Source organism: Streptomyces phaeofaciens (assembly GCF_014648915.1).
In the GTDB taxonomy this organism is placed as follows: domain Bacteria; phylum Actinomycetota; class Actinomycetes; order Streptomycetales; family Streptomycetaceae; genus Streptomyces; species Streptomyces phaeofaciens.
In genome coordinates this window covers 1-50,956 of the sequence record NZ_BMSA01000039.1, presented here as the reverse complement: position 1 = coordinate 50,956, position 50,956 = coordinate 1, and the positions used below count along the sequence as shown (strand labels likewise).

General features: G+C 68.9%; 48 protein-coding genes and 7 pseudogenes. 25 read left to right on the top strand and 30 right to left on the bottom strand.

The genetic code is table 11. The annotated features are described in order from the left end of the window. Positions 1–286 precede the first annotated feature (286 nt). From IE275_RS47385 to IE275_RS40645, 3 genes are all read right to left on the bottom strand, one after another. Entirely contained in the window at positions 287–976 is a 690-nt protein-coding gene (locus IE275_RS47385; RefSeq protein ID WP_189717729.1) for a GNAT family N-acetyltransferase, read from the bottom strand. Positions 977–1,039: 63 nt separating this feature from the next. Then, positions 1,040–1,189: a hypothetical protein gene (locus IE275_RS40650; protein WP_189717728.1), complete on the bottom strand. Its 150-nt coding sequence runs from the start codon at positions 1,187–1,189 to the stop codon at positions 1,040–1,042. Next, on the bottom strand, positions 1,186–1,608 hold the full coding sequence (locus tag IE275_RS40645) for a hypothetical protein (protein ID WP_189717727.1): 423 nt from the start codon (positions 1,606–1,608) through the stop codon (positions 1,186–1,188). Before IE275_RS40645 ends, IE275_RS40650 begins: the two co-directional genes overlap by 4 nt. Positions 1,609–1,839: 231 nt before the next feature. Here IE275_RS40645 and IE275_RS40640 point away from each other — a divergent pair, with 231 nt between their 5' ends. Next, complete coding sequence (locus tag IE275_RS40640; RefSeq protein ID WP_189717726.1) at positions 1,840–2,652, top strand: 8-oxoguanine DNA glycosylase OGG fold protein; 813 nt, start codon at positions 1,840–1,842, stop codon at positions 2,650–2,652. 118 nt (positions 2,653–2,770) lie between these two features. Here the strand turns inward: IE275_RS40640 and IE275_RS40635 are convergent, their stop codons facing one another. The 3 genes from IE275_RS40635 to IE275_RS40625 all read right to left on the bottom strand — a co-directional run bounded on the left by IE275_RS40635 (position 2,771) and on the right by IE275_RS40625 (position 4,851). Further along, positions 2,771–3,370, bottom strand: a complete 600-nt coding sequence (locus tag IE275_RS40635) for a hypothetical protein (protein WP_189717725.1) — start codon at positions 3,368–3,370, stop codon at positions 2,771–2,773. 101 nt (positions 3,371–3,471) lie between these two features. Beyond that, positions 3,472–3,771, bottom strand: coding sequence for a hypothetical protein (locus IE275_RS40630; RefSeq protein WP_229871114.1), 300 nt, complete (start codon positions 3,769–3,771; stop codon positions 3,472–3,474). A 123-nt stretch (positions 3,772–3,894) separates the two neighbouring features. Then, on the bottom strand, positions 3,895–4,851 hold the full coding sequence (locus IE275_RS40625; RefSeq protein WP_189717724.1) for an ankyrin repeat domain-containing protein: 957 nt from the start codon (positions 4,849–4,851) through the stop codon (positions 3,895–3,897). Positions 4,852–6,102: 1,251 nt separating this feature from the next. Between IE275_RS40625 and IE275_RS47380 the strand changes: the two genes are divergently transcribed. After that, positions 6,103–6,456, top strand: a complete 354-nt coding sequence (locus IE275_RS47380) for a hypothetical protein (RefSeq protein ID WP_373299377.1) — start codon at positions 6,103–6,105, stop codon at positions 6,454–6,456. A gap of 79 nt (positions 6,457–6,535) precedes the next feature. On the opposite strand, the gene IE275_RS40615 is transcribed toward IE275_RS47380, so the two are convergent. From IE275_RS40615 to IE275_RS40605, 3 genes are all read right to left on the bottom strand, one after another. Next, a complete protein-coding gene (locus tag IE275_RS40615) occupies positions 6,536–6,763 on the bottom strand; it encodes a hypothetical protein (RefSeq protein ID WP_189717723.1) in 228 nt (75 codons plus the stop codon). Between the two features lie 410 nt (positions 6,764–7,173). Next, positions 7,174–8,058 carry an NADPH-dependent F420 reductase gene (locus IE275_RS40610; protein WP_189717722.1) on the bottom strand — a complete coding sequence of 295 codons (885 nt, stop codon included), beginning with the start codon at positions 8,056–8,058 and terminating at the stop codon, positions 7,174–7,176. Between the two features lie 163 nt (positions 8,059–8,221). Continuing rightward, the gene (locus IE275_RS40605) at positions 8,222–8,920 is read right to left on the bottom strand and encodes an NADPH-dependent F420 reductase (RefSeq protein ID WP_189717721.1); all 699 of its coding nucleotides are present in this window, start codon (positions 8,918–8,920) and stop codon (positions 8,222–8,224) included. 46 nt (positions 8,921–8,966) lie between these two features. Between IE275_RS40605 and IE275_RS40600 the strand changes: the two genes are divergently transcribed. From IE275_RS40600 to IE275_RS40580, 7 genes and pseudogenes are all read left to right on the top strand, one after another. Continuing rightward, positions 8,967–10,001 carry a helix-turn-helix transcriptional regulator gene (locus IE275_RS40600; protein ID WP_229871112.1) on the top strand — a complete coding sequence of 345 codons (1,035 nt, stop codon included), beginning with the start codon at positions 8,967–8,969 and terminating at the stop codon, positions 9,999–10,001. After that, positions 9,998–10,153, top strand: coding sequence for a hypothetical protein (locus IE275_RS47150; protein WP_308435771.1), 156 nt, complete (start codon positions 9,998–10,000; stop codon positions 10,151–10,153). The genes IE275_RS40600 and IE275_RS47150 overlap by 4 nt, the downstream gene beginning before the upstream one ends. After that, positions 10,147–10,554 (top strand): ATP-binding protein, encoded by a 408-nt coding sequence (locus IE275_RS47145; protein WP_308435773.1) that lies wholly within the window; start codon positions 10,147–10,149, stop codon positions 10,552–10,554. The genes IE275_RS47150 and IE275_RS47145 overlap by 7 nt, the downstream gene beginning before the upstream one ends. Then, positions 10,551–11,003, top strand: a complete 453-nt coding sequence (locus IE275_RS40590) for a hypothetical protein (RefSeq protein WP_189717719.1) — start codon at positions 10,551–10,553, stop codon at positions 11,001–11,003. The genes IE275_RS47145 and IE275_RS40590 overlap by 4 nt, the downstream gene beginning before the upstream one ends. Before the next feature lie 80 nt (positions 11,004–11,083). Beyond that, positions 11,084–11,314 (top strand): annotated as a pseudogene (locus tag IE275_RS47375) (transposase family protein); the annotation flags it as partial. An 8-nt stretch (positions 11,315–11,322) separates the two neighbouring features. Continuing rightward, positions 11,323–11,766 (top strand): annotated as a pseudogene (locus IE275_RS47370) (transposase); the annotation flags it as partial. Between the two features lie 583 nt (positions 11,767–12,349). Then, complete coding sequence (locus IE275_RS40580) at positions 12,350–12,706, top strand: transposase (RefSeq protein WP_189717718.1); 357 nt, start codon at positions 12,350–12,352, stop codon at positions 12,704–12,706. A 52-nt stretch (positions 12,707–12,758) separates the two neighbouring features. Here IE275_RS40580 and IE275_RS40575 read toward each other — a convergent pair whose 3' ends face one another. Next, a complete protein-coding gene (locus tag IE275_RS40575; protein WP_189717717.1) occupies positions 12,759–13,325 on the bottom strand; it encodes a hypothetical protein in 567 nt (188 codons plus the stop codon). Positions 13,326–13,504: 179 nt separating this feature from the next. Between IE275_RS40575 and IE275_RS40570 the strand changes: the two genes are divergently transcribed. Next, positions 13,505–13,840 (top strand): arginase family protein, encoded by a 336-nt coding sequence (locus IE275_RS40570; protein ID WP_189717716.1) that lies wholly within the window; start codon positions 13,505–13,507, stop codon positions 13,838–13,840. Between the two features lie 154 nt (positions 13,841–13,994). Here IE275_RS40570 and IE275_RS40565 read toward each other — a convergent pair whose 3' ends face one another. Next, the gene (locus tag IE275_RS40565; RefSeq protein WP_189717715.1) at positions 13,995–14,465 is read right to left on the bottom strand and encodes an ester cyclase; all 471 of its coding nucleotides are present in this window, start codon (positions 14,463–14,465) and stop codon (positions 13,995–13,997) included. A gap of 401 nt (positions 14,466–14,866) precedes the next feature. Between IE275_RS40565 and IE275_RS40560 the strand changes: the two are divergent. Next, positions 14,867–15,289: pseudogene (locus IE275_RS40560) on the top strand (winged helix-turn-helix domain-containing protein); the annotation flags it as partial. Between the two features lie 91 nt (positions 15,290–15,380). Here IE275_RS40560 and IE275_RS47365 read toward each other — a convergent pair. Next, positions 15,381–16,115 (bottom strand): ASCH domain-containing protein, encoded by a 735-nt coding sequence (locus IE275_RS47365; protein WP_189717713.1) that lies wholly within the window; start codon positions 16,113–16,115, stop codon positions 15,381–15,383. A gap of 14 nt (positions 16,116–16,129) precedes the next feature. Between IE275_RS47365 and IE275_RS40545 the strand changes: the two genes are divergently transcribed. Then, the gene (locus IE275_RS40545; RefSeq protein WP_373299379.1) at positions 16,130–16,363 is read left to right on the top strand and encodes an 8-oxoguanine DNA glycosylase OGG fold protein; all 234 of its coding nucleotides are present in this window, start codon (positions 16,130–16,132) and stop codon (positions 16,361–16,363) included. 71 nt (positions 16,364–16,434) lie between these two features. Here IE275_RS40545 and IE275_RS40540 read toward each other — a convergent pair whose 3' ends face one another. Next, positions 16,435–17,253, bottom strand: coding sequence for a helicase associated domain-containing protein (locus tag IE275_RS40540; RefSeq protein ID WP_229871129.1), 819 nt, complete (start codon positions 17,251–17,253; stop codon positions 16,435–16,437). 615 nt (positions 17,254–17,868) lie between these two features. Here IE275_RS40540 and IE275_RS40535 point away from each other — a divergent pair. Continuing rightward, positions 17,869–18,123, top strand: coding sequence for a hypothetical protein (locus IE275_RS40535; protein ID WP_189717711.1), 255 nt, complete (start codon positions 17,869–17,871; stop codon positions 18,121–18,123). A gap of 564 nt (positions 18,124–18,687) precedes the next feature. Continuing rightward, positions 18,688–18,918, top strand: a complete 231-nt coding sequence (locus IE275_RS47360; protein WP_189717710.1) for an HNH endonuclease — start codon at positions 18,688–18,690, stop codon at positions 18,916–18,918. A 171-nt stretch (positions 18,919–19,089) separates the two neighbouring features. Here the strand turns inward: IE275_RS47360 and IE275_RS40525 are convergent, their stop codons facing one another. Continuing rightward, positions 19,090–20,967 (bottom strand): DNA/RNA non-specific endonuclease, encoded by a 1,878-nt coding sequence (locus IE275_RS40525; RefSeq protein ID WP_189717709.1) that lies wholly within the window; start codon positions 20,965–20,967, stop codon positions 19,090–19,092. Positions 20,968–21,196: 229 nt separating this feature from the next. Here IE275_RS40525 and IE275_RS47355 point away from each other — a divergent pair, with 229 nt between their 5' ends. Together IE275_RS47355 and IE275_RS40520 are read left to right on the top strand one after the other, a co-directional pair. Then, entirely contained in the window at positions 21,197–21,442 is a 246-nt protein-coding gene (locus IE275_RS47355; RefSeq protein WP_373299378.1) for an 8-oxoguanine DNA glycosylase OGG fold protein, read from the top strand. A gap of 523 nt (positions 21,443–21,965) precedes the next feature. Next, a pseudogene (locus IE275_RS40520) lies at positions 21,966–22,121 on the top strand (jacalin-like lectin); the annotation flags it as partial. Positions 22,122–22,209: 88 nt separating this feature from the next. Here IE275_RS40520 and IE275_RS40515 read toward each other — a convergent pair. After that, the gene (locus tag IE275_RS40515) at positions 22,210–23,118 is read right to left on the bottom strand and encodes an AraC family transcriptional regulator (RefSeq protein ID WP_189717745.1); all 909 of its coding nucleotides are present in this window, start codon (positions 23,116–23,118) and stop codon (positions 22,210–22,212) included. A gap of 129 nt (positions 23,119–23,247) precedes the next feature. On the opposite strand from IE275_RS40515, the gene IE275_RS40510 reads away from it, so the two are divergent. Continuing rightward, complete coding sequence (locus tag IE275_RS40510; protein ID WP_189717707.1) at positions 23,248–24,027, top strand: MBL fold metallo-hydrolase; 780 nt, start codon at positions 23,248–23,250, stop codon at positions 24,025–24,027. A 449-nt stretch (positions 24,028–24,476) separates the two neighbouring features. Here the strand turns inward: IE275_RS40510 and IE275_RS40505 are convergent, their stop codons facing one another. The 4 genes from IE275_RS40505 to IE275_RS40490 all read right to left on the bottom strand — a co-directional run bounded on the left by IE275_RS40505 (position 24,477) and on the right by IE275_RS40490 (position 29,475). Further along, the gene (locus IE275_RS40505; protein WP_229871106.1) at positions 24,477–24,719 is read right to left on the bottom strand and encodes a hypothetical protein; all 243 of its coding nucleotides are present in this window, start codon (positions 24,717–24,719) and stop codon (positions 24,477–24,479) included. A gap of 26 nt (positions 24,720–24,745) precedes the next feature. Continuing rightward, entirely contained in the window at positions 24,746–25,774 is a 1,029-nt protein-coding gene (locus IE275_RS40500; RefSeq protein ID WP_308435768.1) for a hypothetical protein, read from the bottom strand. Positions 25,775–26,376: 602 nt separating this feature from the next. Further along, on the bottom strand, positions 26,377–29,109 hold the full coding sequence (locus tag IE275_RS40495) for a tetratricopeptide repeat protein (RefSeq protein WP_189717706.1): 2,733 nt from the start codon (positions 29,107–29,109) through the stop codon (positions 26,377–26,379). Between the two features lie 48 nt (positions 29,110–29,157). Beyond that, entirely contained in the window at positions 29,158–29,475 is a 318-nt protein-coding gene (locus tag IE275_RS40490; protein WP_189717705.1) for a trypco2 family protein, read from the bottom strand. Positions 29,476–30,629: 1,154 nt separating this feature from the next. On the opposite strand from IE275_RS40490, the gene IE275_RS47140 reads away from it, so the two are divergent. Next, entirely contained in the window at positions 30,630–30,950 is a 321-nt protein-coding gene (locus IE275_RS47140; protein ID WP_308435767.1) for a hypothetical protein, read from the top strand. Positions 30,951–31,275: 325 nt separating this feature from the next. Here the strand turns inward: IE275_RS47140 and IE275_RS40480 are convergent, their stop codons facing one another. From IE275_RS40480 to IE275_RS40470, 3 genes are all read right to left on the bottom strand, one after another. Continuing rightward, positions 31,276–31,848, bottom strand: coding sequence for a hypothetical protein (locus tag IE275_RS40480; RefSeq protein WP_189717704.1), 573 nt, complete (start codon positions 31,846–31,848; stop codon positions 31,276–31,278). Next, positions 31,848–34,340: a DnaB-like helicase C-terminal domain-containing protein gene (locus IE275_RS40475; RefSeq protein ID WP_189717703.1), complete on the bottom strand. Its 2,493-nt coding sequence runs from the start codon at positions 34,338–34,340 to the stop codon at positions 31,848–31,850. The genes IE275_RS40480 and IE275_RS40475 overlap by 1 nt, the downstream gene beginning before the upstream one ends. 689 nt (positions 34,341–35,029) lie before the next feature. After that, a complete protein-coding gene (locus tag IE275_RS40470) occupies positions 35,030–35,233 on the bottom strand; it encodes a hypothetical protein (RefSeq protein WP_189717702.1) in 204 nt (67 codons plus the stop codon). Positions 35,234–35,388: 155 nt separating this feature from the next. On the opposite strand from IE275_RS40470, the gene IE275_RS40460 reads away from it, so the two are divergent. Together IE275_RS40460 and IE275_RS40455 are read left to right on the top strand one after the other, a co-directional pair. After that, a complete protein-coding gene (locus IE275_RS40460) occupies positions 35,389–36,666 on the top strand; it encodes an MFS transporter (RefSeq protein WP_189717701.1) in 1,278 nt (425 codons plus the stop codon). Between the two features lie 248 nt (positions 36,667–36,914). Then, positions 36,915–37,415 (top strand): hypothetical protein, encoded by a 501-nt coding sequence (locus IE275_RS40455; protein WP_189717700.1) that lies wholly within the window; start codon positions 36,915–36,917, stop codon positions 37,413–37,415. A 139-nt stretch (positions 37,416–37,554) separates the two neighbouring features. On the opposite strand, the gene IE275_RS40450 is transcribed toward IE275_RS40455, so the two are convergent. The 5 genes and pseudogenes from IE275_RS40450 to IE275_RS40430 form a co-directional block, all read right to left on the bottom strand. Further along, positions 37,555–38,289 carry a dienelactone hydrolase family protein gene (locus tag IE275_RS40450; RefSeq protein ID WP_189717699.1) on the bottom strand — a complete coding sequence of 245 codons (735 nt, stop codon included), beginning with the start codon at positions 38,287–38,289 and terminating at the stop codon, positions 37,555–37,557. Positions 38,290–38,529: 240 nt separating this feature from the next. After that, entirely contained in the window at positions 38,530–38,748 is a 219-nt protein-coding gene (locus tag IE275_RS46365) for a transposase (protein WP_229871103.1), read from the bottom strand. A 272-nt stretch (positions 38,749–39,020) separates the two neighbouring features. Next, positions 39,021–39,566 (bottom strand): annotated as a pseudogene (locus IE275_RS40440) (reverse transcriptase domain-containing protein); the annotation flags it as partial. 533 nt (positions 39,567–40,099) lie between these two features. Next, positions 40,100–40,268: pseudogene (locus tag IE275_RS40435) on the bottom strand (IS5/IS1182 family transposase); the annotation flags it as partial. A 1,487-nt stretch (positions 40,269–41,755) separates the two neighbouring features. Beyond that, positions 41,756–42,859, bottom strand: coding sequence for a sugar ABC transporter substrate-binding protein (locus IE275_RS40430; RefSeq protein WP_229871098.1), 1,104 nt, complete (start codon positions 42,857–42,859; stop codon positions 41,756–41,758). Between the two features lie 342 nt (positions 42,860–43,201). Here IE275_RS40430 and IE275_RS40425 point away from each other — a divergent pair, with 342 nt between their 5' ends. After that, a complete protein-coding gene (locus tag IE275_RS40425) occupies positions 43,202–43,642 on the top strand; it encodes an FKBP-type peptidyl-prolyl cis-trans isomerase (RefSeq protein WP_189717698.1) in 441 nt (146 codons plus the stop codon). A gap of 665 nt (positions 43,643–44,307) precedes the next feature. Here IE275_RS40425 and IE275_RS40420 read toward each other — a convergent pair. Beyond that, on the bottom strand, positions 44,308–44,907 hold the full coding sequence (locus IE275_RS40420; RefSeq protein ID WP_189717697.1) for a hypothetical protein: 600 nt from the start codon (positions 44,905–44,907) through the stop codon (positions 44,308–44,310). Positions 44,908–45,117: 210 nt separating this feature from the next. Here IE275_RS40420 and IE275_RS40415 point away from each other — a divergent pair, with 210 nt between their 5' ends. The 3 genes and pseudogenes from IE275_RS40415 (at position 45,118) to IE275_RS46355 (ending at position 46,959) form a co-directional block, all read left to right on the top strand. Continuing rightward, entirely contained in the window at positions 45,118–46,302 is a 1,185-nt protein-coding gene (locus tag IE275_RS40415) for a sensor histidine kinase (RefSeq protein ID WP_189717696.1), read from the top strand. Beyond that, positions 46,299–46,568: pseudogene (locus tag IE275_RS46360) on the top strand (response regulator); the annotation flags it as partial. The gene IE275_RS40415 and the pseudogene IE275_RS46360, both read left to right, overlap by 4 nt. 142 nt (positions 46,569–46,710) lie before the next feature. Continuing rightward, a complete protein-coding gene (locus IE275_RS46355) occupies positions 46,711–46,959 on the top strand; it encodes a response regulator transcription factor (protein WP_229871095.1) in 249 nt (82 codons plus the stop codon). Between the two features lie 54 nt (positions 46,960–47,013). Here the strand turns inward: IE275_RS46355 and tnpB are convergent, their stop codons facing one another. Continuing rightward, positions 47,014–48,471, bottom strand: coding sequence for an IS607 family element RNA-guided endonuclease TnpB (tnpB, locus tag IE275_RS40405; protein ID WP_189717695.1), 1,458 nt, complete (start codon positions 48,469–48,471; stop codon positions 47,014–47,016). Positions 48,472–49,109: 638 nt separating this feature from the next. Between tnpB and IE275_RS40400 the strand changes: the two genes are divergently transcribed. After that, positions 49,110–49,934, top strand: coding sequence for a hypothetical protein (locus tag IE275_RS40400; protein ID WP_189717694.1), 825 nt, complete (start codon positions 49,110–49,112; stop codon positions 49,932–49,934). A 396-nt stretch (positions 49,935–50,330) separates the two neighbouring features. Here the strand turns inward: IE275_RS40400 and IE275_RS40395 are convergent, their stop codons facing one another. After that, complete coding sequence (locus tag IE275_RS40395; RefSeq protein ID WP_189717693.1) at positions 50,331–50,558, bottom strand: hypothetical protein; 228 nt, start codon at positions 50,556–50,558, stop codon at positions 50,331–50,333. Positions 50,559–50,956: the final 398 nt, after the last annotated feature.

The window sequence follows — 50,956 nt, the reverse complement described above, 5'->3', positions numbered from 1 at the left end:
CCCTCCTGCACCGCCCGCCACCGGCCGCGCCAGCCGCACCAGCCGCACCAGCCGCACCAGCCGCACCAGCCGCACCAGCCGAACACCACACCTGACGGCAGCGGCACCCGACGCCACCACCGCCCCGGAAGACCCTCGACTCGCTCACCCACCACGTCCAGTCCTTCGCGGCCCTAGCAACTGGACCGCCTCTGCTCCACGGTGGCCACGGTCGGGGTTGCCGGACTGGCACAACCCGCCGAAAACATCCGCTCTCTGCAGTCCCGATGTCCGCGGTCGGCTGCGGTCAGGAAAGCCTCGAGGCCCGCAGGGTGGACCGTCCGGCCTCGCAGCGCGAAGTAGCCTCGTCGGTGGCATGCTCCGACCAGCGGCAGTGGACCGCGCGGCCGGCCGGAAGAGTGAAACGAAACGGGGATCCTGCCGGGGTGAAGTCCGCTCCGGCAAGGGCACGCGCGGATGCGGCGTTGCCTGCCTCGAAACGTGCACGCACGAGAGACAGTCCGCAGTGCTCGTGCCCCAGCCGAGCCGCCGCCCGGAACAGTTCCCCACCGAGCCCGAGCCCCCGCGTGTGGGGAGCGAACACGGCTCCGATTTCCCCTGAGTCGGTGTCCAGGGTGATGTCCGCGGCGTACCTGCCGCCGTCCAGGCGGACACCGACGAGCCGTTCCTTGCCGTCGCGCGGAGGATCGAACGCGTCATGGAGCTCGGGAGGCAGCTCCGCGGGCAGGGCACCGGGACGCAGAAACGTCAGAGCCTCACGGGTTACCGGGTCCGCGACGATGTTGTCCCTGCCCCAGCCGAGCCAGTGCTGGGCCTGCGGATCCGACGCAAGCGCCGTACGGACGGCGGTGTCCAGCCGGATACGGGGCGTATAGAAGAGGAAGCTGTCCGTCCGCAGGACATGCCGCCGGTCGTCACACTGTCCGACGAGCGGGAGCGGAACCGCCCGGTCCGTGCGCCGAAGCCCCCACCACACGCCCCCTCAACGAACACACCCACCACAGGCCAGCGGACTGTAACACTCCACCCACAACGGCTCTCAGCAGCGGGCGAGGTAGAGGGCGGAGGCGGGGGTGTGGGCGGGCGCGGGCACAACCGGGTGGACGATGCCCTCGATGACGGTGGTCAGGGCGGGCCAGGCGGGCAGACAGGTGCAGGCCGTCGCGGCGGTCTGGGAGTGGTCGGTCATGAGGGCTCCGGCGGGGCCGGGGGGCGGGCGCGGCGGCTGTCGGGTGTGCGGCCGATCCGGCCGGCGACGGCCTGGATCTCGCTGGGGCCGTAAGCGGTGCGGATGCCGGAGGGAGTCATGCCGCCGGCCCGGGCGAGGGGTTCGAGCTTGTAGGGACGGTCTCCGTGGAACTCCCTTCCGTAGGCGAGGAGGTGGCGGATCTCGCGGTCGGCGGCCTCGCGGGCCGCGCGGGCGTTGCCGAGAGCGATCATCAGAGGGTCCTCGCGCAGTTCGTCGTGCTGCGCCTCCAGGGCGAACGCGTAGTCCGCGCGAGCCTGTTCGGCCTCCGCGAGAGCGTCGGGGTAGAGCTCCTCCGGCGTGACGTCACCGAACTGCGGCACAGGGACACGGATGGCTGCAAGGTCACCGATCAAATCCATGAATACGATAATCGCAAAAAACTGCGGCAAGCGCAAAGCCCTTTCGTAGTCAGGGAGTTGACCGTGCGGGAGGCGGCGCCGTGGGCCGAGGCTGGCACCTGGTACGGACCGCATGAACGCCTCCATCTCGCTACCGTGTCCAGCGCGCCTGCCCGCCGCATCGGCCGCTGCAAGGGGGTGATACGGATGACGGCCGGCGCCGGTCAGGGCAATGCCCCAGGAGGGGGGAACGTGAACAGACAGGACCGCGCGGATGCGGTGGACCGGGAGATGGCCGCGTCTCTGCTGCCCGATGCCGCCGTGCGGGCACTGGGCCGATGGTGGAGCGAGAACGCGTCGGCGTATGCGGACGGGACGCCCGGGGCGCACACGGTGCGCTACACCCCCGGCCGGTGGGCGCAGATCACTCCGTGGCCTTCGGCTCTGGCCCCCGCCTCCCGCGGCGGTGGCGCCGGGGTCAGCCGGGCGGAGGTGGCCTCGGCCGTCGCAGACGCGCTGCGGCGTGAGGCCTTCAGGGAGGCCCTGGTCGCGACCTACGTGTGGGGCAAGGGCAAGCGCGGCACTCCCGGCGGCAGCGGTCCGGCCACCCTGCACAAGATCCTGGCCGCCGAAGGGCTGGATGCGGCCCTGGCCCGTGCGGTCACCACGTTGAGCGAGCACAGCGCAGAAGCTGCTTACGCGGGGCTCCAGGGCCGCGTTCCCGGGTTCGGTCCGTCGTTCTACACCAAGTTCCTGTACTTCGCCGGCAAGACCGTTCCGCCGGCAACCGGCCCCCAGCCCCTCGTCCTCGACCGGGTTCTCGCCCGGCGCTTGCTGTCTCTGGCCCAGGTGGTCGGCCGGGAGACCGGCCACGACCCCGACGGCTCGATCGCCCGCTGGGTCTGGCGGGACAAAAGCTGGTCACCGCACCGCTACGCGGTCTACCTCTCCTTCCTGCACGCCGCCGCCCGTCAACTGGCCGCCGGCGGCAGCTGGCCGTCCGACGCATCGCCCGACCTGCTCGAATATGCCCTGTTCACCACCACATGGCAGGCATCCGGTTGACGGCACAGCCCGGGCAGGGCGCGCCCCTTCCCGGGCGGCGTCTACGTGAGGACCGCGCAGTGGCGCCTTCATCGGTCCCCTCGCCGTCGAACAAGGCGGCGACCAAGCGCTGGTGCTGTCAGGACGCCGGGGCGGCGGCGGCAAGCTGCCGGTCGGTCTCGGCCGCCATCGTCGCGATGGTGGCCTCCAGACGCTGAACCGACCGGGGAAGGAGCCTGGGGCCGCGCTGCCAGCCCCGGGAGCCGAAGACCGCCCACACCGGGTCGGTGAGCTCGGTCAGCAGCTCGGCCTTCCGGTTGTCGCCGCGCTCGGAGATCGCCACCGCGCGGGCATGCGCCACGTACGTCCCGATCATCTCCCGCAGGACCGCCGCGGGCCAGGTCGGCGCGTAGGTCTCGACGTTGTCGACCATCCACTCGGTCGCCTCGTCGAGCTGCTTCGTCCACCGGGTCCGCTCCGCACGGACGCGGGCACGCATCTCCTCCGTCCATGCCGGGTCATCGGCGGCCGGTTCCTGCACCGCCCGGAGCCGGGCCCCCGCCGAGACGATCCTTAGCATCGACGCCAGGAACTTGTCCCGGGCCTGGTAGAGCTCTGCGATCCTGCGCTTGCGGGCCTCCAGCCGCGGCACCACGAGCCACCCGCTCCCCACCGTCGTGACCAACGCGGTCACCAGCGCGACCCCCACCGTCTCCCACATCCCCGCCTCCGCCGCCATGCCCCACCTCTCCTCGCCCCGGGCACCCGGGGTGATGCATGCTCCCACTCCCGCCACCCCCGTGGCGGGAGTGCAATCTCGTTGTCACGGGCGCCCATGACCTACCCGAGGACGGCCGGGACGGCGTCCTCGGCCATCCAGTCTTCGTCGAAGAGCGCGGCGACCAGATGTGCGTGGGCTTCGGGGCGCTGGCCGGAGCGGTGTTTGGTGCGGGCCTTGGCGAGCCAGGCGCCGATCCTGACGGTGTCGCCGTCGACGCGGATCGCTTCACGGGCAGCGGGGGCGCGGCCTTCGCGGTGCAGGAACAGCTCCAGCAGCTGCACGGTCTGCTCGAAGGTGCGCCGGGTACGGCGGGCGGGGGCGAGCGGGTTGCTGGCGGGGGTGAGGTGCAGGGTGGTCATCAGCCGCTGCTGGCTGGGGTCGAGGGTGGGCCAGGCGGCGAGCTGGCGGGAAAATGAGCCGCGCGCGCCCGGGACGGCCAGGGCGCGGCAGTTCCACCAGCGCCATGACAGCTCTTCTCCGAGTCAGTGACTCCAGTAGTCGCGGCGGGGCAGTTCGACCCACGCATCAGGCGGTCCTACCACGGCACGCCGGTCGTGCAGACGCAGTCCTGCGAAGGCGCAGCAGTAGGCCACGGCGCTGTGCTGGTAGAGGTACGCAGCCAGCACTTCTTCGGAGGTGTCGTTCTCGTGCGGTTCTCCGCCGGGGTGCAGGTCTGATCCCTCGATCGTCCCATGACGGGCGATGCTGCCCTGGTTGCCGCTCTTGGGATTGGCGTACAGGCCGTAGCAGACCGTGCCGGCGGACAACCGGGCCAGCACACCCGGCATCTGCGGCGCGTATCCCCAGGGCTGGGTGACGACGCAGCCGCCCGGCACGGACGTCACGCCGATGATCTGCAGGCTCTCGTCCATGTCGTACGCGTACGGATCGTCCAGCAGCTCATCGATGACATCGTCCGCAACGGGCGTCGCCTGGAGACGGCGCACCGCCTCGGCCGCGTCGATTCCGGCCACGCAGGCCAGCCCCGTACCGTCGTAGTCAAAGGCGCCCAGTGCCGTGGTGAGCCGACGGGCCTCCTGCGCCGCGGCACGCTCCGTGTCGGTCAGGCCTACCCCTTGCGGTACCGGGAACAGGTCCGGCGTCGGTCCGGCCAGGCTCAGCCGCCCCGGTGACCAGCCGCCGATCGACGGCCGCCAGGGATCGGCCCCGGCAGCGGCGAGGGCTCGCGCGTTCTCTGGCTTCCTGGAAACGACGGCCTCCCACAGCGCCGTCACCCTGTCCTCCAGCGCGTCCACATCCGCAACTCGACGAGCCAACTCCGCCACGGCCTCCCGGGACCCGGACACCGCTGCACGATGCAGCGGCCGGCCCCCGCTCCATCTCTCCGGATCAGCGCCCTCGTCAAGACCCCGGCGAATGTCGTCGGCATCCGTCCAGTCCCAGCCCATACCGGCCCAACCGTCACGCTCCACTGCCATCGATCCCCCTCCAGGTCGCAGGCTCTCGCTCCACACGCTCACACGAACAGCTCGCCCCGATCAGCACTCCGGCAGACTATTCGTTCACCCCAGCTCTCCCGGTCACCGCTGACCACCCCGGCGACCATCCTCTCCCTGTTGCGACCCGCCGACCTCCCCTTTGAGCGGGTGCAGTGCGCAAACGGTACGGCAAGCACGCCGGGCACAGGACACCCGCCGTGTTGCGGGAATTCCTTCGGCCGAAGGGGCCTTGACGCACGCCCCTCCCGTCCCGGTATCGCCCCAGGGAGCCGCAGGGCACGGACGATCGGGAGCTGGAGGTCGCGTCGAGGGGCCGGGGTGCGCGCGACGCTGTCTTCCGCACTCGGTGGGCGAGGGAGCGGCGAAGGGGCACGGACAGGGCGCAATGGGCGTTCCAGCAGGGCCTGGCAGCGCTCATGTAATGGAGGGCGGGAAGGTTCTCGTCGACCTGTATCTCTGTGACCGAGCGTCCCATCTGCGGGACTCACCGCGGGACAGGAAGCAGGGAAAGTGTGACTGAGCGCTTCCAGGCACAGGAGTCAGGTAACCGGGTCGGGGTGGGCAGCCAGCCACAACTGCAGTTCACGGTGCCGGAACTGGTAGGCCGGACCGGAGTATCTCATTAACCCTGCGTCACAGCTCCAGTCCAAAAATCGTGCCAGCCGGAACGGAACTCGCCCCCGCGCGCACAGCAGGAACACCATGTATCGCCACGCAGCACTGCTGGGATTCGGGCTTGCCACCACAGCCGCCAGTCCGGACCCCAGCCGGGCCACCAGCCCGGCCAACAGGCCAGCCGCCAGTCCGGCTGGCAGCCCAACGGTCAGCCCGGCCACCGCCCGGAGCGGCACCCGAACATCCTCACAGTCGTAACGGGTGGCGACTGCCCGGGACTGCTTCAGGCGGTTGATTGCCCGTTCGACGGTGTTGCGCTTCTTGTAGCGGAGTGAGCTCGCCCACGCGCACCACGGACAGCGTCCCGGTCAGGTCGCGTCCGCAAGCAAAGGAGGTCCCGTCGGTGAAGTACCGGGAGTAGTCGGGCGCGGTGATGGGCATGCGAGGAACCTTCCGTGAACCGGTGCGTATTCGGTGGATCCTAGAAGCAGGCACTGACATCTCCCGCGTTCCTGCGCTGCATCACGGGAGCGCCTGCTCTGGGTAGGGACGGTGACGGTGCCTGGAGGCAAGGCCCCGGAGCTGGGCAGCCCCATCTGGAACGTCCGCGCGCTCATGATCATGACGACGTTCACCGAGCAGTACGACTTCACCGGCAAGACCGTCATTCCCTTCACCACACACCATGAGCGGCCTGGGCACCACCGAACGCGACTACGCAGCCTCCTGCACCGGTGCGAGGTTCGCGGAAGGACTCGCAGTCAGGGGCGAGGAGGTCAATCAAGCAGATCGGAACGTCAAAGCCTGGTTGCAGCACGTCAGTTTGGAGCCTCGTCCCGTCAAGTGACCCAAACCACTCAAACTTCGATGCCATCTACCCAAACTTCGGTGTCACAGGACAGCAGCGCAGCCTGCGCCGCCCACGCGCGCCGGACCGGCCAATGCCTGGCACGGGACCTGCCAGGATGAACCAGTGAGCACCACCCGCCGCCCTCTGGGCACCGGCCCCCACCGCTGAAAACCAGGAGCCAAGCGCCCGGCGGGGCCCCTAGGACCGGGCGCGGACCGGCCCGCCTGACACCACACCCGACAGGCAGTCCGTGACCCGATGCCAGGGCGCGGCGGCCGCCGGACCGCCGGCATGCCCCCGGGGCGCGGCCGCCCCGACCGAACCGTCCCGGCCGTCCGTCACCCGGGTGTCCGCGTGCACGGGTGCGGGCGCGGTGGTGGCGAGCACGGCGAGGGCAGCCGCAGCGACCAGGATGATCCGTTTCATGATCAGTCAGCCCGGCCCGAGGGCCGCGGCTACGGTCCGGCGTCCGGCGGGACGGCCCGGCTCCCGCGCGGCCCCGCACGCCCCGCGGGACACCCACGAGCCCCCCGATCCCCCGCCGCGCGCCCAGCGTCCCGTCCTCCCTACCCTTCTCCTTCTCCTTCTCCTTCTTCGGCTTGAGGCGAGCGCGGGGTGCTCTGTGGGGGATGTCAGCACCCCGACCACGCCGATTCAGGCATGGTGACCTGTACGGACACGCAACGGGGTCACAGGTTCGCGCAACGTCTATCGCAATCCCAGTCGCAACAGGTTTGCGCTGCATGGTGTGCAGCAGGGCGCACCTCCTGCTCCCCCGGCAGAGGAACCCCCTTGCAGGGCCCTGCCGTCTCGTGGGCGGCAGGGCCCGCCGCGCCTCATCCTGCAGGTTCGGTGCGGTGTGCCGATTTCCGTGTACGGGTGCCACCCTGCCAGGGCCGGACCGGTGCGCCAGGACCTCCCTGGCCGGTACCGGGTGCGTCGGGGTGAGGGCGGGTCAGTGGCCGACCGGGAAGAGGTCCTCCAGGTAGAGGCCGACGCGGCCGGTGCGGGCGGGTGGCCTGGCCGGTGAGTTCCTTGACGCGGTCGGCGCTGACCACGGCGGACGGTCCGTTGAACATCCACTCGTGCGCCTGCTCCTGGGTCATGCCCTTGGGCGGCTCACCGACGTAGGGCAGGACGTTGATGGGGGTGCCTGCCTCGTGGCGCCAGCTGTCGGCGAGCGAGCCGACGTCGAGGGCGTCGTAGCCGAGGGTGTCCATGAACCGCACGACCTTGGCCTTGGCCTTGGCGTCGTCGCCGGTGACGGGCAGGGCACTGCGCTCGGGGTGGCCGGAGGGGCGGGCCGAGCCGTACAGGCGGAGGAAGTCCATGTTGCCGAGTGTCTTGACGACGTGTGATCCGGACAGGTGGCGCTGGAGCAGCTCGCTGCTGGTGGTGCGCCGCTCCTCCAGGTCGTCGATCCGGCCGTCGCGTTCGGGGAAGTAGTGCATCGTGTCGATGACGGTCCTGCCGGCGAGGGCATCGGCGGGGAGCTTGTCGTAGGCGTGGAAGGGCAGGGAGACCACGATGAGGCCGGTGGCCCGTGCGGCCTCGGCCGGGGTGGCGGCGCGGGCGTCGTCGCCGAGCTCAGCAACGACGTCGGCCAGGGTCTCGGGTCCGCGCGAGTTGCTCAGGACGACATCGAGGCCGGCGTCGACGGCGAGGCGGGCGAGGGTGCGGCCGATGTTGCCGCTTCCGATGAAGGCGATGGTCTGGGACATGGCGAACGACTCGTTCCTGATTACTGAGGGAGTGGCTTCTGCAGAGGCGGTCTGGCCGGGGTCAGCAACTGTGGGTGGGACCGGCGTCCGCGCATGCGGTCATGGGACACGAGGTCTCGTGGCCGGCCGTGATCGGTGGTGCGGCTGTGCCGGAGCGGGCCGGTCACATGTCGCGGTACCGCTGGGCCGCGGCCAGCAGGGGCCGCAGGGTGTCCGCAGTGACGGGCGGTCCCGGGCCGGGGCCAGCGCCCTGCGCGGTCGCGGTCAGGCCGTGGCCAGCGCTGAAGTACGGCTCGCTGTAGACGGCGGTGTCGCGCTGGAAGCGCCAGCCCTCGGCAAGGGGACCGGCGTCCAGGGCGTCGTAGCCGATCGAGCCGAGGAACGCCGTGACGCTCTGCTCGGCGTCCAGGTTCGCGCTGGCGATGGCCAGGGCCGACCGCTGCGGGTGGCCGGTGGGCCGGGCGAGGCTGCCGAGGTGGACGGAGAAGATGTTGTTCATCGCCTTGACCACGCGCGACTCGGGCAGGTGGGCCTGGAGCAGCTCGTTGCTCGTGGTGGTCTCGTCGTCGAGTTCGGCGATGCGGCCGTCGCGCTGGGGGTAGTAGTTGTCGGTGTCGATGACGACCTTGCCGCGCAGCGGTTCGACGGGGACCGCGCGGTAGGCGTGCAGCGGGATGGTCACGACCACGATGTCACCCGCGGCGGCGACCTCGGCGGAGGTGGCCACACGGGCCTGCGGGCCCAGCTCCGCCACCAGAGCGGCCAGGCTCTGGGGGCCCCGCCGGTTGCTCAGGACGACGTCGTGACCGGCGGCGACGGCCAGGCGTGCGATCGTGCCGCCGATCAGTCCGATGGTGCTCATACAGGTGTCCCCTCGAGACGACGCGGCCAGGTCGAGCAGGACCGCCGTGATCCAGGTTCACGCCGCCGCACAGCGGATCAGCCGCCGCACCTGGCCCAGCCGAGCCTGGGTCCAGCTGGGCCACCCTGAGCGGGGCGGCCGCCCCGCTACCGGCGAACACTGGAGCAATGGGCAGAACGCTGAACTGGCCGACTTCCTCCGCACCCGCCGGGCCCGCTTGACCCCGGCCGAGGCGGGACTGCCTGCGGGTATCGGCGCCCGCCGGGTCCCGGGGCTGCGCCGCGAGGAGGTCGCCCAGCTTGCGGGGGTGAGCGCGGACTACTACACCCGCCTCGAACAGGGCCGGCACCCCAATGTCTCCGAGGCTGTCCTGGACGCCGTGGCCCGCGCCCTGCGCCTGGACGTCGACGAACGAGCCCACCTTTTCGACCTCGCCCGCACCCGCACCCGTACCGCGCGCCCGCAGGGCGGCCGCCCCCAGCCCGTGCAGCGGGTGCGCTCCGAGGTTCACCGGATGCTGGACGTCCTCAACAGCGTCTCCCCGGCTTTCGTCGCCAACCACCGCGGCGACGTGCTCGCCGCCAACCAGCTGGCCAAGGCTCTGATCACCGACTGGGAGGCGCTGCCCTACCGGGAGCGCAGCTTCGCCCGCTTCGTACTGTTCGATCCGGCCGCCCGCGAGCTGTACCGGAACTGGCACGAGGTCGCGGAGATTGTCGTGGCCAATCTGCGTCTGGAGGCCGGACGCCACCCCGACGACGCCCTGCTCAACGAGCTGATCGGCGAGGCCGTCGTCAGGGTGCCCGAGTTCAGCACCTGGTGGGACAGCCACCGGGTGGCCCAGTGCGCCCACGGCACGCAGCACTTCCACCACCCCGTGGTCGGTGAGCTCACCCTGAACCACGAGACCCTGGCCCTGCCGGCCGACCCGGACCAGACCATCTGCATCTACACCGCGGAACCCGGCACCGCCTCCGCACAGGCCCTCGCCCTGCTCGCCAGCTGGAGCGCCCCCGACGCCGTCCGCAGCGACAGCGCGTCTCAGGCAGCCCGGCCCGGCACCGCGATACACCCTGAGTGACCGGCCCACACCAGCCTGCACAGCTGGGCCGGGTGAGCTCGCTCGCCTTCGCGTCCTGCCGCCCCGACGGGGAAAGGACCCACGTCCGCTTCGCCAGGACCAGCCGTATCCTCGCCGGCCTCGGCGGCGGCCACGCGGGCCGCACCTGGTAGAAGCGGATCCGCGAACTCGTCCGCCCCGACGTCCCCATCCTCGACGACTTCCCGATGCGGCAGCTGTCCGCGGCACAGGCCGACGACCTCTTGAGCTGGTCTCCGAACGGCAGGGCAGGTCTCTGATTATCACCAGCAACCGGGCGCCCAGCGACTGGTATCCCCTCTTCCCCAACCCCGTCGTCGCCAAGTCCCTGCTGGACCGGCTCATCAATACCAGCCACCAAGTGATCATGAACGGGCCCAGCTACCGTCCAACGAGCGGCCCAGGAACCCGGCCGACAAGGCGCCCTAGGGTCCGCCCGTCCCGGCTTCCCACGCCGACGTCACAACGGCATGAGTTGGCCTGTCAGAGGCATCGGCTAGCTTGCGGACCATGGGAAATTCAGGCGGATCATTGACGACCCGATCCACGGGGGAACTGCACCAGCCCATGCGGGCAGCCGGGTTTGCGGGCATCGACAACACGGAGGCGTTGGCTGAGGGCTGGCAGGTCACGGACTTCGCCGACGCCGGACGGCGAAGCCTTGCGAACCTCGTCAAGCGAACGGGGGCACCGGCTGTCATGGTGTCCTTCCTCGACAGCGATGTGGGTTTCATCGAGGCCCTCACACCGGACGGCAACAGCTGGGAGGGCCTGCTCAACCGGGAGACGGCGAAGAGCTACGAGATACCTCTGGAGCACTTCCCCATCGAACCGGCCGTGGCCGGCGCTCTCGCCTGGTCGGCCGCTGCCGGACTGACGCCCGACGAGGAAGCCATCCGGCAGACGCTCACCGGGTCGGCCCTGTTCGTGGAAGAGCTCTCCTCAGCCCTCATGATCGCCCTGGGGCTGCCCGGCGCAACCTAGCCCTCAAGCCAAGACCTGGGGAATAACGGGCTCTGTCGGAGATCTTGTGATGTCGCAGGGCTGGGCTGGGCAGTCTCCGGGTGTGCGGTTCAGGGGTGCTGGGGCGGTTGTTGCCGCATCTATCCGGTGTTGCTATCGAGTCGATTAAGCGAACGGCCAGGGTCATCACGTTTCGTGCGGGGTGTCAGACGTTGCCGGGAAGATGTCCGGGATGCGGTATGCCGTCGTGGCGGGTGCACGGTCAGTACGTTCGCCGGCTCGGCGACGCGCCCGTCACGGGCAGCCCCGTAGTCATTGAGCTGACCGTGCGGCGGTTCAAATGTCTGAGCAGCTGGTGCCCGGCGGTCACGTTCGCCGAGCAGATCGAGGGGCTGACCAGGCCGCACGCCCGGCAGACGCAGGTGCTGCGGTCGATACTCGCCTCGATCGCCTTCTGCTTGGCCGGCCGTCCCGGCGCCCGCCTGGCCGCTGCGCTCGCTATCCGCATCGCCAAGGACGCGCTGTTGGACCTGCTCCGCTCGGTTCCGCAGCCGCCGGTCGGGGCGGTCAGATTTCTGGGGTGGACGATTTCGCTCTGCACAAGGGCGCCTCCCACGCGACGATCCTGGTTGATCTGGAAGCCCGCCGTCCGGTCGATGTTCTGCCCGGCCGGGACGCCGAGCCGTTGGCTGCTTGGCTGCGACGACACCCGGAGGTGGAGGTGATCTGTCGGAACCGGGCTGGTGCCTACGCGGAGGGAGCGCGAATCGGTGCCCCTCAGGCGATGCAGGTCGCCGATGCCTGGCACCTGTGGCGGAACATCGCCGAGGCGGTGGAGAGAACGGTCGGATCCCACCACGGGTGCATCCGGGCCGCGTTCGCGGAGCCCATGGTCATGGCGGAGGCAACCGCAGGGGACCTGGTCACGCCGGAGCCGTCCGAGGCGGTGGCCGTGCCGTTCGTCCCGCCGGACGGCACGCTTGACGTCATGGGCCGGCCTCGGCGCCTGGTGGCCCGCACAGCGGAGAGATACGCGGCGGTCCAGGCGCTGCTGGCCGACGGGCAGTCCCTGGCGACGATCGGCCGGACACTGCGGCGGGATACCACTCCACCGTCCGCCGCTTCGCCCGAGTCAGCAGCCTGGCGAGCACAAGCCCTACCTTCACGCCCGCTGGCTGGATGGCTGTCACGACATTCCCCAGCTCCACCGAGAACTACGCGGGCGCGGATTCACCGGGAGCGTCCAGTGCCTCCGCCGCTACTTCCGCGCCTTCCGACCTCCTCGCCAACCAGGCCGAAAACAGCAACCGGTCTCCCGGCCACAGTCCAGACCGACTCCGAAGCCCCGCCGCGTCGTCCGCTGGATCATGACGAACCCCCAACGCCTCGCCGACGCCGCGGAACTGCAAGAGATCCGCACGGCCTGCCCCCACCTCGACGCCACCGCACGGCACGTCCACGACTTCGCCGAGATGCTCCACCACCTCCGCGGAGACCAACTCCCGGACTGGACGGACCGTGTCCTGGCCGACGACCTCCCAGCCCTGCACTCCCTGGTCAGCGGCCTAAGAAGAGACTTCGACGCTGTCACCGCCGGACTCTCCACAACATGGAGCTCCGGCCAGGTCGAGGGCCACGTCACACGCGTCAAACTCCTAAAGCGCATGGCCTACGGACGAGCCAACCTCGACCTCCTACGCCAACGCGTACTCCTCGCCCCATGACCGTGCGACATCGCAAGATCCCCGCGAATGATGTCAACGTCCACAATGCCTCTCAGATGTGGGAAGTGAGGCCGGCGGCAGGGTCGTGGGAGATCAGCGTCGGCATCCCCGGGTAATACCGGACGGTCTCGCCGGTCAGCAGGGCCCGTCGTTGACTGGCCGTCGCGACCTCGACCAGGAACTGCAGCACGGCAGCCACCCCCGCCTCGTCGAGGACGTCCTCGGGCCAGACGGAGAACTCGATCTCCTCCTCGTCGTAGGGCAGGGCGAAAAACCACACGGCGCCGAAGCGGGCCCGGAAGGAGAAACTCGTGGCTTGGCCCTCCGGGTCGTCTGCCCAGACGCGGAAGAGGTCGGTGACGGCGGGATGCACGGGATCGAGCTGGGGGTAGGGGTGCTCCACCTCGGTCTCGTCGGCTACAACACGCAGGCGTTCGAGGACCGCGATCCACTCGACGCGGGTCGTGTCGAGGACCCGAATATCCCTCAGGCTGCCGTCGAGACAGAAGACATCGCACATCCACGGCTCGGGCAGACACCGCGCGCGGGTACCGTGCTCACCAGCGTGGACGTCCTCGTGCGTCAACTCGACCCGCCCCCTCGCGTTCGTCTCTCCCATGGCACCAAGGTAAGAGGTCGCCACAGTATGGAAGGACCGGCCCGGCGCGTTCAGGAGCGAGTGATCCCATATTCAGGGGTTCTGCGACATCACAAGATCCCCGACAGAGCCGAATAACGCGATCGTCCACATCCCCTGACATCGCCACCCCGGACAGCGCATACAAGGGCTGCCACGCGATGGCCGTCACCGCTCTCATCGCCGCCTGGGGCATCCCGTCCTTCAGCCCCGGCCAGCTGCGGTCCTCCACCGGGCCCTTCCTGGACTGGCTGCGGGCCACCGGCTGCACCCGCGTCGCCATCCACTTCGACGTCGACACCAACGACAGCAACGAGATCGGCCTCGGACTCGGGTTCGTCCCCGGCGGACTCACACGCAGCGAAGTACGCCGCATCGTCACCGACTTCGACAAAGCGGCGGACGTCGTCGGCCTCACAATCGCCGAGTTCATCCCCCGGCAGGTCATGCACCTCCAGCAGATCCTCAACGGCTTCCCCCTGCTCCAGAGCGAGTGACCTGCCTGGCGCAGAAAACCCGCTCTCACGGCCGAGCGGCGCCCCCGCGTGCACGTGGGGCGCCACTCGTGCGACACGGACAGATACGCGCCGGCCTCACGGCGCCCACCGGGGGGACCATCGCGAGGCCGGGACAAAACGGCGTGGCGGTGAGTCAGCTCAACTGCGCCTGGTAGCCGATCTGCCCGGCGAGGCTCAGCTCCTGGCACATGAACCACAGGTCGGTGATCTTGCCCTCGTCGTCGAAGTGCAGCACACCGATCTCTTCCCACTCCACGCGCCCGCCCGTGGCCGGGGCACCGGCGAACGTGCCGGAGTGCAGGGCAGTCATGCGGTACTGGAGCATGACGGTGTTGCCGGAGGCCACGATGTCGCGGGCCTCCGCCGTCTGGTCCGTCAGCGCCCCGGACAACACCTTCCAGCCCGCCTCGAGCCATTCCACGAAGTTGCCGCTCTGCGGGATCGCGTCCCCGGTGAGCGCGTACAGGTCCGCGAAGCCGGCCCGGCGGATCGGGGCACCCGGAGTCACCAAGGAGCGGATGAGGTCGAAGTCGCCCCTCGGCATCGCGCCCTGGAGCAGCAGCAGCGTGTTGTCGAGGTTGCGCTGGGCAACGGCGTCGGTCATGTCGGTTCCTCTCACGACGGGGCGGAGACGCCGGGGCGGCAGGTATGGCCGAAGACCGGTGTCCCCTCTGGGGGGCGCGGCTCCCGGGCGGCTCTTCCAGCGACCCGACCGCGCCCCACCAGTCTTTCTCTCCAAACGGCGCACGGACCTCGGTAAGGTGACCCAGCCGAACCTAGGCCCAGCTGAACCAGATACCCCGCCCCGCTCGAAGGTCCGCGTCGTCCCACGGCGCCCACGGCATCGCCCCGGACCGTCTCACCCAGACCCCGGTCTTCGGTCTCCCCCGTCCCTCTGACCCGGGACCACCCCGACCACAGCCCCGACCGCTCGCAGCGCTTACTGACCTTTTCGGGTTGCGTTCTGGTGGTGACGTCGGGTGATCCCTGCGGTATGCCGGTGTTATGCGGTACGCGGATGGTGGGGGCCTGACGGCTGAGCGGCGGGCCGCGCGTGAAGTGATCCGGCTGGAGGCCGGGCAGAGGTTCGCACGAGGTGACAGGACTTCGGACATCGCCAAGGGCCTGCGGGTGAGCGAGCGTTCCGTGGAGCAGTGGCGCCGGGCCTGGCGTGAGTGCGGCATGGAGGGTCTGAAGTCGAAGGGACCCGCGAAACTGCCGAAGCTGTCGGACGAACGCTTCGCCCAGCTGAAGAAGGAGCTGGCCAAAGGGCCGGCCGCGCGTGGCTGGGAAGTCCAGCGGTGAACCCTGGAACGCGTCAGAACGCTGATCGGCCGCCAGTTCGACGTCAGTTGCTCGATCGCGGGAGTGTGGCGGCTCCTTCACCGCCACGGCTGGTCCTGGCAGAGCCCGATCCGGCCGGCTGTGATGTGACGCCGATATCAACAAAAGGGCGCCCGATGGGATCGCAAGGCGTCCGCACTGCGATCCCATCGGGCATGGAGCTATCCACGCTGCATCACTCCACGGCGTCAGGCGCTTCGACCGTAAACGTCACAAATTCGACTTCGGCATCAGAGGGCAGGCCGGGATAGTGGCCCTGGAGGCCCTTCTTGAGCTGGTCGATGCTCGTGAAGCCATCGAGCCGAGCCTGTTCGGCGGTGAGGCGATCGAGCCGGTGGCGTTCGACGCCGGTGACGGTGCCCTCCAACGTGCGGGGGGCTTCGTCGTCCTCGAAGAGGAAGATTGCGGGACCCGGCGCGATCGGATCTTCATAGCGGACGGTGGAGGTCTTCCGTGCGGTGGCGATATCTTCGTAGTAGCGCTTGTTGAACCGAACAATTCGACGCGCATCCGCATCGGGGGAGAAGTAGGTATCCGGCAGAAGCCTCCGGATCGGGCGCAGCGCCGGTCCGTCGTCGGTCGGTACGGCGACGAAGACGTCGGGATGGAGGTCGAGAAGCGCCTGGCGGCAGCGGCCGCACGGCGGGATCAGGCCGCGACCCCGATCTCCGGCGGCAGCGATTGTGACGAGCGGGCCGGCTCCCGCTGCCGCGGCGGCACCGAGTACGACGAGCTCTGCGCACGGTCCGCCGGTGAAGTGGTAGACGTTGACCGCCTCATGGATCCTGCCGACCGTGTCCATCGCCGCTGCGGCCACGGTGTGGTTCGGGTCGCTTCCGAGGGAAGCTGCGAGCCGTTCCGCGGCCTCGATGACGCGGCGCTCGGAGTCGAAGAGCTTGATGGAGACCATGGCGCCGACCCTAGATCGACTCAGCCGGACTCCTCGACACAATTGTTCTCGTGAACCTCGCCCTCAGCGTGGTCGGCGGCTTGACATCGAGACCCGCATATTGGTCACCACACCGCTACGCGGTCTACCTCTCCTTCATGCACGCCGCCGCCCGTCAAGTGGCCGCCAGCGGCAGCTGGCCGTCCGACGCCTCGCCCGACCTGCTCGAATACACCCTGTTCACCACTACATGGCAGGCATCCGGCTGACGGCACAGCCCGGGGCAGGGCGCGTCACTTCCCGGGGCGGCGTCTACGTGAGGACGGCGGGGGCGGCGGCTTCATCGGTCCGGTCGCCGTCGAACAAGGCGGCGACCAGGCGCTGGTGCTCGTCGGGCAGCCGGCCCGTGCGGTGCTTGGTGCGGGCCTTGGCGCGCCAGGCGCCGATCCTGACACCGTGTCGCCGTAGACACGGATCGTCTCGCGGGCGGCGGGGGCGCGGCCTTCGCGGTGCAGGAAGAGCTCCAGGAGCTGGACGGTCTGCTCGAAGGTGCGGCGGGCGCGGCCTGCGGGGGCGAGCGGGTTGGTGTCGGGGGGTGAGGCCGAGGATGGTCATCAGCTGCTGCTGGCCGGGGTGAAGAGCGGGCCAGGCGGTGAGCTGGCGGGCGAGCCAGGAGCCGATCTTCACGTCGGCGAGGTGGGTGTCGCGGGTGAGTGCGGCCGGGCCGGCGCCGGCGGCGAGGTGGGCGCGCAGCAGGTGGTACTTGCGGTGCCAGTCCGCTCCGTGGGGCAGGCGCCAGTCGGGGGGCGAGAGCGAGCCAGGCGCCGACGGGTGTGGTGGCGGGAGCGGCGAGATGGCCGTGAGCGTGCAGGTAGTCGGTGGCGGCGGCGAGGCGGGAGCGCCGGGCGGCGTCGTGCTTGTCCCAGATCATGCCCAGCGCGTCGAGTTCGGCGATCCAGTCCGCCTCGAGCCGGCCGGCTTTCGCCGCGTCGCGCATGGTGGTGATGAAGGTGCCCAGAGCGTGGTCGGTGGGATCCACGTCGGCGGCGGGGACGGCGAGGTGGCCGTACTGGTCGCGGTAGGACTGGGCGGCTGCCAGGCCGAGGCGTCGGGAGCGGGAGACGGCCGGGTCGCGGGGGTCGAAGGACGCCAGGTCCATCGCGCGGGCGATGCGCTCGGGGTGGACGGTGAAGTCGAAGTGCCGGCGGCATTCCGTCCCCGCGCAGCACCCGCCCGGCTCGGCGGCGTCCCATCCCGAGATCCACCGCGACGATCTGCGCACCACCCTGGAACAGCTCGCCGCTGTTTCGGACTCGCCTGTTCCCGGTGTCAAAGCGACTGGCCGACGCTAGAACCTGGACGATGGCCCTTCCCCTCTACGCCCGTCGAGTGGCCCGGATCGTTCGATCACGTGGCAGGTGCCGGATCTCTGCCCGCTGATAGCCTCTGCACGCGCTGACCAGCGCGGCCGTCCAGGAATCGAACCTGAGGCTCCGTTCTTCGAAAGAGTGATGTGATCAAGCGGGTACACATGATCGCCGGCGTGGTCTTGGCGGCAGTCATAACGATGTCCGGATGCGGTGCTACGAAGCCGGGCAACGCCAAGTCCTCTCCGCAATCCGCGTCGACGGCCGCAAAGGGCACCCCCAGCGCCGACTCCGGGTCGCCCAGCGGTGAAGACGGCGACACCCAGCATTCGCGGCCGACCGAGCGCTCCAGCCCCACGCCGTCCCCCTCCCTCGCTGCCCCCCGGCCCCTCAAGGACGGTGCCGCCGTGTTGACACACTGCGCGGACGCCGACGACCCGTACACGACCGTCGTGGTCAGGAATCCCAACGAGCGCGAGGGCACCTTCGGCGTGAAGATCAACTACAAGGACGCGCACGGCTTCACCATGAGCGAGACATACCAGCAAGTGCTGGTCGCCGCGAAGGGCAAAGCGAGGATCCGGTCGGCCGCGGCCAGCTCGGGCCCCCTCGACAAGATCGATCGCTGCGAGGTCAATCCCCGGGCCACCGCCGTACAGTGACGGCCACGAAGCCCACCGGGGCCGGTGGCCTGCAAGGTGACAAGCGACAAGCCTGATAGAGGGTGCGCACAGTTGGCGTCCCGGCCGGTCTCGTCACATCGGTTCCATCTCTGTCGACGGGCGCCTACGCCAGGGAACAGGACGGCGCCCTCGACCGTCCAGTCGCCGTCGAAGAGCGTGGCGACCAGGTGGGCGTAAGCCTCGGGGAGATGGCCGTCGCGGTGTTTTTGGTGCGGGCAGGCGTTGCTCGGCGAGCCAGGCGCCCATGGGGGTGGTGGCGGGGGCCGCGAGGTGATGATGGGTGCACAAGGGGCGAAGTTATGGTTCTGCCAGGCGTCGGTCACAAGGCGCACCGTCATGTCGGTCGCCAGGGAGCGGAACTCGTTCCGTGCGACACGGCTGACCAGGTCTCTGCGGGACGACGACATGTTCAGCCGATACGGCTGGCTGCTGGCCTTGGAAGTGGAATCTTCTGGCTCCTCCCGTTCCTCGTCGATCTCTGGGAGGTAGCCAGTCCCACAGCGGCTATCGTTCCGGCCGGACCTCTGGTAAGCGGCGGCCGCCGTGGCTGGGTGCTTCCAACATCAGTGGCGGCCAGGCAGGCGCGACGGCTTCCAGTGTCTGGCGTGCGATTCTGAAGATGACCTCACTACCGATCACATACAACGCCAGTCAGCAGGTGGCCAGCACGGGATAGAGAATTTGCGCACGCCCTGCTGCTCGTGCAAGGCCCCACGCCTGGTCACAGCTCCAGGAACAGCATTACAAGCCCGGCCACGACCACCGCAATGGTGAGGGCCGGGATCATCGCCGGATACGCCTGGACGATCAGTGCAGCAAGTACTGCCGCAATCAAAACGATCGCAATCGCAGGGTGCTGATGCGGCGGTCAAGCGGATACCGTCCCAGCGTGTTCCTGGCACGCCGGGACGGTTCTGACCACGCAGATTTGACGGCCTGCCGGGGTCAGTCCCACTGAATGTCGGCGAGGCTGTCCAGCGGCGTTCGCTCGGCCACCGCTTCGGGCACGGCCAGTGTGTCGCCCTTGTGCAGAGTGGCCGGGAAGAGCAGCTGGGTGCGCCCCTCGAGTTCGCCGAGGGTGACCTGGAAGACGCGGAACTCGTCCAGTTCGAGGGCCTCGATCTGGTCGAGGTTCTGGGTGAGCAGGAAAGCCTTGGCCTTGAGTGTGCCCTGCTCGGTGAAGGTGATGACCTTCCAGAACTCTCTGGGGATCTTCACACCGCGGAAGGTGCGGTCGTCGTCCTGGAAGACGGGGCCGCCGAACACGCTGACCTTGAGGTCGTCGACGTCGACGTCGGCGAAGACGGCGTCCTCCAGTTCGCCCCACAGCCCGTTCTTGGAACTCTGGTTGAAGTCGTCCATCTGGGGGGTGATGTTGGTGTAGAAGAAGGAGTCGGTGTTGGCCTTCTGGGCTTCCGGCAGGCTGCCCCACAGCAGGTCGGCGCGGCGGGCGATGTGCCCGCGGTCCAGCCGGTTGTTCTCGTAGAGTTCGTTGCCGACCTGTGTGTTGGCGGGCAGCCGCGGGTCCTTGACGAACCGGATGTTGTTGCGGCTGAGCTTCTTGAGGGAACCGCCGTCGACGTTCCAGCCCACCCAGAACGGGAAGCGCCGCTTCTTGCTCAGCGTGAGGGAGAAGTGGGTGTAGGGGATGACCTCGGAGCCGTCCAGGAGCACGGCATCCCGGCTCAGCGCCGCGTCCAGTTGCGGGGCGTCGATGCGTTCGCCGAGGAAGTCCGGGTCGTATCCCGCGATGCTCTCGATGTCCTCGGGGGCCGGCGGGGTCAGGCTGATCTCGAGTCTCTCGAACACCGAGGTCGACAGGCAGGCCAGGGCGTGTTCGTCGGGGTCGCTCTTGCCCTCGCCGCCGAAGTGCAGGCCGGCCATGACCGTACCGGGGCGGCCGTTAGCCTGTTTGAACAGCCAGAGGGCGCCGGAGTCGCCGGGCTTGCTGATCTCTCCGTCGGCCGGCAGGTTGGCGGGGTCGGGGCCGATCTCGAAGCAGCCGATGGTCTTCACGCCGACGTCGCCGCCGTAGTTGATCTTGGCCACGGTCTCGATCCGGCGCACGATGCCGTGCGTGACCCCGGTGGTCCGCCCGCTCTTGATCACCTTGTCGTCGAGGTCCGGCTCACCCAGTTCCTTCGGTGCCACGCCCAGTTCGAAGATCTCTTGGACGAAGCCGCGGTCCTCGATCGTGGAGATCGCACAGTCGCCGGCCACACCGAGGTGAGAGCGCTTGAGCACGCCGAGGCGGTTGCGGCGCACGCGGTTGTCGTCGTGCGGGCCGGGCTGGGCGATCTCATCGCCGAGCGCGCCCTCCGGTCCGTGCAGCACATGCCAGTTGCTCAGTACATACGGGGTGCCGTTGGCCTTGTCGAAAACGATTGCGCCGATGGTGCCCGCCGACGGCGGTACCGAGCCGGCCAGGCCGACGCTCACACCGGGCTCGATCGGGTCCAGGCGGGTTTTGCGGGCCGGGCTCTCGACCTCGGCCACCGTGCGGAAGTGCGGCTTGTAGCTGCGCTCGACGACGTCGGTGGGCACCTCGACACCGTCTACCGTGATCGTCTCAGGGATCAGCGTCGTGCCCAGCTCCTCCAGCACCTCCGGCTCGACCTTGCTGGCCACCGTGAACTGCAGCACGACCTGCTTGCCTCGCTGGCCGCCGGTGACCTTGCGGCCGATACCTACAGACGTGACGTTCGGATCCTCCAGCAGTTCCGGACCGCGGGCACGGATATAGCAGCGCAGCGAGCCGATCAGCTTTTCCTCGGAGCCGTTCTTCCTCGACGACGCGGTGGTCTTCTTGGTTTTGGTGGCCATGACGGGTTGTCCCTTCGCCAAAGGAGACGGCATACGGGCAGGTTCGCCTTGCCGGGGTGACCCACCGGCCGGGCGACCGCCTCAACAGCCGCCGATGGTCACGCATAGTAGCCACATCTGCACGCCGTGCGTACGAGAACGCTAGCGTCCGCTCTGCCGCAGCCCCCGAACGGCACAACCCGTCACCTTGCTCCCGCGCCGTACACTCAAGGCGCGAGGGTGACCGCGTCTGCACAGAGCGCGTCTCAGCTATGGCAAGCAGGGCGCCGGCCTCCAGCCGCTCGTCCTCGACCGGGTTCTGGCCCGGCAGCTGCAATCCCTGACCCAAACCCTCGGCCGGGAGACCGGCCACGACCCCGACGGCCCGATCGCCAGCTGGGCCTGGCGGGACGAGAACTGCTCACCCCACCGCTACGCGGTCTACCTCTCCTCCATGCAGGCGGCCGCCGGCCAAGCAGCGGCAACGGGCACCTGACCGTCCGGCGCCTCGCGCCCAACCTGCTCGAATACACCCTGTACAGCACCTCATGGACGTGAACCGGCGGCTACCTACGACCGGATGCACCTGCCTTCGCCGTGCCGGCCCGCGCCACGAGCAGCGGACGCAGCCTGCCCGAGTGACCCGTCCGCGGCGGCAGAAGAGCCGACACAATCCCCACGCCTGCTCGTAGATCCTGTCCAGGTAGGCGCCGGTCTCCCGCGTGGCTTTACCCACGAAATGACAGCACTTCGACGCCGGTTCGGAAGTCGCCGGGCTGCCGGCACGAGCTCAATTGGCTCACGAGAAACGACAGCACCAACGCCTCCTGTCAACGCCGCCCAGGAAAGCGAAGCCGGTCGTCCTACGTTCCGTCCTCCAGCCTTGAACGGGCCGGTCTCGGGGGCTACGCACGGGTCGACGACGGTGTCCTCGCCGGCCGCCGAGCCGTCCAGGCGGAGCCGTCCGCCCTGGTCGCGGCAGGTCGAGAAAAGACCGCGTGGCCGTACCGGACTGCTTTGAATTCACCACCAACCTCGGCCGCACCCTGGTCGGCGGATCCGCCACCTCGGGCTGTGTGACCCGCAGCGCTCCGTCCGGCTGGCAGATCGCTGGCTTCCACGGACGCTCCGGCAACGAGATCGACAAACTCGGCGTCATCTACACGAAGCCGTGACCCGATTGCCCGCCACGGACACCTGTGGCGGCGGTCTTGAGGCTGCTGCCACGTGGTGGTCCGGCAGGCCACCGAGAGAGCGTCGTTTTCACTGCTGACTCTGGTGCGCCTGGCGGAAGGCACCGGGGGTGACACCGGTGTGGCGGGTGAAGAACTTGCCGAAGTTGGTGGGTTCGGGGAAACCCAGGCGGCGGGCGAGGGTCGCCACCGGTTCGTCGGTGTGGGCGAGCAGGCGCCTGGCCTCCAGGGCGACGCGGCCGTCGATGACGTGCTTGACCGGCTGGCCGGTGGCGGCTGTGCAGGCGCGGGTCAGTGTCTTGACGGTGTAGCCGAGGCGGTGTGCGTAGTCGGCGGCGCGGCGGGTGGTGGCGTAGCTGCGTTCCAGTTCTGCACGGAAGCGGGTGTAGACCTCTCCGCTTGCGCGCGGGTCGGCGCCGCTGTCCGGGTGCGGCAGCCGGTCGATCTGCAACAGCATCGTGGCCAGGAGCAGTTGCAGGATCTCGGCCGAGACATCCTGCTCCGGGCGGTCGTACTCGGCACGCAGCTGGCCCAGCAGGGTGGAGAGCAAGGCGTAGGTGGGGCTCGCGCCGAGTTGCCGGCACGCCGGCCCGTACCACTCGTTCACCAGCCGGTCGGCACTGCTGGCGTGAGGTGGGAAGGCGGGCGTGAACAGCAGGTGTGTGCCGTTGGCGGTGCCGGGCCGCACGAAGCTCTGGACCTGCCCGGGGCGGACCCACAGCAGGGTGCCGGGGCGGCAGGGATAGGTCACGAAGTCGATGGCGTGTTCACCGCTGCCCTCGGTGATGAGGGTGAGGGTGTGGAAGTCGACCCGATGCACCTGGTCGGGCCGTCTGCCGCGGCGCCGACGCCGCTCGTGGAGGGTCGCAAGATCGATGATCTCGAACCCGGGGACGCGTTCTTCGGGCGGATTGAAGTCGAGCCGGAGGATGACATCGCCTTCCGGCAGATCGCCGCCGTCAGGGTCCGCGGGAAGCATCATGATCTCTGAATGTCCTCAAATTACCATGCTATGTCTTCATGGTATCTCGCCTGCCTGCGGCTTTGTGACAACAGTGGAGGGCGTCGAGACGGCGACAGGTCGTCATCCACCGCAAGGAGCATCCCCATGAACGGCACGGTCACGGTCCTGGACAAGGGCGCGGTCCGCATTCACAGCTATATGTCCCCGGCCGACACCTTCCACACCACCACCCAGCTGATCGAGACGCCGAGCCGGATCATCGCGATCGACGCCCAGCTCCTTCCCGCCTACGCGGACGAGGCCGTCGCCTACGCCCAAGGTCTCGGCAAGCCGCTGGACCGGCTGATCGTCACGCACGCCCACCCGGACCACTACAACGGCGCCGCCCGCTTCGGTGCCCCCGTCCACGCGCTGGCCCAGGTGCGGGAGCAGATCGTCGCTCGCGGCGACAGCCTGCTGCCCACCGGCCTGGTCATACCGGTCACCGACTTCACCCCGGACGTGGCCCTCGTTCCGGGCACCGAGGTCATCGACGGTGTCCCGTTCGTCTTCGAAGCCGTCTCCGGCGGCGAGGCCGCCGACGAACTCCTCGTCAAGCTGCCCGAGCAGGGCGTCCTGGTCGCCCAGGACCTCGTCTACAACGACGTCCACCTCTACCTGGGCAACAACGACATCACCGGCTGGCACAAGGCCCTCGACGCACTGGCCGCCGAGTCCGGCTACGACACGATCCTCGCCGGCCACGGCCTGCCCACCGGGCCGGAGGTCTACGAACAGGTGCACCGCTACCTCAACGACGCCCGCGAACTGCTCGACGACGACGGCCAGGCATACAAGAAGGCGATCGTGGACCGGTACCCCTCCCACGTCGGCCCGTTCATCATCGACATCGCAAACCGGTCCCTCTTCCCCGCCGATAACTGAGCGCCTCCTCCCTCCTTCCTGCACCTCCCTTCCATTCAGAAGGATCTTTCATGCCTGCAGTTCGTCTGCGCCGGTCCCGCGTCACAGCCGTCGCGCTGGCCTCGCTGTTCGTCATGGCGCCGGCAGCGCGGGCCGCGGCGTCCAGGCACACCTGCAGATGGAACGATGCCCGCTGGTGGCGCACTCCTGACACAGGGGACAGCACCAGGACGTCACCGACACTCCACGGCCCGGTGTGCTCGAAGGCGGCAACGCTGATTCCCCCACCTCCTGCGCGTCCAGTGCCGCGCACCCTGCGGACGCCTGTGACTGAGTACTGCAGTTGGCCGCTCTGAGCATCGCAGGTGGCCGGATATCGCTACGTGGTGGTATGCGCTCGAGGATCTCGGCGACCTGGCCGGTGAGTTGGACCATCAGCCGTTCACGGGCGCCGAGGCCGAGCAGGTGTCCTAGGTCTGCAGCAGGCCGGCGGCGTCCCACAGCAGGCGCCGGCCGATCCCGGCCGAGCGGCGCAGCTGGTAGGCGCCGCTGTCGGCGGCGGCCTGGACGAGGTAGGTGTGCAGGGCGGCGTGGCGCTGCAGGTGGCGGCAGGCGCCGTCGCCTTCGACGCTGTGGACGTGTTCGCGGGCCCGGGCGCCCAGGAGGTGTTGCACGGCTGCGGCCAGCGGTGGTGTGCGGAGCGTGTCCGTCACGGGCTGCTTCCTTCCCAGTGGGCCAGTCAGGCGCAGGCGCATGTCGTGCAGCGGCCGTCGCCGTCGGGGTGGGCTCGCTTGCGGGTCGGCCCCGGGCAGGTGCGGCACAGCGGCCAGCCGAGGCAGGTGGGGCAGACGTCCTTGCCAGGGGCGGTTGCGGGCACGCCGCAGCCGGCGCATTCGACGAGGGCCCGGTAGGTCAGGGCCTCGGTCACGCTGCGGGCGGCGGCCCCTGCCGAGGGCCGCTCGGTCGACGCCGACTCGGACGGCGCGTCCCGCGGGGCCGGGGCGTGGTGGTCCGCCGCGATGGCGGGCGGCGGGTAGGCCTGGGCGGAGCGGAGCCGGGCGGCGATGATCGCGCCGACCGAGGTACGCACTGGGTTCGGCAGGGGCCGGCCGGTGACGACGTGGCGCAGCTGCCGGGGGCTCCAGCCGCCGTCCATCATCGCGGTCGCCACGCGGCCCTGATCGGTCAGCGGCTTCCCGGTCAGCAGCAGTTCAGGACGGCTCGCCCCGATCTCCAACAGCAACCGGATCCCCGGATGCATCTCGTCTGCCGGGGGCGGGGACGCTGTCCGGTGCGAGGGGCTCGTCCTTCCGTTCACCGGCGCGGCGTCGCCGCGGTCGCACGGACGGAGGGGGCTGGTCTTCTTGACGATGGTGTTCTTAGTGCCGGGATCAGCCAACACTGGCTCAGCCAGTCCTGGATCACCCGACTCTGGTGGTGAGCTGCGGTTTTGCCGGGCAGGCAGGTCGGTGATGACGTACAGCGCCTGCCCGAGGGTGCCGTCGGCGCTGCGGGCGCGGCCGCGCAGCAGAAATCCGTGCTTCTGCAGTTCCTCCAGGCCGGTGGCCACCGCGTCGACGCGTTCGCGACCGTGTCGGGCCAGGCTGGCGATGGTGACCTGCCAGCCGTCCCGGTGGGTGCTGATGCAGCCGAAGAGCCCCTTGGCCTTGAAGGAGATCCTGCTGTCGCGGAACAACCCGTTGGCGATCTGCGTGAACTGATCTTCCGCCATCACGCCACGGCGGACGCCGGCTCCGAAGCCGCTCATGCCGCTGCCTCTGGCGCAGGCAGCGCCTGGTGGCCGCACCAGCGCACCGCGCCCACCGGGGTGGGGCGGCTGGCGGGCACAAGTGCGCAGGCGTATGTGCGTTCCATGCCGTCAGCTCACCCGCTGGCCCCGACCGGGCCGGCGGCCACCAGCCCCGACCACCGGTCACGATCCGGCAACACAGCCGCCAGCTGCCGTGGTCGGGGGCGCGGTCGGGCCGACCACTCTCTGACCGCGCAGATGTGCGCAGTCGGATGTGCGCAGACCAACTGCGCAGCCCCCTCCGGGCGGTGCGCAGCCAGCCTGCGCAACCGGCTGAGGATCGTGCGCAGCCGGGTGGAGCGGGTGTGCATGTGCGGCCTGCGGCGCCCGATGTCTCCTTGCGCAGAGCCGAGTGCCTCGGTGCGCGAGGCGTCGGTCAAGCCTTGCTCATACAGTAATAACTTCGCCGCTCAGCTTGTCTGATGAGGCCACCTGTGTAGGCGTGTATCGAGTGGTCAGGTGTCGGAGAGCGCTGGCTGATCGCGCGTGGGGGAGGCTGGTTCGGCACGGAGGCCAGCGGTACCGCAAGTGAAAGTCGCTGCTTTTGTTGTTGGGGTGGGTCAGGTGTTGGTCGATTTGACGTAGGCGAGGTTGGCTCTGACAGTACGGGTGGTCGGGTGGTCTTCGCCCAGGGCTCGTATGGAGTCGGTGAGGGTTTGTTCGTACAGGGGGATGGCCTGGTCCAGGTCTCCCGCCGTCTCGTAGGCGTGGGCGAGGTTGTTGCGGGAGGCGAGCGTGTTGGGGTGGTCTTCGCCCAGGACCCGTACGAAGTCGGTGAGGGTTTGTTCGTACAGGGGGATGGCCTGGTCCAGGTCTCCCGCCGTCTCGTAGGCGCCGGCGAGGTTGTTGCGGGAGGCGAGCGTGTTGGGGTGGTCTTCGCCCAGGACCCGCACGGAGTCGGTGAGGGTCTGTTCGCACAGGGGGATGGCGCGGCTCAGGTCTCCCGCCGCTCGGTAGGCGTAGGCGAGGTTGTTGCGGGAGGCGAGCGTGTCGGGGTGGTCTTCGCCCAGGACCCGCACTCGGTCGGTGAAGTTCTGTTCGTACAGCGGGATGGCCCGGCCCAGGTCCCCCGCCGACTCGTAGGCGCCGGCGAGGTTGTTGCGGGAGGTGAGCGTGTCGGGGTGGTCTTCGCCCAGGGCTCGTACGGAGCCGGTGAGGGTTTGTTCGTGCAGCGGTATGGCGCGGCCCAGGTCCCCCGCCTCCTCGTAGGCGTACGCGAGGTTGTTGCGGGAGGTGAGCGTGGAGGGGTGGTCGGGGCCGTGAAGACGGATGGAGGCGTCCAGGGAGCGCTTCTGGTAGGTGATGGCCTGGGCGATCTGGCCTTGGCCTTGCAGGTAGATGGCGGTGTCGGTAAGGAGGAGGTCGGTGTCTTTTGTGTCATGGTCGGGGCCGGTGGCGGCGAGGAGGGCTTCGGCGTGGGGGATCAGGATGCGCCAGGTAAACCATCCAGCCACGTTCGTTCGCGGTTGATCAGGCAGTGCAGTGCGCAAGAGGGTGGTGGCCTGCTGGCGGGCGGCGGTGATGATGTCGTAGGCGCGGTGGGGGTCGGCATCGTCTGTCGTGGTGGGGTCGGGCGTGCGCGCGACGGTCTGGATGAGGCGGTGGATGCTGAGGGTGCCGGCATCCAGGGCGATCATGTTGTAGGCGGCGAGTTGGCCCAGGGCTCCGGTGTAGCTGACGGGATCCTCGGCCAACGGGGCGAGCAGGGCGCGGGGGATGGCGGTGGGGGCGTACCAGGCGGCGGCGCGCAAGATATCGACGGCCAGGGGGGTGTCGCGGTGGAGGGCGTCGAGGGTGATGCGCCAGATGCGGGCCATGGTGCGCTGAGGATCGCCGCCCGCGGGAGTGGTGTTGGTGGTCTGGGCTGGGTACTGGCGGAGCAGGTCCCGGTACTCACTCACGGGAATGTGGCTCTCGGCGATGAACGCGCCCGCCTGTTCCAGGGCGAGGGGAAGGTGTCCGAGTTCCTCGGCGAGCAGGCGGGCATGATGCTGGTTGTCGGGGTCCGCCAGCCTCGTGAGCTGGGTGAGCAGGTCGATTGAGGCGCTGGGGGTTAGGAGGGGGAGGGCGAGGGGTGTGGTGGGCCAGCCGTGTGCGAAGCGGCTGGTGATCAGATGGCGTCCGAAGTGGTGGAGCTGACCCAACAGCTGGCGGACGCTGTTGGGATGTTCGGCGTTGTCGAGCACGACGAGCCAGCCGGGGTGGGTCTGGAGCCATCCGATGGCCCAGTCGGCGTCTTCGGCCGCGGTCCGGCCGGTGGCGGCGCCGTGGAGCCGGGTGGTCAGGTCCGCAAGGTCGGCGAGGATCTGGTCGGGGGTGTCGGCGTGGATCCACCACACCAGTTGGTAGGACTCCCGGTGGGTGTGGGCGTAGTGCAGGGCAAGCGTGGTCTTGCCGACACCACCGAGTCCCTGGACGGTCTGAGTGATCGCCTTGGAACCCTGCTCCATGGCGGCGGCGAGGGCAGCCAGTGCTCCTTTCCGGCCGACGAAGACTTCGGCGGGAAGGCCGGGAAGGTTGTGCAGACCGGCGGGCGCGTCCATGTCGTACGGCCCCGGGGAGTGATTGCTGCCGGCAGGGATCGTGATGTCCTGGAGTGTCAGAAGGTTGCCCGCGGCCTTGATGGTGGTGGTGAAGCAGGGGCGTGCGGCGAGGGTGGTCAGGGGCACGGCGATGAGCTGGTCGCCCGAGTAGTTCCCCGTGCGGTCGGTGGTCAGGATCCCGGTCAGCAGGTTGCCGCAGAACAGGGCGGCCCCGGATGCTCCGGACCATGACGATGCTGCACCCGTCTTGCCCGGCGTCGCGACGTCGTCGAGGTGGGCGGTGATGAGGCCGGATTTCAGGCCGGTCAGGGTCTCGATGTGCCCGCGGATCTCCTTGGTGTCCCGCTCGCCGTCCCGCTGCTCGGCCTCCGGGAACCCCACCGCAACACACGCCACCCGCGCGCCGGCCGTACCCTCCGACGGCACAGGTACCCGCCCCCACTGCACCGGCTTCACAGACGCGGGAGGCTGCCAGGTGGGGTCGGTGATCAGCAGCAGGGCGGCATCGGTGTGCGGGTCTTGGTCGATGTCGGGCGGCTGATCCGGCCACAACACCTCGGCCGACGCCCACGCGCACTCTTGCTCCCCGTGCCGGGCCAGTTGCCGCACCTCCACCGGGCGCCCGGAGGAAGACTCGGCGTGCTGGATGTTGTGGTAGGCGGTCAGGAGCAGCCGGTCCGTGACGAGGTAGCCGGTCCCGGCGATCCCTCCTGCCGGGTCCCAGACCTCCATCACCCGTCGCACGTCCACGCGCGCACCCCCGTTCTCCACAGCTCACCGAGCAGGCTTCACCTGGCGCTACTTGGGGCGCTGCGTGCTCCGGGCACCGATCTTCTGGTCCTGGCCGTGCTCGTCGACCGGCTGCAAGGTGATCTTCAGGCGGGACGTGGAGCCGGCCGCGTACCCGGCCTTGGCCTCGGCGCTGGCACTCCAGGGCAGGACGGACACCTTCGCGCCCGCCTGGGCGTCCTTCTTGATGTCCACGGCGAACTCCATCTCCACCGGCCCGGTGCGGAACTGGATCGCATGCCCCTGGCCGTCGGTCATGGCCTGCTCCAACTCCGCCCGGACCGCACTGATGGCCTCCGACAACCCCGCCCACGGCTCCTGCGGCACGATGGCTCCCCCTGATCTCACGATGTGACGTTCAGATCCGCAGGGTAACGACACCCAACCCCTGAAATGACCCGAAATGGCGAACTGCCACATGGCCGGACGCTGGCGCCACGGCACTCCTTGCGATCCGCCACCGACGCCCACGCCAGACCATGAGCGCGCACCCCGACACTGCGCCCTGTGGGCATCGGTCAGTCTTGCTCACGCAGTAATAGCCTTGCTGCTCAGCACGCTTGATGGCACAAGTGCTGGGGCTTGTGACCGTTACGCATCGCGCCTGTTGAGGAGTAGCCCGGACGTCTGCGATCCTCCCGACATAGCCGCATACGGGGTGGGTTCATGGTCGATTCTTGGAACGTGGTGAGCACCGTGATTGCAGCTGGCGGTGTGGGCGTTGCCGTCGCGTCGCTGTGGATACCACACCGACGGGCGGTAAGGGCTGATCGAGAAGCCACGGATCGAGTGGCCAGAGCGGCCCAGGGCCGAGCTTCTTTGGTGACCGCCTCAGTTCTGTGGTCCAGCAGTACGACCCTCGACGTCTGCATCACCAACGGAGGTACAAGCGCCATCGGTGATGTCGAGGTCCTGGACGTTCGTCAGGCTCCCTCCCAAGATGCGGCGGGTTGGCGTTTGAACCCCAGCATCAGGCCGAATGCAAAGAACGCCTGCGTCCTCCAACCACAGGAGACGCTGACGGCGAGGGTGCAACTGATCGATCTACTCAGTGAGCCGGTCCGCCCCGTCCCTGACGCACGGCTCGTGATCGTCTTCGGGTTTCGAGACGCAGATGGCCAGTGGTGGAGACGAGAGATCGGCAAGCCACCTCAGCCGTGGGAGGCCTGGTCAGTCAACTGACCGCCCCCTCGGCACGTCTGTCGCGGCCCGGGCGGCGTCCGTGCGCGCTCCGGCGCAGGGGACCGTCCGCCGGTGCGGCATGAGGGCGCCACTGGGGTCGCCGACCCCAGAACACGTGACCGGCGAGTTGAGCTCCCACCGGCCCACGGCCGACCCGTGGTCGGGCCGACCATGAGCCCGACCATGAGCTTCGTGTCCCCATCGTGACCGTGGTCGGGGTCTCATGGTCGATGGTCGGGTCAGGGTCGCCGGATCTTCTCAAAGTCAGCAATCACCCGTTCTGACCTGGGAGTTCAACCATGTCTCCTGGCAAGCAGGCCTCAAAAGGCGAGGCCGCGGCTCCGACGGCGGCGGGCACCCGGCTGGAGAAGACGAGGCGGCGCGTCCGCCTTTCGCGCCTGGCCCTGCTCACCGCGATCGCGGCCGACCCTGCGGGCTATGCGCAGGTGTTCGTCGACGCGTGGCTGCGCAGAGGTGCCGCCGAAGCGGACAGTTCGCAAGCGCGGCTTGCGCACTCCCTCGCGCCCGACGTCGATCTGCAGGACCCGGCTGCGGGTGCGCAGCCGAAGCCGGCAGCGGTGACCGCCGTGCGCAGCGCTCCGGCGGTACGTGGTCGGTGACGGTAGCTGCGCAGCACGCCGACGGACGCCTGCGCTACTTCGCCGTCCCGGTGGCCGCCGACGCGAGTGGCGCCTCGTTCACCGTGACCGGCGCCCCCGGCGCGGTGGCCGGCCCGGCGCGCATCGCGGTGGGCAAGCCGCCCTACGGCGTGAGCGTGCCGTCCGACGGCGACCTGTCCTTGGCCCTCGGCGAGTTCCTCGGCGCGTACCTGACGGGGCCGGTGAGGTGGACCGCTACTCGCTCCCGGCGTGGCGCTGTCGGCGGTCTCGCCCGCACCGGCCCTCGTCTACTGCAGTGGGCAGTTGGACTGATTCGCGTCTGCTGCTACCGGAGTTCGACGGAGTACGAGGCGCCGGGGAACTCCCAGCCGTCGGTGCCTTCGCCGATGTCCGCCACGATCACGCCGTCGACGAAGTGATCCTCAACCACCTCGTCGGTGAGCTCGCCGGCGGCCCAGAGTTCCTCGATCGCGTCCCAGTAGCCCCTGCTCCCGTCGATGCGCAGGGGTGCGGCCCTGCGGGTGCCGCGCTCGCGTTCGTCGGTGCCGGTCCTGACGGTACCGCTGATCTCGAATTGGCCGTCTTTGATGTGGTCGGGGATGGGGTCGGCGGGGACGATGGCGGTGTTCTCGTAGGCGGTGTGGATGAGGTCGCGGTAGCTACGGCGGATGTTGTATTCGGGGTCGGACAGCCAGTTGACCAACGTCTTGGTGGTCACGTGGAGTCCTGCGTCTTCCAAGGCCTGATAGCCGCGGTGGGTTGCGGTGAGCTGGCTGAGCTGCGCGTGCCAGTGCCTCGCGTTGTACGACGACAGCCGGTGCCGGGGAGTGACCTGGGAACGGAGGAGGTCGTTCAGGGCGGCGCCCAGGGAGCCTCCGCGCCCGGTGGGTCCGGCCATCAGTCGTCACCCTCGGGGATGATCTCGCCAGGCTGCACGAACTTGGCCTTCACTTCGCCGAAGCCCGTCCCGATCTTGTACGTGGCAGGGGGCGTGCTGGGGGGTGTCCAGAAGACTGCTGCGTCGACGTTGCGCAGGGCGATGAGCTGGTGCCCTTGCTGGACGGCTCGGAAGGCTACTGACCAGTGGCGGACGGAGGCTTCGGCGACCATGCTCATGCGCCAGTCGGGCCGCCAGAAGGGGGATCGCTGTTCCTGGCGCTTGGGCCACAGCAGGCGCAGGGCGATGGACAGGCGGGTCTTGTACGCCTTGTAGGGGTCACCGCCAATTTGGACGAGCTCGGTCCGTGCTTTCCTGGTGGCTTCGTAGAAGGGCTTGAGGAGCGACTCGTTGGCCTTCCCGGTCCAGGAGTCGTGGATGACCGGGGCGGCAGCGAGATGGCCCTCGCGGACAAGCTTCTCGAGCTGCTTGATGTGCGGGGTGGTGACCCACACGCGGCCCTGGTCGTCGGGGCGTTCGATGATCCGCCCCAGGGGGTGCGGCATGTCTGTGCGGTTCCACCGGGGGATGTCGATGAGATAGATGCCGGCTTGCGTCTTGTCGAACGTGTCGAGGGGGCCGGTGTGCAGGAGCTTGTTCGGGGCGAGGGGGACGGCCGAACAGGCGGAGGGGTAGCTACCATTGCGGTCGATCAGGCACAGCGTGCCCTCGCCGAAGGAGCCGGGCACGTCAAGCCTGTCGCGCCGGACGCGCTTGCCGTTGGCCTTGATGTGGGGGCCGCGTGTGAGGATGACGTCGGGGTGGACCCAGCGTGGCTCGCCGTCCATGTCCTCGCTGATCAGCGGCCATGGACCGCTGTCGCGTTCCTCGGTGCGGATGACCCGGATCGGGTGCATCTTCGAGCGGGCGACGGCGTCCTTGAGGATTTTGAGTGCAGGGAAGACCGCGCCATCGGGCTCGTCCTCCTCATCCCCCGGTACCAGACCGTCCCCGTCGTCTTCTTCGTCAACGTCGTCGGAGACCTGTCCGCGGCCAGCGGCGGCCTGGACAGCGGCAGCGGCGGGCTGCCCCGTGGTGCCTGCGGACACGGCAGTGTTGTACGCCTGTAGCGCAGCGGCAAGGCGGCGTCCTTCGGCAGTGTCAGGCAGCTGCGGCGGTGCTGAAGCTACCTGAGTCAGGGACGGCCCGAGTTCCCTAAGGGCTTCGGGGTCGCCCTTGGCCAGTGCGGTGCGCAGTGCCGCCAGCAGGTGGGTGACGGAGGCCGGCAGTCCCTGCCGGGCACCGGACGTGTACGGGAGCGCGGCTTCGGCCAACTCCCGCTCCACCGCGCTGCCCAGGAACTGCGCGGTCTTTTCGCCGCCCGTGCGGTCGACGGCGGCGGCTCCGGTGTCGAGGAAGCGGGCGTGCAGCAGGTCGGGTCTCAGGTAGGCGGACCCGATCGTGCCGAAGTCGCGTTCGGCGACCGTCACCTGGATTGTGGCAGGGTCGGTGGTCGGGGCGAGCGTCACGAGAACGTCGGCATCCAGGAGGCCCAGGAGGGTGGGGTCGTCGCTGTCGACGATGGCGAGCACCGGGACGTGCAGCGTGCGGGCGAGGTCGGCCAGGGCCTGTGAGGCGTCCGGGAGGCGGTTACCGGAGAGCGGCAAGCGGGCGTTGTGGGCGGCCTGGAGCCGGTCGACGACCACGAGCGCCAGGTCTGGGACGTGCGGGGCCGTATCGGCGATGGCCTCGGTGGTCAGGTCGCTGCCGTCGTCGATCATCAGTGGCGCGTGGACCAACTGCTGGGCAACCTGCTGCTCGTGCTCGGTGAGTCGGCCCTGCTTCAGGCGCGGGTAGTCGCCCCCGGTCTCCGCGGAGATGATGCGGCGGAAGATGTCGGCCCGGTTCGGTCCCGATGCCGCATACAGGACCCGCTGGTTGTCGACGAGCGCGGTCTGCCGTGCGGCGGCCAGGCCCAGAAGGCTCCCGCCGACGTTCGGGGCGGCCGCCACGAGCATCAGCCGGCCTGGCTGCAGACCGCCCGTCGCCGCGTCCACGCCAGGAAGCCCGAACGTGGCGCCCTTGGCCGGGTTGGAGGTGAGCACGGAGCCGATGGCGTCGCCCAGCGTGGCGAGCCTGCGCGGCGCGCTGCCGCCGTCCCGATCGCCCTGCCCGTTCACCGCGCCTCCTGCGGATGCGGTGCGCGCTGCCGTGCCGGACGAGAACGCACCTGAGTCGGTGTCGACGGGGAGCAGCACTGCGACCGGCGTGGTGTTCCGCCGGAGCACCTGCGGCTGTCCCTGAGCCGCCCGCGTGATGAGGTCACCGAAGTCCTTCTGCGCTGCACTCAGCACGTGGGACGGGAACGCATCGGTCTTCCGAGCTGCAGGAAACCGGTCCAACGGCGCCAACAGCGCGCGATCCTCACGCTTGTGGATGAGCGTCGTAACGCCGTCTTCCTCGGCGCGCTTCACCAGAGCGTAGAGATCTTTACGGGCTTCGGTCGCGTTCATCGCGGGCTCTTCGTGCGGCAACTGAATCGCTCACTCTCCCAGACTCATCAATTGCCCACCATGATAGCGATACCCCACGCACTAGCCACTTCAAGAACCTACAAATTCTCGCTAATCTCACTCAGTTAAGGGATTGTTCGGGTCACTTTCGGGCTGCCACCCAGAGCTGACGGCTGCAGGACGGCAGAGTGAAAACCGGGTTCCTGCTATGGCCCCGGCCTGCGCAGCCCGAGGACCGGCAGGAGCGCCACGCGGTCGGCCAAAGGCGTACATGGCGAGACCGCCTCCGCGGTGCCGGGGACCGCGAAGGCCGGGCGCGCAGGGGGCGCTACTCCCAGCAGTGGCGTCCCACGCACACCGTGCAGCAACCGCACCCGTAGTCGCACATGTACGACTGGAGGTCGCCGCAGGCGGAGTTGATCGGGCTCTCGCCGGGGATCGGACAGTAGCACTCGCCGTCGGGGCAGTCGCGCCGGCACCTGTCGTCCTCGTAGTACGGCGGGAGCCCGCACGGCCCGGAGTGCCCGATCACCTGCGCACAGGTCCGGCCGGCGCCATCGACCCACCGTCCGCAATGGGTGACGAACAGCCCATCCTCGGGATGTGCCACTCTTCGTTCTCGGCTCGCTGCTTCGCGGCCCAGCCCTTGGTGAGTTCGGCGTACCGGTCGGTGCCTTGCCCGGCCGTCGTCACTGTCCGGCCGCCTGTCGCTGGGTGAGGAGAGCTGAGAACGGGGACGGGCGGCCCTTGGGGGTCGCGTAGAGGGCCGGCCAGTCGATGCGGCGGCTTCTGGCGAGTCGGTCCAGGTCGGCCTGCCGGTAGAGGAGGCCCTGGGTGTGATGCCGTGCCTCGATGCCGCAAAGCGCGGTGCAGCCCGAATCGAATGACGTCAATCGCCGAAGCCGTCCTCACCCTGGAGCGGCAACGCTGAGAGACCTCACTGCTCTGGCGCCTGAGGTGGATGGCTGTACGGCCAACGCTGGCGCTGACGTCTCGCACGGTGCGCTGCTGCAATAGGGTGCTCGCTGCGCCGAGCCCGAGGGAGATCATGAAGACCGCCGCCGTGTCACCGGAGATCGTCAGCACACCGTTGAGGATCGGGGCCTTCCGCCGGTTCGCGTCGGCCAGTCTCATCTCGGCGACCGGGTCTGCGATGGCCCCTCTTGCACTGGCCTACTCCGTCATCGAGCAGGGTGGAGGAGCCGGATCTCTCGGCCTGGTCCTCGCCACGAACACCGTCCCCACGATCGTGTTCCTGCTCATAGGAGGCCTCTTCGCCGACCGCTTGTCCCGAAGCCGGCTCCTCTTCGTCGGGAACCTGCTGGCCGCAGGTGCACAGGGTGCCCTGGCCGTCACCGTGGCCACGGGGCATGCGACGACCGCGTCGATTGCGGCGTGCGGCTTCGTCTCGGGAACGGCGGCGTCGTTCATCGTTCCCGCCACGCAAGGTGCCCTCGCGCAGATCGTTCCCAAGGAGCACCTGCAGCAGGCCAACGCGTTGCTCAGGCTCCCGAGCAACGCGGTGAGGGTGCTGGGGCCGGTCGCCGGCGGATTCGTCGTCGCCGCGAGCGGCGCGTCGTGGGCACTGGCCTGGGACGCGCTCACGTTCGCCGTCGCGGCTGTCCTGTTTCTTGGTCTGCGCCTGGAAGCCCCGCCCACTGCGCCCGCAGGCGTCCTGGCCGATCTGCGGGCAGGCTGGACAGCCTTTTGGTCCCGTACCTGGCTGTGGACCTATACCGCCGCCGGCACAGTCCTCGTCGCCGCATGGCTGGCGGGCTTCCAGCTTCTTGGCCCCCTTGTTGCCGCGCGGCAGTACGCCGGAGCACGTGACTGGGGTCTGATCCAGGCCGCCTTCGCCTGCGGCCTGCTGGCGGGAACCCTCGTATGCCTTCGCTGGAAGCCGCACCGGCTGCTCGCCGTCGCGGTGATCACGGCCGGCGCTCTCGCGCTCCCACTGGCGGCCATGGCCTGCAGTCTGTCTCTGCCACTCGTTCTGGTGGCCGCCTTGCTGGCAGGTATCGGACTCGATGTCGCGATCGTCACCTGGAACACCGCATTCCAACAGCATGTGCCCCAGGCCGAACAGGGCCGCATGAGTGCGTTCAACGGCGTCGGGGAACGCCTCGCCATCCCCCTCGGCTACCTCATCGCCGCCCTCGCCGCCCACTCGTGGAACAGCCAGGCAGTCCTCCTGGCCTGCGCCGCCATGATCACGGTCGCGACCGTCCTCAACCTCTGCGTCCCGGCCGTACACCGTGTCAACCGGCTCACCCCGAGCCATCACTCGAGGGCATCGCACGACGATCGCCAGGCAGAGCAGACGTAGCGGACGTTCCGAGTCGTTCGCCCACACCGGCAGCCCCACCCCGCGCTCAGCTCTGCCTTACCCTTCACCGGCTCGCCCCTCGCCGGGCCGGTTCACGGCCGGCAGGCACACGGCAGGGCGGTGCGCCACGGCTGCGACAGTGCACAGAGGGCGGTCCGTCGTGCGCCCTGCGGCGCGGCGTCCTCAGGCGGCGCGGGATGGGGTGTTGAGCCGTTTCGAGCTCGAGGAGGAGAGCAACACTTGCCGGCATGCCGAGCTTTCAGCAAAGGAAGGCCATAGGCGACGCACACGAAAGGCGCGTCGCCCGGGAACTCGCCCTGCGCGGGTGGGACGTCAGCGCGTGGGGCCAGGAAGTACTGACCGAAGCAGTCCGATTCCCCCTGCGGGGCACCGAGAGTTCGCTGCACTGGACACCCGATCTGGTGGCCGCCAAGGACCGGCAGGTGTTCTTGATCGACTCCAAGAGCCGCATGACCAGCCGCACCACCCGCCGCCACGCAGTGGAGCGAGCCGCCGTTACAGCGCACCTCCAGTTCGCCGCCTGGACGCAACTGCCGCTCTGTTACGTCTTCGACAACCTCGACGTCCTCACTCCCCTGGACGTCCTGATGCTGGGCCGCACGGGCCCCCAGCCGGCCGCAGGCTCCGGTTCCCCCTACCACCTGGTGCCCACGAGACGCTCTCTCACATTCGACGATGCGTTCGGAGCCGCGCAGCAGCCGCACGCCTCAGAACTCGGCGCCGCCTGACACGGCCAGCATGCGGCCGCGGTCAGGGCGCGCCCTGGTCCTCCTTTCCGCGCTCGTCGCACCGCAGCTGCGACCCCAGGCGACATTGGCCGGCAGGCGCAGCGCCGTGTACTTCAGGTTTGGTTCCTAGCCCGGAGCCTCAGCTGTTGCCCAGGGTGCGGTCCAAGAGAGGGAGCAGTTGGTCCCAGTGGCGCTTCAGCCCGGAGGCGCTGAAAGCGTCGGTGTCGGACATGGTGAAGCCGTGGATGGTGCCGGGGTAGATCTCGGAGGTGTATCTGACACCTGCGGCGTCCAGTGCCTGGTTGAGCTCGCCGAGGGCTTCGGGTGTCATGTCGCCTTCGGCGTGGCCGAGGTGGACCTGGGCGGTGAGCTTGGAGAAGAGGTCGTGCCCATCGACGCCCACGGGGCCGTGGAATGCAGCTACAGCTGCGACCTGGCCGGGGTGGGCCGCGGCGGTGCGCATCGCCAGGAGGCCGCCTATGCAGTAGCCGGTCACCGCGACCGGACCGGCGCCGACCTCGGGTTGGACAGTGAGGAACCTGAGATAGGCGTCGGCGTCGCTCAGAACACGTTCGGCGGTGTGCGCCTCGATCAAGGGCATCAGCTGGGCGAAGATCGCGGGCCGGACCTCTTCTCCGATGTGCTCGGGAAGCTCGACCACCGGTGCCGGGCCGTGCCGGTAGAACAGGTTGGGGACAAGCACGTAGTACCCGTGCCCCGCCAGTTCGCGGGCCATCTCCCGCAGCACGGGCCGGATGCCGAAGCCGTCCGCGTACATCAGCACCCCCGGGTGCCGCTCGCCGCGGTCAGGGAAGGCGGCGAACGCATCGCCTTGCCCGTATGCGGTGGGAATCTGCAACGTCTTGGTGGGCATGAATTCTCCTGTCGTGGTTGATGTGATCGAACCTGTGATCAACACGACGGAGGCGGAGCCCGCGCAGCAGCGCAAGATCCTCGATCGGGCAGCGGGCCCGTACCGGCCCGTACGGCGCTCAGAAGAGCACCGGGTCACCAATCTGTGTGTGGCGCAATGCCGTCCCGGTAGTCATCCCCACAACATAGTCCACAGCCCTGATCACCCGGTCGCCTTGTCGCCCCGTCCTTGGCACCTGCATCACTCCTCGATGCTGCCCTCGGCCCCCGAGCGCAGCCCGTAGAGCCGGCGCCAGTCCGGATCCTGCCGGTCGGCGCGGTTCTCGACCTGGAGTTCGTGCAGGCCGCGGGTCTGGAAGTACAGGCTGCGAAACGCTCCCGGCGTGCACGTGGCCTGTTCGGGGCAGCGGCCGCACTGGCGGGCGTCGAACCGGACCGTCACCAGGGTCGGCTCCTGCACCGGAAGGTCCTTCCAGTTGCCGCTGACCTGCCCGTTGATGCAGGTGACCTCGCGCCGGTCGAAGTCGCGACGAAGTTCTCCCGGCCGAAGCCGTCGCCGGCCGGGTGTTGCGGGGTGGTGCTGGGCGGAAGCGACCCGATTAGGGTGACGCGGTGCAGTCGGGCGGCGTCGTCCATGCCGGCGACGCAGGTGTAGCCGCCGTCGATCAGCTGCTCGCCGGACAACAGCCGCAGCCGCCGGAGGCGGGCATGGATGCCGGGCAGGACCTGGCACCGCTGGTCGTGGATCTTCTCACCGAGGATCGACAGCAGTACCTGGTGGTCCAGGCTGCCGAAGCAGTCGGCGATGTCCCCTTCGATGAACCAGGAAGTCCCGGTCCAGGTATGGTCCACCTCCCGCAATGCGGTGTGGCAGCCCCGGCGGGGACGGAACCCATGAGAGCGGTCGGAGAACGTCGGCTCGTAAAATGCCTCAAGTAAAAGGCGGATCACTTCACCGACGAGCTTGTCCGACCAGGTCGGCAGTCCCAACGGGCGTGTCTTCCCATTCTTCTTTGGGATATGGACACGCCGGACCGGACGGAAGCGGTAACGCTCGTGGCGCATCGCCTCAATGATCCGGTCGATCTTCCGCTGCGACATGCCGTCCACGGTTTCCGACGTGGCCCCGGGCGTCATCGCACCATGGTTGGCATAGATTCGACCGTAGGCCAGCAGATACAACTGCGGGTTGAACAGTTGCCGATACAGTTCATCACACGGCAGGCCACGCCTGCCGCGTGCTCGCAGGACACCCAGCACCGTTTTGGCGTTCTGCATTCCGCATACCTCCCGGCTTCGAGTGTCCGAATCACCTGGCCCCCTTCGCCCGATGTGGACGGCTTTCCCGTCCTCCCTGGCCGGTCGTGACTCCGGCGACTACTACGGGGCCTCCGTCGCCATAGGATTCTCATCCCGTAGGCGATCCCACGTTCGTCTCTGTCTGCACGTTCTAGCGCGACACAGGCGCCCCACTCATCTCCTTTAATGTCCTCGTTGGACATCACTCCGCACCCCGGAGGTGCACCGGGTCACAATGAAACCCCGCGCAGAATGCGGCGCCGGTTACAGCTGTCGTTTCCGGCGGATGGGAACTTGCATCTTCTGGAGATTGGGCTTCAAACAATCCAGTCTTCGCCATATCGCGCGGGCCGCCCAGTACACCGTCTCTGACAACTGAGCCCGGTCACTGGTTTTCTGACATGCTGTTGTCCCGTTCACCTTTCGGATCCAGGTAAGTCATCCGGCCCAGGAACTCCTTCCGAGTTCCTCCCGGCTGAACCGGGGATACAAACAGAGCGCCTCCTGGCGCACACCGTACGCTCGACCACCCATCGGTGCCTGCCCAGGCGGCTGGAGGGCTCGATGCCACGGCGGGCAATCCGCGGCACGATCTGTCGGCGAACGTAGCCAGCCGCGCAGGTGGTCGAAGTCGTAGCCCTTGTCCGCATGAGGATTGCGCGTCGTAGGGTCTGGCTGCCCATGGTGAACAGTTCACCAGGCCAGACGCGTTCGGCGGACTCCAGGCGGGCCGCGGCAGCTTTGCGGTTCCGGTCGACGGCGCCGATCAGGGTCGGCAGGACGGAGAGGCGCTCGCGGGTGCGTTGGTCCATCCGGGCCTTCTGCCGGGACTTCATCTTACGGTGCTGGACATCGTCGGCGCGGACCGGGCAGGGGACGGCCCAGGGGCCCCAGCGGGAGGGTTCGTCGAGTGCCCACTGGGCCAGGTCCAAGAAAAAGGCGCGGACGGTCATCAGGGTGTCGGAGGCGGTGGCCCGTTCCACTGTGGTTTCCACGACCTGGCCGTGCTCGTCGGTGGTGCGGCCGGTCCGGACCTGCAGACGCCGCTTCCAGGCGGCGGCGACGTCCGGTGCGAGCCGGAGCGATCCGTGGAGGACGCCGCACTGGGTGAACAGGGCGATGAAGTCCGCCACGGCGCTCTCACCGCGGTCGGGGTACGGGCCGATCCTGAACAGCGGTTCCGTGAGGGCCGACGGGTGTCCGGCGCACTCGGTCATCAGATTGATCACCGGGCGCCAGGGTTCCAGGACGGCGGTTGGCAGCACTTCGGAGAGACGCCAGACGGTTCGCCACGCGTTGGGGATCGCGGACTCCCATTCCGTGTCCTCGTCGAGAACCGCAGCCAGTGTGCGGGCGAGTCGTGTGTCCTCGTCTGCGAGTTCGGTCCGGGCGGCCTGCACGGCGTGCGGACCGAGGGTCGGGCCGAAACCGGTGGGAAGTGCTTCCACCAGATCGGCTTCGTGCTCCGGCCCGCGCCAGCCGAGGACCACTTGGACGAACTCGCCGACGTCCGCTGTGAGCAGCGGCACGGCGTTCAGGCGGGCCAGCACGTCGAAGGCGTCCGTCCACCACGGCACGTCCTGCGCCTCGGCGGCTGCGGCTTGGCAAGGTGGACAGCGAGAAGCCGCTCGCGTTCCCAGCCACCCAGCGCCTTGACCGTCCAGGCCCCGGTCCGCCTCTGCAGCTCGGCGCTGCGCTCTGCGAGTTCGATGCGCGCGAAGTCCAGGCAGGCGTCCGCGGCCAGCCGGGCACCCATGAGTGCTCGGCTCCCGGCCAGGCTCGGCGAGCGCAGGTCATCGCTGACTTGCAGCTGCTCACGAACACCGTCCGGCCACGCACTGAGCAGACCGAGCGCGAAACTCTGGTGACCAGCCCGGTGTCGGCGGATCCGGCCCCCTGAGGCTGCTTCAGACCTCGATGCAGGCGACGACGACCAGGTCCGCAGGCGGTGACGAAGTACAGCACGCGCACCGCCTCGAGTTCGCCGGTGTACTGGCGCGGCCGGAGGCCGGTGGTGTCGGTGGGGAGCGGTTCGCCCATGCCGGAGCCGACGGAGATGACGCCCACGGTACGGTCCAGGGCGGGCAGAGTGAGCCAGCGGCGGACAGCTGCGCGGTGCCGTCCGCGGGCGGGGGGGCCCGGGAGCGACGTTTCCGGCAAGCGCAGGGCTACTTCAGCCCGATGGCCGCGCAGTCCGCCGCGTAGGTCGCGGTGCAGATCTGCCGGACCGTGTAGACCCCGTCCGTGATCACCGTCCTTTCGATGGTGTCTTTCGTGAGGCTGACGATCGGCACGAGCATCGCGGGGACGTTCTTCTGCGTCGGGCTGTCGACCGTGTCGCGAGTGAGCGCGTCGAATGCGATGTCACGGCCCTGCACCTTGTTCACCGCCATTTGCGCGGCGTAAGTGGCCTCGTCCAGGAACGACTTATACACGGTCATGTACTGCTCACCCGTGACGATCCGCTGCACCGCATCCAGGTTTGCGTCCTGCCCGGTCACCGGCGGGATCCGGCCGACGCCCGCCTCCTTCAGCGCGTCGATGACGGCACCCGCGATGCCGTCGTTCGCCGCGTAGACGGCGGCGATGTGATCCAGGCCCACCGACTCGATCGCCTGCTTCATGTTCGCCTTGGCGACCGCGGGCGACCACTTGTCGGTGTCGTACTGCTTGACGATGTCGACCTTGCCCTGGAGTTCGCCGAGTGCGCCCTCCTTGAACTGCGCGGTGTTCGGGTCGGCGGAATCGCCGTTCATCATAACAACCTTGCTGCTCGACGCCTTCGTGGCGAGTGCCTCGATGATCGCGCGGCCCTGTACCTGGCCGACGAGTTCGTTGTCGTGGGAGACGTACGCGTCGATCGGGCCCTGCGCAAGGCGGTCGTACGCAATGACCGGTATGCCCGCGTTCTTCGACTTCCGCACGTCCGGCGCGATGAGCTCGGCGTCCACGGCGTCCACCAGGATGACGTCCACTTTGTCTTCGACCATGCGCTGGAACTGCTGGCTCTGCTTGGCCAGGCTCGCCTCGGCGTTGGCGTAGAGGACCTTGCCCTTGTTGTGTGTGAGCGAGGCGACTTCCTTCTTGATGATGGGGTAGTCGAATTTCTGGAAGCGCGCCGTGTCCCGGTCGGGCAGGAGCAGCCCCACCGTGATGTCATCGCCCTTCGGGGATGCGGAGCTTCCGCCGCCGCCGTCCCCGCCGATGGCGCCGCACGCGGCGAGTGACAGTGCGGACGAGTAGGCGGCCAGGGCTGTGGCGGTACGGCGCACAGCGGTCCTATGAGTGGTAGCAGTGCTCACGTCAGGGGCCTTCCGAAACAGGGAGCAACGTCGCATCCCGAGTGGCCGATAGCCAAGCGGCGAGCGATGTGACACGTCAAGATGTTGTCGTAACAAATTCACGGTCTGGTTCGGCCTGGGCCGGGTCCAGCGGAGCGGCGTGGGAGCAGCAGCGGCAGGACGCACACGAGGAACTGCGGGCGCAGGTGTGGCTGCCGGCAGTCGCGGTGTTGGTGGGCTCGTTGCCTGTAGCGTGATCGCCTGTCGCATGGAAGGTCCATGTGTCCGGCCGACCCGTCCAAGGGATTCCGGGTGGCGAGCGATGGGACCGTGATGAGCGAACTGACGAAGCCCAGAATCGAGGTTCCGGAGGGGGATGCGCCCACCGAGCTGACGATCCGGGACCTCGTGGTCGGGGACGGACCCGAGGCCCAGCCGGGCAGGGTCGTCCAGGTTCACTACGTAGGAGTCACGTTCGCTTCTGGACGAGAGTTCGACTCCTCCTGGGAGCAGGGCCGACCGTTCAAGTTCGCCGTGGGCGGTGGCAAGGTCATCAAAGGCTGGGACCGGGGAGTAAGGGGAATGAAGGTCGGCGGCCGACGCGAGATCATCGTTCCCCCGCGCCTCGGCTACGGCAGGCAGTCACCCTCTCCGCTGATCCCGGCGGGCTCGACGCTGATCTTCGTCGTGGACCTGCTGACGGTCGTGGGCGGGCCCGCCAGAAGGGGCCCCGGCGAAGCACCCCCCACGTCGGCGAGGAAGACGTCGGGGTAGGCGTCTCAAGAGTTCATCGTGGAGTCCTCCCGACGCGGGTTTGCTTGTCGGCGGTCCCCCGGCGGAGGCGACCGAGTGTGAGACGCGGTTGCCCGGTTCCTCGACCATGTCGAGGGTCCCCACCCCGCCCGACGTCGCGGCAGACCGGGCTGTGCTGTTCACAGAGAGCGGAGGACGCCGACGGCCCTCGAGCGCGGGACCTGCGGGACCGCGGCGCGGTCGCTACCGTCATCGACTCCCATGGCGTGCTCGCCGTGCAACGAGGCGCCGGCGCCATGCAGTACTTTCTCGAGGACGTCATCGCCCTGCGCCACGCCGCCGAAGGACTCGGACGCATCTACCCCCGACCCTCCGAATCCCTTGACGGGGCTGCGGCATCGAGGTGCGTGTCCGCTCCACTGCGACGGGGCCGTCGGCCTCCAACACGGCTTCCAGCGCGTCGATCCGCCGACTCGGGCGGATCAAGTCCAGGCGGTCCAGGTATCCGCCGCGAAATGGGCTGAGCCTGCCACCGGCCGACTCCCGGCCCAACCCCCGCCACCTCCAAGGGGGTTGGGCCGGGTCAGGCGGACGGGTACGGGCGTGGAGCGGCCCTCGGCCTCGTGGGGTGGCGGGTGCCGGGTCAGTGGTCGGCAGCGGCAGGCCACCGGGGCGGGTGGCGGTGATCATCCCTCTTCGCGTCGGGTGCGGATGCTCAGGGCGATGACGGAGACGAGGAACCAGAAGGCGCCGAAGGCCGAGTAGCCGGCGACGGTGGACAGCCCGCTCGTCGCCGAGGAGGAGGTGGCGGCGATGGTGGCGCCGGCGAGGACGGACTGTCCGCCGCTGATGACCATGGGCCACTGGGCTCCGACGGTACGGCGGCGCCGGATCGCCACGACGAGCTGGACGGCTCCGGCGAGGAGGGCCCAGGCCCCGAACACGAGGAGAGCCTTCCCGATGGTGGAGAAGGAGGCGACGATCATCCCCGTGGTGGTGGCGAGGCCGAGACCAAGGTTGACGGCACTGACGCGGTCGGTGGAGCCGGTGCCGGCCAGACGACGTTCCAGGAGCGTGGCGATGACGTCCCACAGGGGGTAGACGACGAGCAGCGCGGCCGCGATCGCTGTGGGCTTGTCCGCCGACACGAGCCGGGCGGAGGTGCTGAAGACTAGTACCACCCAGATCAGGGAGAAGACGACTCGGATCAGGTGCAGCACGCGGAGCCCGGAGAGCGTCGTCGTGGCCGTGGTCGAAGCTGTCGAAGTTACGGTGGTCTGAGTCATCGGATGTCCCGTTGTGATCGTGACGGTGTGAGACGGTCGCCTCGATCACGAGTCTCAGCCGCCTCGAAAGGGGCCGCGTACTTCGAACGAAGTACTTCCGTCGTCCACCTCGACGGAAAGGGGCTCCGCCGTCCCCATCGGCCGGAACAGCCTCGCCCTCTACAACATTCGAAGTACACGGCCGCCGCACGCGTGAACGAGAATCAGCTCATGGTCAAGGCGCAGAACAGTCAGGACGGGCCCGCGGCACCGCTGTGGGTCCGCCGCCCCGAGGTGCCGCACCGAATCGCCTACGCACTGGCCGCGCTGGTGCTCACCGGTCAGATCGTGGCAGTGGTACTGAGGGACTCGGACTGGCCGACGGCCCTCTCCGTACTCCTCGCCGGCGGCGGTGTCGCCCTCTCATGGTGGAACCCGTGGGCAGGACTGATCGTCACGAGCGCGGCGTCCTTCGCCGTCACAGCGGTGGGTCACGACCCGCTGTCGGTGTGGATGATGGCGGTGCTCGTGCTGTTCTCGGTCACGCTCAGGGGAAAGCAGCCACTGGCCGGAACCGGCATCGTGGCGGCGTTCTTCCTGGGAGCGTTCATGACGGTGGGAGGATTCCGTGGCGGCGCGGTCGTCGGAGCCGCCGCCCTCTTCTCAGCCGTGGCAGGAGGTGCGACAGGGGCCGCGCTCCGCATCCACAGAGAGCACTGGCGGACCCTGGAGGAACGGGCCGAAAGCGCCATCGCCACCCGCGAGATCGAAGCCGCCCGACGAGTGACCGAAGAACGACTCCGCATCGCCCGAGACCTCCACGACGTCATCGGCCATCAGGTCGCGATGCTGAGCCTGCACCTCGGTGCCGCGGAGATCGGGCTGCCCGAGGGCGCCGAGTCTTCTTTGCAGGCCCTTGTCTCAGCCAGGTCCAGCGCCCGCACCGTCGTCGTCGAAACGCAACGCATCCTCGCCCTCCTGCGCCTCGGGGACGTCGTTTCCGACGACGAGGCGCTCCGGCCGGCCCCGGCGCTCGGCGGCCTGGAAGGACTTGTCGCCTCCTTCGAGAGCGTCGGCCTCGACGTCCGGCCTTCCATCGGCATCCCTGATTGTTTCGTGGAGCCCAGCGTCGGCGTGACGGTCTACCGGGTCGTTCAAGAAGCACTCACGAATGCCTACCGGCACGGAGAGGGGGCGGCGACGGTGGACGTGCGGGAGCTCGACGGCAGGATCTGCGTCACCGTGGAGAACCCCGTCGGTCATTCACCCCGCACCTCCGACGCGGGCAGCGGGCTCGGACTCGTAGGGATGCGCGAACGCGTCGAGTCCTCCAACGGACGGCTGACGATCGACAGTCACGACGGGCGGTTCCGGGTCCATGCGGAGTTCAGCCCCGTGGGGGCGCTCGTCCGATGACGCGGATTCTGATCGTCGACGACCAGGACGAGATCAGGGCCGGGATCCGGACGATGCTCCGGCTCGACCCGAGTCTCGTCGTCGTGGGTGACCTCTCCGACGGGCTCCAGGTCGCCCCCTTCCTCCGGGACCACCCCGTCGATCTGGTTCTGATGGACATCCGGATGCCCGGCATCGACGGCGTCGAAGCCACTCGCCGGATCCGCGAAGAGCATCCGCCCGAAAGGACGCGGGTGATCGTGCTGACCACTTTCGACCAGGACGACATAGTTCTTGCCGCCCTGCGCGCAGGCGCCAACGGTTTCCTCAGCAAGACCGTCAGCCCTGGAACTCGTCACCGGAATCACCGAGGTCGTCGGCGGTGGCGGTGCGCTGTCGGCCGCCGCGACGGCCGCGCTCATCGGCCATATGACCGACAGCCCGCCCCCGGTGATCGACCGGGAACTGCTGCGGCGCTTCGACGCCCTGACACCCAGGGAGCGGGACGTGGTCGTTCTCGTTGCGAGCGGTCTCGCCAACGCCGAGATCGCGGCCCAGATGTCCGTGTCGCCGTTCACAGTGAAGACGCACGCGGTGCGCGCCATGACGAAGGTCGGCGCACGTGATCGCGCACAACTCGTCTCGTTCACCTTCCGGGCCGGGCTCTACCGTTGCTGAGGACGTAGTCATGCCTCAGTAATCCGGGCATTTCGGCCCGGAAGGTCCGTCACATCACCAGAGCGTCAGGGGCTCGGCTTGAGGACGGTCTCTCGTTTCCTTCCGCCGCTGGTGCGGCAGGGTTGCGCCACCTGCCCGCCCCGCCTCCGCCTTGCGGCGGGGGCGGGTGGCGCGGGTCTTACGGTCAGCTCCGCGAGGCTTCGACACCACCGGGGCGGTGTCCTGGTCTCCGGCCACTCCGGTACCAGCTACTGCGGCTGCCGCGAGCGCGGCGAGGTTGAGTGCGGCATTGTCGTCCCGGTCGGTGACCAGGTGGCAGATGTCGCATTCGTAGGTCCGGACGTACAGCGGCAGCTTGGCTTTCACCACGCCGCACCCGGAGCAGGTCTTGGAGGAGGGGTACCAGCGGTCGGCGACCATGAGGCGCGTGGCGTGGCGCTGGCGGGACTTGTAGTCGAGCTGGCGGCGGATCTCGCCGAATCCGGCGTCGGCGATCCTGCGGGCCAGACGCCGATTACGGAGCATCCCCGCGACGTTGAGGTCTTCCACCACCACCGTGCCGTACTCGGCGGCCACGGCGGTGGTGAGTTTGTGCAGGGCGTCTTCGCGGAGGTTCGCCACGCGATGATGGACCTTGTTGCGGGCGGCGTTGGCCTTCTCCCACCGCTTCGACGGCTGTTGTCCCGTGCCCCGGTCGGGGCCCTGGCGGCGGGAGACGGCGCGGGAGGCGCGGCGCAGTCGCTTGCGCGCGGCGTCGTAGTGCCCGGGATTCGCGACGGTACGGATCTCGCCAGTGCTGTCGGCCATGACCGCAAGGGTCTTCACCCCGAGGTCGATGCCGACCGCGACATCCGGCCGCGTGACGCGGACCAGGTCGCGCTTCACCTCGGTCTGGAACGAGACGAACCAGCGTCCGCGTTCGTGCCGCACGGTCGCAGACAGGATCCGGGCCGTCCCGGCCCGGACGCGGTCGAGGAGCTTCACCGTGGGTTCGTGGGTGCGGATCCTGCCCAGGCGGGGCAGCGTGACGTGCCGACCGTCGGCGTCCACGCGGATCGTGCCGGTGGTGAACCGGCAGGACAGACGCGCCTTCCGCTTGGACTTGAAGCGGGGCATCCCCACCGCCCGGCCCTTGCGCTTGCCCTGCTTCGACTTCGCGTAGTTGTCGAACGCGGCGGCGGCGTTGGCCAGACCGGTGGAGTACGCCTCCTTCGAGTTCTCCTCCCACCAGGTGGCGAACCGAGGGCAAGTGTGTTTGCCCTCGTTGAAGGCCTTCCGCAGGGCGGGCAGCGACCACGGCCGCCACTGCGTCAACCGATCCTCGGGCACGCCGTAGGACTCCTCCGCGCGACGCTGCCACCACGACGCCTCGACCCACCCGACAGCCCAGTTGTACGCGGCACGCGCCGCGCCGCAGTGCGAACGCAGCGCCTGCTCCTGGGCGGCGTTGGGGTCCAGGGCGAACCGGAACGCCTGCACCACAAAACCGGGTTGCGCCTGGAACTTCTTCACTGGACGTCCTCGCCAGTCGCCACAGCCACCGCGCGGGCGGAGCGGTTGGTCGGCCGACGACACGAGGTTGCAGGGACGGACGGAGCGGGCTCAGCAACCAGCCACGTTCCGGACGGCGCCTGGCGGACCGGAACGGGCATCTTCCCGGCCTTCACCCATCGCCAGGCGGTCTGGTAGCTCACGCCCTGCTGACGTGCCCACTCCGAAAGCTTCACAAGGCCAACCGTATTCGAGACGCCCGACTGGAAGTGACACGAACGACTAGAAAACCCGTAGCAGCCCACCCCTGAGCCTGCGTGAGCGACCGCCCCGACAGGCGGTAGCCCGGCACGCGCCTTGTACCTCGACGAGCGGCGCATTTTCCGTCGCTCACTCTCTCCGATCTGCGGCAACGCCGCTCTCCCTCCACGCTTGGCGTCTGCCGGGTGCTGTTCCCTCGGGCACGATCCCGAAGTCTGCCGGGGGAGACACCGTGAAGGGAGGCGTAAGGCCCGCCAGTGTGGCATTCCCTATGGCTGGCCTCACGGCCCGAGCCGTGAAGCGCAGGCTCAAGCAGATCCAGTACCGCCCCGACCTGGTCGACGGCTGCCTCGCCGCCACCGACCTCATCCCGGACAGTTGAGCGGTACCTTGCCACCATGTGCATCTCGACGGGTGAGGCCGCGTTCTCCGGCACGATCGTGTATTGCGGAAGGCAGCACCACCCGGTGCACGGCCTGATCCACGTCCTGGGCTACCAGAACACCGCCGTCAATCTGGCGGACGGCCCGAACGCCATGCTGCTGCACCTGCCCACCACGCAGCTCACCCCCAGGCACTTCCTCTCCGCCGGGCGCACAGGCGACGTCCTGGGCCGTATGGTCGCCGCTGTCGAACCCGTCGCCGCCGGGGCACACGACATCGCGTGGATGAGCGCGGAACCGCAGCCCGTCCAGGTCTTCGACCATGACGTCTACACGGTGCTCCTGGCCACCGACCCCACCGCGGTCCCCACCGCGCTGCGACACGTGCCGCCGCACCGCCGCCCCGACCTCGACCCGGACCTCCTGCGCTTCTACGCCGACCACTTTCCTGACCACACCATCGCCGTGTGCTGCTTCGACAACGCCGACGCGCAACGCGCCAAGCCGCTGCTGCTGTGGTACCCGCCGCTCGACCCGGACCAGTTGACCCTGCCGGCCCTGGACAGCCACACCGGAGCGGCACCGGACCTGGACGCCGCGGTGACCGTGGACCACTGGGTCCTGCTCTCCACCGACCAAGCCCCCGCCGGCTGGGGTGAACCCGTCGACTACCCCAGTAACATGCGCCACAGCCTGCGCGGCTTCCTTCCCACCACCGTTGTGGGCCGGTACTACGGCGAAGGGCAGAACCTGCTCAACGGAGACTTCACCATCAGTCACCGGAGCCTTCTCGCTGGGAACCTTGACCGCATCGAGCGCCTGCAACCGACTCGCCGCTGATGGGGCAGGACGACCGGGCTGTCGCACATCGACCGAACCCGACATCACCCAAGTTCAGTGGCCCGTCGGTGTTCCGTTTCCCGGGTCGCCGTCCCGCTGTACGAGAAGGCGCTGGCCACCGAGCAGGACGAGCGGCGACAACGCCGGAACCTGCAAGACATGCGGGACTGGGTGATGGCCGGCAATCCGGTCGACACCCGTGACTCTTCGATGCGTTCGTACGACGGCGTCCTTGCCGCACTTCCCTCACTGCTCGGCCTCTTGGGCGATGAGAATCCCCGTGTCCGCACCAGGACCGCCTACCTGCCGGCCGGGTTTCCCGCACTGGCAGGCACTTCCCTTCCTCTCCTTCTCGGCCTCGCCGCGCACGAGGACAATGTCGTCGCGAAAGCCACCTCACTCGTAGCTGCCGGCATCCTCGGCACGACGGCTCTCCTGGGGACCCTCGCCGCCGATCTGGACGCCGAGGAGGGCCTCGTACGCCGGGCTGCCGCCATGGCCATCGCCCAGACCTCCCGAAGCGTCGCCGCGGAGCTCGACGGCCCGCTGCTCGACCGTGCCGTCGCCGAACTCGCGGCCGCGGCCGCAGCCCCTGCGCCCGTAACCGCGACCGCGACCGCGCACAGCCTGGGCGACTTCCACGGCCAGACCGCCGACGTTCTGCTCGCCCTTCCGCCCTCCCCCGCCTCGCGCGCCGCAGTCGCCGCCTGCCTTCCGTCCGTCAGCACGTCACAAAGGGCATTCAAGGCGACGGCGGTCCTGCCGGACCTGTTCCTCAGCCCCCTGCCCGACCCACGCCCCCCGTACGCGAGCCTTCCCCGCCGGTGCCCAAGGTCGACTCGCTGGCCGAGCCGAACGGGCTCGTCGAGCAGTGGGACTTGCGTGACGGGCGGCGCCGGATCAGTTCATGGCCGCGGACGATCGACGAGTGATTCCAGGTGGAGCGTCCGCTGCTGATGCTGCCGACCTAGTACTGCAACGGTGTCTGCACTGATTGCTGGGCAGGTGTCAGGGGCTGTGTC

Excerpts from the sequence above, each read along its gene's own strand:
- IE275_RS40650 (WP_189717728.1), bottom strand. The coding sequence starts at position 1,189 with ATGACCGACCACTCCCAGACCGCCGCGACGGCCTGCACCTGTCTGCCC.
- IE275_RS40645 (WP_189717727.1), bottom strand. The coding sequence starts at position 1,608 with ATGGATTTGATCGGTGACCTTGCAGCCATCCGTGTCCCTGTGCCGCAG.
- IE275_RS40635 (WP_189717725.1), bottom strand. The coding sequence starts at position 3,370 with ATGGCGGCGGAGGCGGGGATGTGGGAGACGGTGGGGGTCGCGCTGGTG.
- IE275_RS40630 (WP_229871114.1), bottom strand. The coding sequence starts at position 3,771 with ATGACCACCCTGCACCTCACCCCCGCCAGCAACCCGCTCGCCCCCGCC.
- IE275_RS40625 (WP_189717724.1), bottom strand. The coding sequence starts at position 4,851 with ATGGCAGTGGAGCGTGACGGTTGGGCCGGTATGGGCTGGGACTGGACG.
- IE275_RS47380 (WP_373299377.1), top strand. The coding sequence starts at position 6,103 with ATGATCATGACGACGTTCACCGAGCAGTACGACTTCACCGGCAAGACC.
- IE275_RS40615 (WP_189717723.1), bottom strand. The coding sequence starts at position 6,763 with ATGAAACGGATCATCCTGGTCGCTGCGGCTGCCCTCGCCGTGCTCGCC.
- IE275_RS40610 (WP_189717722.1), bottom strand. The coding sequence starts at position 8,058 with ATGTCCCAGACCATCGCCTTCATCGGAAGCGGCAACATCGGCCGCACC.
- IE275_RS40605 (WP_189717721.1), bottom strand. The coding sequence starts at position 8,920 with ATGAGCACCATCGGACTGATCGGCGGCACGATCGCACGCCTGGCCGTC.
- IE275_RS40580 (WP_189717718.1), top strand. The coding sequence starts at position 12,350 with ATGACGAACCCCCAACGCCTCGCCGACGCCGCGGAACTGCAAGAGATC.
- IE275_RS40575 (WP_189717717.1), bottom strand. The coding sequence starts at position 13,325 with ATGGGAGAGACGAACGCGAGGGGGCGGGTCGAGTTGACGCACGAGGAC.
- IE275_RS40570 (WP_189717716.1), top strand. The coding sequence starts at position 13,505 with ATGGCCGTCACCGCTCTCATCGCCGCCTGGGGCATCCCGTCCTTCAGC.
- IE275_RS40565 (WP_189717715.1), bottom strand. The coding sequence starts at position 14,465 with ATGACCGACGCCGTTGCCCAGCGCAACCTCGACAACACGCTGCTGCTG.
- IE275_RS47365 (WP_189717713.1), bottom strand. The coding sequence starts at position 16,115 with ATGGTCTCCATCAAGCTCTTCGACTCCGAGCGCCGCGTCATCGAGGCC.
- IE275_RS40540 (WP_229871129.1), bottom strand. The coding sequence starts at position 17,253 with ATGGACCTGGCGTCCTTCGACCCCCGCGACCCGGCCGTCTCCCGCTCC.
- IE275_RS40525 (WP_189717709.1), bottom strand. The coding sequence starts at position 20,967 with ATGGCCACCAAAACCAAGAAGACCACCGCGTCGTCGAGGAAGAACGGC.
- IE275_RS40515 (WP_189717745.1), bottom strand. The coding sequence starts at position 23,118 with ATGCTTCCCGCGGACCCTGACGGCGGCGATCTGCCGGAAGGCGATGTC.
- IE275_RS40510 (WP_189717707.1), top strand. The coding sequence starts at position 23,248 with ATGAACGGCACGGTCACGGTCCTGGACAAGGGCGCGGTCCGCATTCAC.
- IE275_RS40500 (WP_308435768.1), bottom strand. The coding sequence starts at position 25,774 with ATGAGCGGCTTCGGAGCCGGCGTCCGCCGTGGCGTGATGGCGGAAGAT.
- IE275_RS47140 (WP_308435767.1), top strand. The coding sequence starts at position 30,630 with ATGTCTCCTGGCAAGCAGGCCTCAAAAGGCGAGGCCGCGGCTCCGACG.
- IE275_RS40480 (WP_189717704.1), bottom strand. The coding sequence starts at position 31,848 with ATGGCCGGACCCACCGGGCGCGGAGGCTCCCTGGGCGCCGCCCTGAAC.
- IE275_RS40475 (WP_189717703.1), bottom strand. The coding sequence starts at position 34,340 with ATGAACGCGACCGAAGCCCGTAAAGATCTCTACGCTCTGGTGAAGCGC.
- IE275_RS40460 (WP_189717701.1), top strand. The coding sequence starts at position 35,389 with ATGAAGACCGCCGCCGTGTCACCGGAGATCGTCAGCACACCGTTGAGG.
- IE275_RS40455 (WP_189717700.1), top strand. The coding sequence starts at position 36,915 with ATGCCGAGCTTTCAGCAAAGGAAGGCCATAGGCGACGCACACGAAAGG.
- IE275_RS40450 (WP_189717699.1), bottom strand. The coding sequence starts at position 38,289 with ATGCCCACCAAGACGTTGCAGATTCCCACCGCATACGGGCAAGGCGAT.
- IE275_RS40425 (WP_189717698.1), top strand. The coding sequence starts at position 43,202 with ATGAGCGAACTGACGAAGCCCAGAATCGAGGTTCCGGAGGGGGATGCG.
- IE275_RS40420 (WP_189717697.1), bottom strand. The coding sequence starts at position 44,907 with ATGACTCAGACCACCGTAACTTCGACAGCTTCGACCACGGCCACGACG.
- IE275_RS40415 (WP_189717696.1), top strand. The coding sequence starts at position 45,118 with ATGGTCAAGGCGCAGAACAGTCAGGACGGGCCCGCGGCACCGCTGTGG.
- IE275_RS46355 (WP_229871095.1), top strand. The coding sequence starts at position 46,711 with ATGACCGACAGCCCGCCCCCGGTGATCGACCGGGAACTGCTGCGGCGC.
- IE275_RS40400 (WP_189717694.1), top strand. The coding sequence starts at position 49,110 with ATGTGCATCTCGACGGGTGAGGCCGCGTTCTCCGGCACGATCGTGTAT.